Annotated in this window: 40 protein-coding genes, 1 tRNA gene and 2 pseudogenes (1 of these 43 only partly in view); 24 read left to right on the forward strand and 19 right to left on the reverse strand. The window is 42.3% G+C overall.

The genetic code is table 11. The features are described from left to right. The 3 genes from purD to dnaG all read right to left on the reverse strand — a co-directional run. Window positions 1-505, reverse strand: the 5' end (the start) of a protein-coding gene (purD, locus tag V7K36_RS28270) for a phosphoribosylamine--glycine ligase (protein WP_335121010.1). 770 nt of this gene lie to the left of the window's left edge; only the first 505 of its 1,275 coding nucleotides appear in the window; the start codon lies at window positions 503-505; its stop codon lies beyond the left edge, outside the window. A gap of 326 nt (window positions 506-831) precedes the next feature. Continuing rightward, window positions 832-1,005, reverse strand: a complete 174-nt coding sequence (locus V7K36_RS28275) for a hypothetical protein (RefSeq protein ID WP_335120978.1) — start codon at window positions 1,003-1,005, stop codon at window positions 832-834. A gap of 157 nt (window positions 1,006-1,162) precedes the next feature. Then, a complete protein-coding gene (dnaG, locus tag V7K36_RS28280) occupies window positions 1,163-3,079 on the reverse strand; it encodes a DNA primase (RefSeq protein WP_335121011.1) in 1,917 nt (638 codons plus the stop codon). Window positions 3,080-3,482: 403 nt separating this feature from the next. On the opposite strand from dnaG, the gene tftA reads away from it, so the two are divergent. The 4 genes from tftA (at window position 3,483) to V7K36_RS28300 (ending at window position 8,095) form a co-directional block, all read left to right on the forward strand. Continuing rightward, window positions 3,483-4,835: a hormogonium tapered terminus morphoprotein TftA gene (gene tftA / locus V7K36_RS28285; protein WP_335120980.1), complete on the forward strand. Its 1,353-nt coding sequence runs from the start codon at window positions 3,483-3,485 to the stop codon at window positions 4,833-4,835. Between the two features lie 43 nt (window positions 4,836-4,878). Next, the gene (locus V7K36_RS28290) at window positions 4,879-7,449 is read left to right on the forward strand and encodes a BsuBI/PstI family type II restriction endonuclease (RefSeq protein ID WP_442948525.1); all 2,571 of its coding nucleotides are present in this window, start codon (window positions 4,879-4,881) and stop codon (window positions 7,447-7,449) included. 174 nt (window positions 7,450-7,623) lie between these two features. After that, the gene (locus V7K36_RS28295; RefSeq protein WP_335120982.1) at window positions 7,624-7,899 is read left to right on the forward strand and encodes a BrnT family toxin; all 276 of its coding nucleotides are present in this window, start codon (window positions 7,624-7,626) and stop codon (window positions 7,897-7,899) included. After that, the gene (locus tag V7K36_RS28300; RefSeq protein ID WP_335120983.1) at window positions 7,883-8,095 is read left to right on the forward strand and encodes a hypothetical protein; all 213 of its coding nucleotides are present in this window, start codon (window positions 7,883-7,885) and stop codon (window positions 8,093-8,095) included. Before V7K36_RS28295 ends, V7K36_RS28300 begins: the two co-directional genes overlap by 17 nt. A 53-nt stretch (window positions 8,096-8,148) precedes the next feature. Here V7K36_RS28300 and V7K36_RS28305 read toward each other — a convergent pair whose 3' ends face one another. From V7K36_RS28305 to V7K36_RS28315, 3 genes are all read right to left on the reverse strand, one after another. After that, window positions 8,149-9,993 (reverse strand): tetratricopeptide repeat protein, encoded by a 1,845-nt coding sequence (locus V7K36_RS28305; RefSeq protein ID WP_335120984.1) that lies wholly within the window; start codon window positions 9,991-9,993, stop codon window positions 8,149-8,151. Window positions 9,994-10,494: 501 nt separating this feature from the next. Then, entirely contained in the window at window positions 10,495-12,837 is a 2,343-nt protein-coding gene (locus tag V7K36_RS28310) for a hybrid sensor histidine kinase/response regulator (RefSeq protein ID WP_335120985.1), read from the reverse strand. A 258-nt stretch (window positions 12,838-13,095) separates the two neighbouring features. Beyond that, the gene (locus V7K36_RS28315; protein WP_335120986.1) at window positions 13,096-14,388 is read right to left on the reverse strand and encodes an adenylate/guanylate cyclase domain-containing protein; all 1,293 of its coding nucleotides are present in this window, start codon (window positions 14,386-14,388) and stop codon (window positions 13,096-13,098) included. A 115-nt stretch (window positions 14,389-14,503) separates the two neighbouring features. On the opposite strand from V7K36_RS28315, the gene V7K36_RS28320 reads away from it, so the two are divergent. Genes V7K36_RS28320 through V7K36_RS28335 form a run of 4 tightly spaced genes read left to right on the forward strand, consistent with a single transcriptional unit; the run spans window position 14,504 to window position 17,961 of the window. Then, complete coding sequence (locus tag V7K36_RS28320; RefSeq protein ID WP_335121012.1) at window positions 14,504-16,126, forward strand: DEAD/DEAH box helicase; 1,623 nt, start codon at window positions 14,504-14,506, stop codon at window positions 16,124-16,126. Further along, window positions 16,056-17,270, forward strand: a complete 1,215-nt coding sequence (locus V7K36_RS28325; RefSeq protein ID WP_335120987.1) for a DUF790 family protein — start codon at window positions 16,056-16,058, stop codon at window positions 17,268-17,270. The genes V7K36_RS28320 and V7K36_RS28325 overlap by 71 nt, the downstream gene beginning before the upstream one ends. Before the next feature lie 15 nt (window positions 17,271-17,285). Next, window positions 17,286-17,528, forward strand: a complete 243-nt coding sequence (locus tag V7K36_RS28330; protein WP_335120988.1) for a hypothetical protein — start codon at window positions 17,286-17,288, stop codon at window positions 17,526-17,528. Next, complete coding sequence (locus tag V7K36_RS28335) at window positions 17,509-17,961, forward strand: type II toxin-antitoxin system VapC family toxin (RefSeq protein ID WP_335120989.1); 453 nt, start codon at window positions 17,509-17,511, stop codon at window positions 17,959-17,961. Before V7K36_RS28330 ends, V7K36_RS28335 begins: the two co-directional genes overlap by 20 nt. Window positions 17,962-18,102: 141 nt before the next feature. Here V7K36_RS28335 and V7K36_RS28340 read toward each other — a convergent pair whose 3' ends face one another. Further along, entirely contained in the window at window positions 18,103-18,795 is a 693-nt protein-coding gene (locus V7K36_RS28340; protein ID WP_335120990.1) for a PD-(D/E)XK nuclease family protein, read from the reverse strand. A gap of 93 nt (window positions 18,796-18,888) precedes the next feature. Here V7K36_RS28340 and V7K36_RS28345 point away from each other — a divergent pair, with 93 nt between their 5' ends. Together V7K36_RS28345 and V7K36_RS28350 are read left to right on the forward strand one after the other, a co-directional pair. Then, window positions 18,889-19,350: a hypothetical protein gene (locus tag V7K36_RS28345; protein ID WP_335120991.1), complete on the forward strand. Its 462-nt coding sequence runs from the start codon at window positions 18,889-18,891 to the stop codon at window positions 19,348-19,350. Between the two features lie 157 nt (window positions 19,351-19,507). Next, window positions 19,508-22,108 (forward strand): annotated as a pseudogene (locus tag V7K36_RS28350) (tetratricopeptide repeat protein). 425 nt (window positions 22,109-22,533) lie between these two features. Here the strand turns inward: V7K36_RS28350 and V7K36_RS28360 are convergent. Then, window positions 22,534-22,606: transfer RNA gene (locus tag V7K36_RS28360), tRNA-Val, on the reverse strand. 135 nt (window positions 22,607-22,741) lie between these two features. On the opposite strand from V7K36_RS28360, the gene V7K36_RS28365 reads away from it, so the two are divergent. From V7K36_RS28365 to V7K36_RS28380, 4 genes are all read left to right on the forward strand, one after another. Next, on the forward strand, window positions 22,742-23,323 hold the full coding sequence (locus V7K36_RS28365; RefSeq protein WP_335120994.1) for a metal-binding protein: 582 nt from the start codon (window positions 22,742-22,744) through the stop codon (window positions 23,321-23,323). Between the two features lie 50 nt (window positions 23,324-23,373). Continuing rightward, window positions 23,374-24,189, forward strand: coding sequence for a nucleoside triphosphate pyrophosphohydrolase (gene mazG / locus V7K36_RS28370; protein WP_335120995.1), 816 nt, complete (start codon window positions 23,374-23,376; stop codon window positions 24,187-24,189). 448 nt (window positions 24,190-24,637) lie between these two features. Further along, window positions 24,638-25,945 carry a glutamate-5-semialdehyde dehydrogenase gene (locus V7K36_RS28375; RefSeq protein WP_335120996.1) on the forward strand — a complete coding sequence of 436 codons (1,308 nt, stop codon included), beginning with the start codon at window positions 24,638-24,640 and terminating at the stop codon, window positions 25,943-25,945. Window positions 25,946-26,519: 574 nt separating this feature from the next. Next, window positions 26,520-26,846 (forward strand): STAS domain-containing protein, encoded by a 327-nt coding sequence (locus V7K36_RS28380; RefSeq protein WP_335120997.1) that lies wholly within the window; start codon window positions 26,520-26,522, stop codon window positions 26,844-26,846. On the opposite strand, the gene V7K36_RS28385 is transcribed toward V7K36_RS28380, so the two are convergent. The 7 genes from V7K36_RS28385 to V7K36_RS28415 form a co-directional block, all read right to left on the reverse strand. After that, window positions 26,847-27,983, reverse strand: a complete 1,137-nt coding sequence (locus V7K36_RS28385) for a PP2C family protein-serine/threonine phosphatase (protein ID WP_334939956.1) — start codon at window positions 27,981-27,983, stop codon at window positions 26,847-26,849. Between the two features lie 153 nt (window positions 27,984-28,136). Then, complete coding sequence (locus tag V7K36_RS28390) at window positions 28,137-28,904, reverse strand: DUF1350 family protein (protein WP_335120998.1); 768 nt, start codon at window positions 28,902-28,904, stop codon at window positions 28,137-28,139. Window positions 28,905-29,081: 177 nt separating this feature from the next. After that, window positions 29,082-29,801, reverse strand: coding sequence for a hypothetical protein (locus tag V7K36_RS28395; RefSeq protein WP_335120999.1), 720 nt, complete (start codon window positions 29,799-29,801; stop codon window positions 29,082-29,084). Window positions 29,802-29,969: 168 nt separating this feature from the next. Beyond that, window positions 29,970-30,890: a histone deacetylase family protein gene (locus V7K36_RS28400; RefSeq protein WP_335121000.1), complete on the reverse strand. Its 921-nt coding sequence runs from the start codon at window positions 30,888-30,890 to the stop codon at window positions 29,970-29,972. A 94-nt stretch (window positions 30,891-30,984) separates the two neighbouring features. Beyond that, on the reverse strand, window positions 30,985-33,621 hold the full coding sequence (locus tag V7K36_RS28405; RefSeq protein ID WP_335121001.1) for an EAL domain-containing protein: 2,637 nt from the start codon (window positions 33,619-33,621) through the stop codon (window positions 30,985-30,987). Window positions 33,622-34,114: 493 nt separating this feature from the next. Further along, window positions 34,115-35,902: a ShlB/FhaC/HecB family hemolysin secretion/activation protein gene (locus V7K36_RS28410; RefSeq protein WP_335121002.1), complete on the reverse strand. Its 1,788-nt coding sequence runs from the start codon at window positions 35,900-35,902 to the stop codon at window positions 34,115-34,117. Window positions 35,903-36,260: 358 nt separating this feature from the next. Then, window positions 36,261-38,039, reverse strand: coding sequence for an SWIM zinc finger family protein (locus V7K36_RS28415; RefSeq protein WP_335121003.1), 1,779 nt, complete (start codon window positions 38,037-38,039; stop codon window positions 36,261-36,263). Between the two features lie 799 nt (window positions 38,040-38,838). Between V7K36_RS28415 and lpdA the strand changes: the two genes are divergently transcribed. The 4 genes from lpdA (at window position 38,839) to V7K36_RS28435 (ending at window position 42,479) form a co-directional block, all read left to right on the forward strand. Then, on the forward strand, window positions 38,839-40,269 hold the full coding sequence (gene lpdA, locus V7K36_RS28420) for a dihydrolipoyl dehydrogenase (protein ID WP_335121004.1): 1,431 nt from the start codon (window positions 38,839-38,841) through the stop codon (window positions 40,267-40,269). Window positions 40,270-40,341: 72 nt separating this feature from the next. Then, window positions 40,342-41,232, forward strand: coding sequence for an indole-3-glycerol phosphate synthase TrpC (gene trpC, locus V7K36_RS28425; protein ID WP_334939943.1), 891 nt, complete (start codon window positions 40,342-40,344; stop codon window positions 41,230-41,232). Between the two features lie 244 nt (window positions 41,233-41,476). Then, the gene (locus V7K36_RS28430; RefSeq protein WP_335014687.1) at window positions 41,477-41,728 is read left to right on the forward strand and encodes a DUF5340 domain-containing protein; all 252 of its coding nucleotides are present in this window, start codon (window positions 41,477-41,479) and stop codon (window positions 41,726-41,728) included. Window positions 41,729-41,810: 82 nt separating this feature from the next. Then, window positions 41,811-42,479: a carbonic anhydrase gene (locus tag V7K36_RS28435; RefSeq protein WP_334830790.1), complete on the forward strand. Its 669-nt coding sequence runs from the start codon at window positions 41,811-41,813 to the stop codon at window positions 42,477-42,479. 566 nt (window positions 42,480-43,045) lie between these two features. On the opposite strand, the gene V7K36_RS28440 is transcribed toward V7K36_RS28435, so the two are convergent. Further along, window positions 43,046-43,204, reverse strand: a complete 159-nt coding sequence (locus tag V7K36_RS28440) for a YqaE/Pmp3 family membrane protein (protein ID WP_334939939.1) — start codon at window positions 43,202-43,204, stop codon at window positions 43,046-43,048. 140 nt (window positions 43,205-43,344) lie between these two features. Next, on the reverse strand, window positions 43,345-43,692 hold the full coding sequence (locus V7K36_RS28445) for a translation initiation factor (RefSeq protein WP_334830786.1): 348 nt from the start codon (window positions 43,690-43,692) through the stop codon (window positions 43,345-43,347). Window positions 43,693-43,906: 214 nt separating this feature from the next. Here V7K36_RS28445 and trpB point away from each other — a divergent pair, with 214 nt between their 5' ends. The 4 genes from trpB (at window position 43,907) to V7K36_RS28465 (ending at window position 47,960) form a co-directional block, all read left to right on the forward strand. Then, on the forward strand, window positions 43,907-45,142 hold the full coding sequence (trpB, locus tag V7K36_RS28450) for a tryptophan synthase subunit beta (RefSeq protein WP_334830784.1): 1,236 nt from the start codon (window positions 43,907-43,909) through the stop codon (window positions 45,140-45,142). 674 nt (window positions 45,143-45,816) lie between these two features. Next, window positions 45,817-46,344: a CAP domain-containing protein gene (locus V7K36_RS28455; RefSeq protein ID WP_335121005.1), complete on the forward strand. Its 528-nt coding sequence runs from the start codon at window positions 45,817-45,819 to the stop codon at window positions 46,342-46,344. A gap of 348 nt (window positions 46,345-46,692) precedes the next feature. After that, window positions 46,693-47,241, forward strand: coding sequence for a CAP domain-containing protein (locus tag V7K36_RS28460; protein WP_335121006.1), 549 nt, complete (start codon window positions 46,693-46,695; stop codon window positions 47,239-47,241). Between the two features lie 89 nt (window positions 47,242-47,330). Next, window positions 47,331-47,960, forward strand: coding sequence for a ribonuclease H-like domain-containing protein (locus V7K36_RS28465; protein ID WP_335121007.1), 630 nt, complete (start codon window positions 47,331-47,333; stop codon window positions 47,958-47,960). A gap of 549 nt (window positions 47,961-48,509) precedes the next feature. Here V7K36_RS28465 and V7K36_RS28470 read toward each other — a convergent pair. Both V7K36_RS28470 and V7K36_RS28475 read right to left on the reverse strand, forming a co-directional pair. After that, window positions 48,510-48,956, reverse strand: a pseudogene (locus tag V7K36_RS28470) (rhodanese-like domain-containing protein); the annotation flags it as partial. 300 nt (window positions 48,957-49,256) lie between these two features. Beyond that, the gene (locus V7K36_RS28475; RefSeq protein ID WP_335121008.1) at window positions 49,257-51,599 is read right to left on the reverse strand and encodes an NACHT domain-containing protein; all 2,343 of its coding nucleotides are present in this window, start codon (window positions 51,597-51,599) and stop codon (window positions 49,257-49,259) included. A 542-nt stretch (window positions 51,600-52,141) separates the two neighbouring features. On the opposite strand from V7K36_RS28475, the gene V7K36_RS28480 reads away from it, so the two are divergent. Next, window positions 52,142-52,861, forward strand: coding sequence for a response regulator transcription factor (locus V7K36_RS28480; protein ID WP_335121013.1), 720 nt, complete (start codon window positions 52,142-52,144; stop codon window positions 52,859-52,861). A gap of 186 nt (window positions 52,862-53,047) precedes the next feature. Then, entirely contained in the window at window positions 53,048-53,767 is a 720-nt protein-coding gene (locus V7K36_RS28485) for a protein rep (RefSeq protein ID WP_335121009.1), read from the forward strand. Window positions 53,768-53,837 lie beyond the last annotated feature (70 nt).

Below are 53,837 nucleotides of genomic sequence, written 5' to 3' on the forward strand. Positions count from 1 at the left end.
CAACGGCATTTTCCGCCTGTTCAACTGTTTCAGCTACGGTTACACCCTTACCAGCCGCCAAGCCATCAGCTTTGACGACAATTGGCGCTCCCTGAGATTTTACGTAATATTTTGCTGCGACTGCCTCCGTAAATACCGTAGATCGTGCCGTCGGAATCCCTGCTTCTTGCATCAGGGCTTTTGCCCAAGCTTTACTCGCTTCAATTTGCGCTCCGGCTCTGACTGGGCCAAATACCATTAGTCCTTTGTCTTGGAGGTAATCTGTGATTCCCCTCGCCAAGGGGACTTCTGGCCCAACTATTACCAGAGTTATGCCATGTTCTAGAGCATATTGGCTCATGCCCTCAAAATCATCTACTGCTAGGGGCAAGTTTTGGCAACGTTCCATATTTGCTGTGCCCCCATTCCCTGGTACACAGACAACTTCCTCAATTTGCTTAGATTGCAACAGTTTCCATGCCAGAGCGTGTTCGCGCCCCCCATTACCTACAACTAAAACTTTCACTGATTTCCTTGTGCGTCCCTTGCGAAACGAGAATGCCGTATTCAGCTCTCGCGGATCAATTTTTTCATCAATTATCACACTTGTGCAAGTTTCTTATGATTCAGTACGGTTGGGTTAAGGATAATTGTAGATTCGGTTGAACATTCGTGTTACCCAACATTAAACGTTAATTGTTGGGTTTCGTTCCTCAGAGGATGTTTGAAAAGTCGTAAAGTATACCAAAAACCCCGCTTCCATTCCTCTCCCCGTTGGCGTCAGCCTGCCGTTAGGCAAGGGTCGAGAGGCTTTGAAACCCCCCTTCCCTTGTAGGGAATGGCAGGGTGGTTTCATACAAAGAAAGAAAAAACTTTGTGCAGTTGGTTGGAGAGGGCACGTTGTGCTTGAGGAATAGTTCGGAAACAGAGTTTGCGGGCGATCGGAATGAAAAAGTTGTGTAAGATAGACCAATTGACAGGGGCATTGCCACCACGCCGTGGTGGAAAGTCTTCTTGGAATGTCACATCTCGAACCCAATGCAGTCGATTTTCGATGCCCCAATGCCCTTGGATGTCAACAGAACTCGGAGATTAATTGTTGTACGATCGCCACTTCACTAATTTTTTTGTTTGACATTGGTTTCATATAAACAGAGAAAAATGACAATGCGTAAGTGCAAAGCTAGAGCAACTCTGTGATGGAAAATAATCGTTGTCGGTCTATTTGCTGAAGCTTGATTTTTTCAGCGTAGAAAGCCTGATAATAAAATTGATACCGCTCTGGTTCAGCTTCTGGATCAGTTTGTTGCCATAATTCCAAAAAGTGACGGTAGCGTTTTTCAAGCATTACCAAATCCATGCAAGCGATCGCAGCTTGAACCACTTGCGGAGTCCGAAGTATTTCTTTCTTCCATTTCTCGTTCAGATGAAATAGATGCGACACTAATCCCAATTCTTCAGACGATTCTAGGTATCTGTTTTGCAAACTTGATATTAAATTTAGCTGTTCCACTGTTGTTTCTAAAATCTGTTGCCATAAAAATCGGTGATGGGAAAGGCTAAATTGCAAATCTCGTTCTTCTAGTTCGGCAATAATCGCTTGACGCTGTTCAGGACAATGTAAGTAAATCCTGAGTAATAACGCCTCGGCGTGTTCTAAAAGACTGCGTTCTGTAGGGAGTGGAGAGTGGGAAACTTTGCCACCTCCCCATGCTTTCTTCGCTGATACAGGCTTAGAGTATGTAGCCGCAACCGGAGCAATTTGAGTTAGCAGATTTTCAACTCGTAGGGGTATAAGTCTGGTATCTCCCAAGCTGAGTATTTCTGCACAGTAGGAAACGTAATAGTTGCGTGTATCGCTGTTAGCTATATTTTTAAGTAATTTGACTAATTGCTGAGTTACTTGCTGAAAATCGGTAGCCTGTCTTAAGTCGCGGTCTTTAATAATTTCTTGAATCTGCCAGTCTAGCCAAAGTGGGGCATTTTTTAGCAGTTCTCCATAATCTTCTGATGTGTGACTATATAAGTATTCATCAGCATCTTTACCATCGGGTAAATTGAGAATTTTTAGCTGAACTTCGCCCTTGTATGCTAATTCGGCAATTTCACCGATCGCTCTTTCGGCGGCATTTGTTCCGGCTTTATCAGCATCAAAGTTGAGTACTAATTGTTTCGATTCGGTGTAGCGTAATATTAACCGGACTTGTTCTAAGCTTAAGGCAGTACCGAGAGAGGCGATCGCGTTATTAATACCAGCAGCGTGGAGGGCGATCGCATCAAAATATCCCTCTACCACCACCGCTTGATCGAGTTGAGAAATCCCACCTTTGGCTTGATCGAGGGCAAATAATGTTTTACCTTTACTAAAAAGTTCCGTTTCTGGTGAATTCAGATATTTAGGTTGTTCATCCGTGAGGGTTCTACCACCAAAGGCAATGACGCGCCCTTGGACATCACAGATGGGAATCATTAAGCGATCGCGGAATACATCATAATAACCGCCCCCTTCCTTGCGTGGCTTAATCAATCCCGCTTTTTCCAGTATTTGGGCGGGCAAACGCTTATCTTCCACTAGATAACGATGGAGAGTTTCCCAACCTGCGGGAGCGTAACCTAAACCAAATTGCTGTATAGTTTCTTCTTTGAGTTGGCGGTTAGATTGCAAATATTCAAGTGCCTTTTGCCCTTGTGATTGTCTCAGGGCATGCTGATAAAACTGTGCGGACCTTGCCAGAACTTCATACAACTGCTCACGCAAAGATAGCTGACGCTGTAATTCTTGGCGTTGTTCGGGTTCTAAGGTTTGCACAGGTACTTGGTAACGCCGTGCTAAATCCAGCACCACGTCAGCAAAAGAACGCTTTCCCAACTCCATGACAAACTTAATGGCATTTCCCCCAGCTTGACAGCCGAAGCAATAGTACATTTGCTTGGTTTGGCTGACGGTGAAGCTAGGAGATTTTTCATCATGGAAGGGGCACAAACCGACAAAATCCTTGCCACGTTTGCGTAAAACTACGTATTCCGAGACAACATCTACAATATCAGATCGTAGTTTAACTTCCTCAATTGTGTCTGGGTGCAAGCGGGGGATTTGCATGGCTTTGTCATTAGTCATTAGTCATTGGTCAAAGAAGAGGAAAAGGGGCAGGGGGCAGGGAGCAGGGGGGAGAACCCCATAAATAAATTTAGTTGCTCTGAAAACGGACGCATTATTTTTCGTGGCACTTGACGCTCAAAATAAATATTTTTGCTTTTGGGCATAAATAAATTTAGTTGCTCTGAAACCCTTGATTGCTGGGGAATTCGGTGAATCTTTCTCCCCCTGCCCCCTGCCCCCTGCTCCCCTGCCTCTTTGGTCATTGGTCATTGGTCATGAACTTTGGAGAAATAACAAAGGACAAATGACAAAGGACTTCTGATCGCTATTATATTCTTGTTGCTAGACCAAGCATGATGTATAGAATTGCTTACACTTAATTTTATCAGAGGAAATACTGAAAATGGGACGTATTTTTATATCGGCGGCTCATGGAGGCAAAGAAGCTAGAGGAATCGATACAGGTGCGATCGCAGGTGGTACAAGTGAAGCTAAAGAAATGATTCTGCTGCGGGATTTGATTGTCACGGAACTAAGAGCGCGGAATTTGGAAATTTTGGCGGTTCCTGATGACTTGAGTGCCGCCCAAACTATCACCTGGATCAATTCCCGTGGTCGCCCTGGTGATATCGCCCTAGAAATTCAATCTAATGCGGCTAACAGCCCTTCTGTGCGTGGGGCTAGCGTCTTCTACATTGCTAATAATAGCGATCGCAAGAGTAATGCTGAACAGTTGCAAATGGGGTTATTACGCCGCGTACCCCAATTACCGAATCGGGGAGTCAGGCCAGATACAGATAGTGGATTGGGTAGTTTAGCATTCTGTCGCCAGACAACGCTTCCGGCTTTGGTGATGCAAGTGGGGTTTCTCAGCAATCCAGAGGATCGGGCTTTGCTGCAAACTCGTCGCCGCGATTTTGCTTTGGGAATTGTCGATGGATTAGTAACTTGGAGTCGTGTGATTGACCCCACTCCTGGAACTCCGGCGGAACTGAATTATCCGGCAATTAATATTAATATTAATGGGCAAAGTTACTCAGAGCAAGGGGTTTTAGTTAATGGGAATGCTTACATCCCCATTGATTTAGTAGACCTTTTACGGATTGACCTTTCTAAAGCAGCTAATGTCAATCGGATTACCTATCACAAAATTGTTTATGTCAAAGCGATCGAACTGCGAGATTTTAAGATTGCAGTTAGTTGGGATGCTGCAACTCATACTGTCAGCTTGCGCTCGAATTTGACGGTTTGCCCTGGTCAATTTGACCGAGTGATGTCGAATGGTAATACTTCAGAAGTACAGTTACAATTATTTCTCAAAAACAATAATGAAAATGCTTTGGTAAAGTTTCCTGACATCCCAAAAATTTATCGGGAAGAAGCAGGTATTGAGGGAGTAAACTATGATATTGCCTTTTGTCAAATGTGTGTAGAAACTGGATTTTTACGGTTTGGTGGTGATATTAAACCTGAGCAAAATAACTTTGCTGGCTTAGGTGCGATCGGTGGTGGTTCGGAAGCTGCATCTTTTCCAAGTGCCAGAATTGGTGTAAGGGCACACGTCCAACATTTGAAAGCTTACGCCAGTTTAGAACCTTTGGTACAAGAAGTAGTAGATCCCAGGTTTCGCTTTGTCACACGCGGGATTGCAACATTAATTGATCAGCTATCAGGGCGGTGGTCAGCAGATTTGGATTATGGTACAAAGATTTCAGCAATGCTCAAACGATTATATGAATCAGCAGGACTTCTTTGAGTATTCAGTAACTTCTTCTAGCAATTTTTAGGGCATTAGCTTTGTGATCGTCCCATTAAGTAGTAGAGCGTTAGTAGCAAGTCATAACAGTAGTTTAGAGTTTACCAGCCTCGCAAAACTATCAAGTGCAAACTTGCTTGCAGAAGTCGATCTTCATCGGGCTGTAGCAAGTTTAAAGCTAAGGCAAGACAAAAAAGTATCGATGGGTCAGTTTCTAACTCCCGCATCAGTAGCCCAATTGATGGCTGGGATGTTTAATCGGCTGGATTTACCGGAAATATCCTTGCTTGATGCTGGAGCCGGAATCGGATCATTACTAGCCGCTTTTGTAGCAAAAGTATGCCAGCATCGACAACATACGTCAAGTTTGCGCGTTGTAGCCTATGAAATTGACCCTTTTCTAATTGGATATTTGGATCAGACTCTAAAGCTATGTGAGAGGGAATGTGAATATGTGGGTATTTCCTTCAATTACGAAATTCGTGAGACTGATTTTATCGAAGATGCAGTCAGGCTGCTTCAGATTGGTTTATTGAATAGTGCAAACGCAACAGAATTTACCCATGCTATTCTCAACCCGCCTTATTTGAAAATCAATGCTCATTCCCAGGTGCGCGAATTGTTGCGTTCCATCGGTTTGGAGACTAGCAATCTTTATACTGGTTTTATGGCTGCTACAGCGCAACTTCTAAAACCAAGTGGGGAGTTTGTAGCGATTACGCCGCGCAGCTTTTGTAATGGGCCTTATTTCCGTGACTTCCGCAAGATGTTTTTAGAGATGATGGCTTTAGAGCAACTACATCTTTTTGAGTCGCGGCAAGAAGTATTTAGTGACGATGATGTTTTGCAGGAAACTATCATCATCCAAGCTACAAAACAAACGCAAAAATCTAGCAGCGTCATCATCAATACCAGTTCTGGTGCTAATGAGGACTTGTTCATGTCACACTCTGTACCATATACAGCCTTAGTTAAGCCCGATGATTTAGAGCAGTTTATTCATATTCTTCCAGATAAGATTAGCCAGCAAATCGTTCAGCGAATGGCGCTTTTTACCTGTACTTTGAAAGATTTAGGGCTAACAGTTTCAACCGGACGGGTAGTAGATTTCCGAGCAAAAGAGTACTTAAGGACAAATTTAGAAAACAATACCGTTCCTTTAATTTATCCGGTAAATTTCTCGAATGGATATGTAGAGTATCCCAAAATAACCAAAAAGCCCCAAGCGATAGTTTATATAGAAGAAACAGCAAATCTTCTGATACCAAATAAGCATTATGTCCTCTGCAAAAGATTTTCATCGAAAGAAGAGAAAAGGCGTGTGGTTGCGGTGGTTTATGATGCCAAGCAATTTAATTATGCCTATGTCGGCTTTGAAAATCATTTAAATTACTTTCACAAAAATGGGTGTGGACTTAGCCTTACCTTGGCTCGTGGGCTTGCTGTTTATCTAAATTCAACCCTAGTTGATGCTTTTTTTCGGTTGTTTAATGGGCATACCCAGGTAAATGCAACAGATTTGCGAAAATTAAAGTACCCTAATTTGTCACAGTTATTGTCTTTAGGGACGGGGATTAAAGAGCAGTTTCCTTGTTTGCGGGAAATTGATGAACTTATCGAAAATCAGCTACTTAGTATGTCGAATCTATCAGAAAATAATCCCATTGCAACTAAGTCTCGAATTGATGAAGCGCTGCAAATCTTGACTCAATTGGGCTTTCCACGAGCACAGCTTAACGAACGATCGGCTTTAACTCTCCTGGCGTTACTTGACTTAAAACCGACAGACTCTTGGCAATTAGCAACTTCCCCTTTGATGGGAATTACGCCGATGATGGACTTCATGGCTCAACATTATGGCAAAACCTATAAGCCTAATACACGGGAAACAGTTCGCCGCCAGACAGTGCATCAATTTCTAGATGCAGCTTTGATAGTTGCTAATCCAGATGATTTAAGCCGCCCTATCAACAGTCCAAAAACTGTATATCAAATCGAAAACAGTGCGCTCGAACTATTAAGAACTTATGGTACTGACGAATGGGAAAAGAGCATTCACACCTACCTTGCTTCGGTTGAAACTCTGAAAAAGCAGTATGCTCAAGAACGTGAAATGTCCCGTATTCCGATAGTAATTGCAGGGGAAATTAAAACTTTATCGCCAGGTGGTCAGAATATTCTAATTGAAAAAATTATTAATGATTTTGCCCCTCGTTTTACTCCTAGTGGAAAGCTCATCTATGTTGGCGATACAGATGAAAAGTTCGCCCACTTCGATGAAGCAGGATTGACAGATTTGGGCGTTAATATTGATTCCCACGGCAAAATGCCAGATGTGATCATTCACTTCACAACAAATAACTGGTTGGTACTGATTGAAGCTGTAACCTCACATGGGCCAATTAATCCTAAACGGAAGAAGGAACTTGAAGTCCTATTCAGAAGTGCCCAAATACCTTTGGTGATGGTAACAACATTTCTCAGTCGTAAGACAATGGTGGCATATCTGGCAGACATTGCTTGGGAAACAGATGTTTGGGTTGCGGAAGATTCAACTCACTTAATTCATTTCAATGGTGAATATCTATTGCAGGCTTACCAAATAGATATGTAGATTTATTAATAAATTATCTATGAAGTATATCTGGTTTATATACTTTCCATCACATAACCAAAAATTCATTAAGGTATGAAACCAATAGCAGGACTAGAAAAGCGGTATAACAATTCGATTGGAGCAGCCTGCCGAAAAATCAGCTATGGCTCTGCTTGAGAGTAAAATAGACTCATGAAATTTCAGTGGGATGCAAACAAAGCAGTTAGTAATGCCGAAAAGCATAGTGTGTCTTTTGAAGAAGCTGTTACGCTTTTCGGAGATCCACTAGCCATCACGATTCCAGATCCTGATCACTCAGTAGGCGAATTTCGTCTTCTGACTACAGGTTTATCTAGGTTACAACGTCTTTTGGTTGTATCCCATACAGAAGGAGAAGGTGAAGTGCGTTTGATCAGTGCTCGTTTAGCCACTCGACAGGAAAGAAAAAGCTATGAGTCAGGAACCTGAAATGAACATCAATGATGAGATAAAACCTGAATATGATTTTTCAGATGGTGTCCGTGGCAAGTATTACGAAGCGTATATGCAATCGAGTAATGTTGTGATTCTTGATCCAGATGTCGCAGAAATCTTTCGAGATTCGGCTTCTGTTAATGAGGCGTTGCGATTGCTTGCAAAAATTGCGAAGGCGACTGCGGTATAACATCGCCCGTAATTATTCTTAGCGATCGCTATCCTAATGATCAAATTACTTGTTTACATATCTCCCTTATATTCTTCTAACAATTGCGGAATGTGATCATACCCATCCACACCGATAACTGCAATGATTTTAGGGCGATGTTGCTGTAAGAACTTTTGGAAAGCTTCTGCCCCGATTTGTCCTTGTAAAATTGTCAGTAACCCTGCCGCTTGCCGCCACTCACTAGAAGCTATTTGCTCTAAAAGATACATTCCCAAGCAGCCAGTGTAAACAGTTTTTTCGGAATTTTGTAGATGGTAATAAGCTTCTGCCAAATAAGCTAAGTTCCGCCCTTGGAGATACAAATCACCAGAAACTTGGGCTGTTTTAAAGCCATCTTCAAGATATTTAATTGCAGTTTGATGTTGTCCAATTACTAAATAGGCAATTCCTAAGCTGCTGACACATAAAGCTTTACTTTGAATATCGCCTAATTTTTCTGATAATCTTAAACCTTGTTCCAAATAGTTAATTGCGGCTTCATAAGTTTCGGGTTCTAGGTTTTCCAGTTCCTGAGCTTGCATGACTTCGCTATAACCTAAATTTACCAGCGCGTTTGCCTCTCCGGTGCGATCGCCTGCTTGCCGACTTAGGATTAATGCTCGTTGACTATAGTTAATTGCCTCAGCATAATTTTGCTGTTGCACGTAGGTACGGCTGAGGTGGTTAAGATTGGCAATTTCACAGGGGCGATCGCCTGCATTTCTGGCTATCTCTAGCGCCTGCTGATGAAAATCAATCGATCGCTGGTATTGCCCTAAAGCACGCTGAGAATAACCTAGAAGGGTCAAAATACGCGCCTTTTCTTGGGTTCCCTCGCCTCTTCGCAATGGTTCATCCAAATAATCTAGGGCATCTCGCAAATAAGTGCCAGTAAAAGAGGCAAAAATCCCGCCGTAAAAGGGAAAATACGGACGCTGGGCAAAGGTTCGCAAAATCTGAAGCATGATTTGAGAACAGGCATCGCCGTACACTGTCCCAATGCTCCCAAAACCACTTGCTAATTGACTCCAAATCACTGCAAAAGTCAAGAAAGTGGAAATGGACAACTTTGGCCCGGCTTTAACATCGTAAGCTTGTTGGTCAAACCAGTTAATTAGTCCCCGTTGCAAGTACTGTAAAATCAATGCCATTTCCACCCAATCTCTAAGGGTGATTCCCCGTTGTCGCTGGGCAAACTCAATTGCCGATTCTTCCATCGCCAAGGTGCGAAGCAGTGCTTTGGGTAACTCACTATTCAGTTGTTTGGCCCAACTTGCCCAAGGGCCACGTTCTCCGGGTACGCCGCCAAATCCTAAAGATTCTTTTTGCTCGTACATCCAACTGAGCAAGTTGTCTTGCAATCGCTGCCAAGAAGCTAAACCACGGGTAATCCCTTCGGAAAATTGTTCTAAATCAGAATCTGCCTGAGCAAATTGCTGTAATGCTCTTGACAACTGCTGTAGCTGTTGCAAATTTAGCGGATACTTCTGATTGGGGTCAGTAACCCGTAAAAATGTCGCCAGACGCTCGTCAGCAGGGGCTGTGGTAATTTCTGAAACTGCGGAGGCGATCGCTTCTGTGGCTTTGTTTTGTTCTTGCCAGCGTTGCCATTGACTTTGAATGGTCTTAATGGCTCTCAAACTCCGAGTCGCCTTGCCTTTCTTGAGTTCGTCTTTTTCGCTATCTACTTGACTTTGGAGGGCATTCAGGCGATCGCTCAAAACTAGCTCAAAGACTTCCCCTGTACCGGAAGTGATTCCTTTAAGCAGCATTTGATACACCATCTCAACAGAGCTAATTTTGCCCTTGAGGGTGGTTTCAACAATTTCATCGATTAAGGCAAGATAGCGATCGCGCAATGGCAAAGAGTCTGACACTTTGGCTATTAGAGAATGTCACGTCAATTATAATTCTAGTCTGGGAAGTGGGGAGTGGGGGAGGGCAGAGGTCTTTGAACTCCATTAATGAGGCTTTGAACTCCATTAATGAGGCTTTGAACTCCATTAACGAGTCAAATGGCACTAGGGCTATTTCGTTCTAGACATAAACCGCCCAGAACTAAAGTTCCGGGCTAATAGCTAAAGTCCGTTTTAACGGACTATAACCTTTTCTCAGTCGTCTTTAGACGACTTTCGCTATTAGACTCAGAATTCATTCTGAGGCGAGCTAGATGAGAATGAAATAGTCCTGGAATGGCACTAAGTTAAAACACAGCCCTTACCCTGACTGGTTCCCAGCCTCTAGGCTGGGAAGCGATCGTGCGAGGCTCCGCCTCCAGTGGCAAGATGCGAGGCAGCAGCCCTCTCGGAATACATTCCCAGTCTTAAGACTGGGAACGAGGCAACACAAATGCCCAATGCCCAATGCCCAATCCCCAATCAAGTGCGTCCGGTGAGATTGGCAATTACAGCTGCTAACTCACCCGCATTAACTGGCTTGGGGACGTGGAGTTGAAAGCCTGCCAACAGGGCTTGTGTGCGATCTTCTGCCCTAGCATCGGCTGTCAGCGCCACTGCTGGAATTCGTCCTCCTTGATCTGTTGGCAGCGCCCTCACTTGACGAATTAGTGTGTAACCGTCTTCTTGGGGCATATCAATGTCGCTCACTAGTACATGGGGTTTAAATTCTTGCAGGGCAAGCAGTGCTTCAGAAGCAGATGCAGCTGCTATGACTTGGGTGCCATACTGCCTCAGAATTGTGGTGAGCAAATGACGCCCATCTGCCTCATCATCGACTATCAACACCCGCAAGTCATCTAAGTTCGGCAGGTAATTATTAGCCTCTTGGGTATCCACGGAAGATGAAAGCTCCTCTGCTGTATTAGTTTCTACATCAACGGCTTTCATTGGCAGATTGACAATAAATGTCGCCCCCTGTCCAATTCCTGGACTTTCGGCAGAGACTGTGCCACCGTGCAATTCTACCAAGTGGCGGACGATCGCTAATCCTAATCCTAATCCACCATGCGATCGCGTTTTGGAACTGTCGGCTTGACGAAAGCGTTCAAATACATGGGACAGGAATTCGGCAGCAATTCCCTCTCCCGTATCGCTCACCCGAATTTGCACATAGGATTGAATGCGCTGCAATTGTACATCAACTCTTCCCCCCTTGGGTGTAAACTTGACGGCGTTGGAGAGCAAATTCCACACAACCTGTTGCAAGCGGTTGGCATCACCCATAATTACCCCGACTTCCGGGTTGAATCTAGATTTGATGCTAATTTCTTTGCCCTGGGCTGCTGCACGCACAGTATCGATTGCTGCCTCTACGAGTGGTACAAGTTTTACCTGATGAATATTTAGATGAAGTGTACCTCTAATAATCCGCGAGACATCTAGGATATCTTCGATCAGTTGCGTCAGTGATTTGGTGTTACGCTCAATTGTCTCTAGTGCCCGGCCAGTAGTAGTCTGATCCAAATTGCGATTCCTAAGTAGCTGTGTCCAGCCCATTATGGTATTTAGGGGTGTGCGGAGTTCGTGAGAGAGTGTGGCGAGAAACTCATCTTTGATGCGGTTTGCGGCTTCGGCATCGGCGCGTGCTATCTGTTCGCGCTCAAGTAATTGTTTGCATTGTTGCTCTGCTTGCTTGCGTTCTGTGATGTCGCGTTGAGTTCCCCACGCTCTGACTAAAAGCCCTTTTTCGACAATTCCCACCAGATTATTCAAAAAATATTTGGAATTACCTTGCTGATCTATTTTGTGGGACTCTGCATCGATTAGTCGGTAGTTAGAACGGATAAAACTACGCAGGTATGCAATATTATCTGGATCGGAGGAAACGAGAAAGTCTTCTAGTCTGGCGCTGATCATTTCTTCGGCACGAGAATTGCCATACATCTGCGCCATAACATTGTTGCATTCTGCTAAGTAAACATATTGGTAAAAATGTTGAATTTGTTCATCTTCTGGACACTCTGGCGAAATTGGTACTTCCAGTTCGATGCACCAAATACCTTCTGAACTCTGCTCTAAAAAAGCGCGGTAGCGTTCTTCGCTTTTGCAAAGGGCAAGCTCTAGTTGTTTGCGTTCGCTTAAATCTAGTACAAAACTAATAATATTATCTGGATTATTTTCTAATAAAGCAGAACTTAACAGGATGGAAACGTGGCTGTGATCTTTGCGGATATATTCGTTCTCAAAGGGCTGACACACACCTTTGGTTGTGAGTTCTGCGATCGCGCGATCGTTAGCTTCAATATATTCTGGTGGTATCATGTCGCGCCATCGGACTCGCCCTGCTAGCAAATCCTGTTGTGAATAACCTACCATTTCTAAAAAAGCATCATTCGCCTCTGCGATCGCTCCGTCCATTTTGACTACAATTACCCCAATAATGTTGGAATCTACCAACCTTCTAAACCTGGCCTCACTCACCTGAAGATATTGTTTGGCAGTGCGTAACTCGGAATTGAGCAAGCTAATAAGTATTGTCACTAGCACAAACAAGCCTAACCGCACCATGCTATCTAGACTCGCAACAAACAGCGAAAATACTGGCTCTAAAAAAAAGTAGCTGACGGCTAAAGTAGACAAAGCGGTAGCCAGCAACCCTGCTTCCATGCCGCTATACCAGGCACTAACCGCCACGGCAGCAAAAAACAGCAGAAAAATAGTTGGTTCCAGTAGTGGCTGTAGCAATAGTGTTAGCAGCAATCCGCTACCAACAGCCAATAGTCCCACAGCATAACGCGCTAGCAGGAAACGTGTTCCTTTCAATGTGGCTTCTCCTTTTATGCAGCTAGCTAAAGGATTATTCCCAAAATCAGCTAGATAATGCTGCATCTACGCCCGTCGTAGACATCGCTCAACACCTATTATCAGGGGAAAAATACACATTTTAGCAGTTAGTTACTGCGAATCTATCTAAAGTCGTAAAACTCAGTTTTAGTAAAGGTACAATAGCTGATAATTATCACTCTAATTATATATATAATTTTTTAGTCTCTATCAAAAAGAATAGATTTATTAACTTTTTCAATTAATTCCCTTTAGTATATAAGTCATCATTTCACCTTTACCCTTAACCATAATTAAACCTCGTTTCTCCAAAAAGTATTTATCCTTTAAAAGCTGATAAGTTGCTTCACAAACCTGGATACTACCTGCTATACCATGTGATTCCATTCTACTAGCTGTATTAACTGTATCTCCCCAAAGGTCGTAGGCAAACTTTTTCAGCCCAATCACCCCTGCCACAACTGGCCCTGTACTAATGCCAATACGGATGCTAAAAGACTGGTTATTTTCTTCGTTAAACGTAGCTATAGCATTTTGCATATTCAAGGCCATGTTAGCTATTACTGGAGCATGGTTATTAGACTTATTTGGCAACCCCGCAACAGCCATATATGCATCGCCAATCGTCTTGATTTTCTCTACTCCATGACGTTCTGCTAATTGGTCGAACAAACAGAATATTGTATTTAATAACTCGACTAATTCGGCAGGAGATGTCCGAGTTGAAAGCTCTGTAAAGCCAACAATATCGGCAAATAGCACCGTAACTTCTAGAAAGCTATTGGCAATAGTTGTATACTGTTGTTTTAATTGTTCTACAATCATCTCTGGTAGAATATTTAGTAGCAGCATTTCTGATTTTTGCTGCGCTAGTTCCATTGCCTTACGGGCGTAAAATTCTTTTTTTCGCAAGCGTTCGTATAAATAGACAGAGAAGACACAAATTATGCAGGTCCAAAATAAGTATAAACCCTGCTCCATGTAAAAAGCGAATGGATTTTTTAATATAGGATTATATAAGATATATAAAATTAAATAGCAAACAATTGTTCCAATTTGCGAAATTAAATGTATCCACCATTGCACTGGAACGATTGTAGCCTGAGTGAGAAACATCAGAGTCCAAATATTACTTCTAGGTTCCAGACTATTAAACAACAAAGCTATATCAATTTGGACAGCACAAGTTACAGACCAGCATAAACTCAAAAAAATTAAGTTTGGGTAACGACGACCTATAGAGTTTTTACATAAACCCCAACAAATGAACGTGAATAGTTCTACTAAAAGACCGATTTTGAAGGCGTATATCTTGCCTTCTAATTGTGAATTTGCCCAAAGAAAAAAAGCGATCAAAGTCAAGCCAGCTACTAGGATAATCTGCGCTTGCAATTGCAGCCGTTTCAGCTGAAAGCTCTGTCGCTGTTCTTTGTAGGATTCGGCAAGATTATTGTTGGTTTGCCCATAGGACATTCCGTGACTAATGAGCGTATCTAGTTGGGTTTTGTCTGAGTTATTTGGATGAATCATGCACTTTTTGCGTTATTAGTAATTAAGGGAGTAGGGAGTGGGGCATGGCGAATGGAAATAATTACCAATGCCCAATGCCCAATGCCCAATGTCCAATGCCCAATGCCCAATACTCATGGTTCGCACCCCCACATTAAATTTTGATCGTGGCACATTAATTTTGCATCCACCACCACGCGGCAAAGGTTGGATGGATTATGCTACGTGGGATGATCGAGTTGAAAAATTCCGCATTCCGGCGATTAGATACCGATCGCTAGTGGAAGCACTACAAGCGGAAGATGTTAATTTTATCGATGAGGCCAAGCAATTTTATCCTGTAGATTTGGTTCCCAGCCTGGAAATGGAACCCTATGCCCACCAGACTGAGGCGCTAGCGGCTTGGAAACTGGCGGGTAGACTAGGGGTAGTTGTGCTTCCTACGGCGGCGGGAAAGACTTATTTGGCGCAAATGGCGATGCAGTCAACGCCACGCACGACGCTGATTGTGGTGCCAACTTTGGATTTAATGCATCAGTGGTATGCACACTTAGTAGCGGCTTTCCCTGATGCTGAGGTGGGATTGCTGGGGGGTGGTTCGCGGGATAGAACGGCTATTTTAGTTGCAACTTATGATAGTGCAGCAATTCACGCCGAAACGTTGGGAAATCAATATGCGTTGATTGTTTTTGATGAATGTCATCATTTACCGACAGATTTTAATCGGGTGATTGCTGAATATGCGATCGCACCTTATCGGCTGGGACTCTCCGCGACACCGGAACGCACTGATGGTAAACACGCTGACTTAAATATTCTCATTGGCCAAGAAGTATATCGCAAACGCGCTGAAGATTTGGCGGGAAAGGCGTTAGCAGAACATGAAATTGTTCAAATTAAGGTAAAGTTATCGCAACTTGAGCGGGAAAGATACAATCAACTAATTCAAACCCGCAACGACTTTTTGAAGCAATCTAAGATTTCTTTGGGGAGTCTTCAAGGTTGGCAAATGTTCGTGCAAATGAGTGCTAGATCGCAATCTGGACGTAGAGCTATGTTAGCGCACCGGGAAGCAAAAGATATCGCCTTGGGTACTGATGGTAAATTGCGAATTCTGGTTAATTTATTGGCAGAACATTATCCGGCAAGAATTTTGATTTTTACTGCTGATAATGCAACGGTTTACCGCATTTCTCAAGAGTTACTAATTCCGGCAATTACCCATCAAACTCCTGTAAAGGAACGGCATGAGATATTAACAAAGTTTCGAGAGGGTAAATATAATACTTTGGTTGCTTCTCATGTGTTGAATGAAGGTGTTGATGTGCCTGCGGCTTCTGTGGCAATTATTTTATCGGGAACGGGTTCGGCTAGGGAGTATACTCAGCGATTGGGGAGGGTTTTACGGAAGGGGAATATTGAGAATAAGCGGGCGATTTTATATGAGGTGGTGGCGGAGGATACGAGTGAGGAAGGGACTTCGGCGCGGCGGAGAGGGGAGAGGAGTAACGAACCACGAAGGCGCGTTCACGAAGTGTCTCGAAGAGAAGGACACGAAGGGAAGAAAGAGAATAAAGGGAAGTTAGAGGTTGTGTATGGGAGTGGGAAGGAAGGGAGTTTGAAGGCTGCGGAACAGTTAGAGATTAATTATTCAACTGGAAGTTCAAAATCTAAAATTCCAAATTCAGATGTTACCGACAGATTTACTGATGCATCGCCAAAACGGGGAGGAGATTATTCCGAAGAGACTGAAGATTGATCAGAAAACTTCGGAGTTGGCGATTGAGTTAATTAATTATTTTCAATCAGCAGTGGGGAAGACTCAGGGTGTGCTTGAGCGACAACTGACTGATTTTGAAGGAGATTCTACAGATTATCGGGTGAAGCGGGGATTAGCTTATATTCTCAAAAGCAGTTTTTGCACTTTTGAGGTAGTTAGTCCTTTGGAACCACAAATGTTAAGAGAACGGGTGTTTTCGCTAGCTTCAAAGTCTGTTTCTAGTCGGGAATCAACACAAGTTACTCTTGGTAAAGTTGCTGATGAGTTAACTCAAGAACTTGAACGGGAAGTTTTATTGGAACAGGTTCGGAATGGACTATATGCTGATTTATCTGAAAATAAGATTTTGACTGTGTTTGATGCACCAACAGCACCAGATTTGTTGAATCGATATAATTTATCTCAGGTACAGGGTGTGTTTTATAAGGCCAGTCAACTGGTGTTAAATGCTCATCGGAATGTTCCGGGTGAATATAAGCTGTTATTCCGCTATTTAAAGTTGTTTCAATTGATGGCTTATATTGAGGGCGATGCTGACCACGGGTTTACAATTACCATTGATGGGCCGACGAGTTTGTTTAGTTCTAGTACGCGGTATGGGTTAGCGATCGCAAAACTTATTCCTGCTTTACTTCACGTTACTAGATGGAGTCTTTCTTCGATTCTCCAAAGCCGCGACGCTTATACAAATACTTGGAAAACTGGACGTTTCACTCTCAATTCTGAATGTGGTTTGGTATCTCATTATCCACCAGGGAAGCCCTACGATAGTATGCTAGAAGCATCCTTTGCTGATAAGTGGGATGCGTTGAAAAGTGGTTGGGCGTTAGAGCGAGAAGTTGATTTGATCCCAATTCCCGGTAGCGTGATGATTCCCGATTTTCGCTTGGTGCATTCTGATGGACGCACTTTCTTATTAGAAATTGTTGGTTATTGGCGACCTGAATATTTACAAAAAAAGTTTTCTCAGGTGCGGCGGGCTGGACGTGACGACTTGATTTTGGCAATTTCTGAGCGACTTAATTTAGAAAAGGCGGGAGTAAAATTAAATGATGTCCCCGGAAGAATTGTTTGGTTTAAAGATAAGTTATTGCCGAAAGCTGTGTTAGCTGTGATGGATTGATTAAGGAGAAATGAGATGAAAAGTATAGAAACAATTGCCACGGTTACAAAAGATGGTAAGATTACAGCGCAATTACCATTGGATATTCCAGAGGGTGAACATCAGGTGGTAATAGTAATTGATGAAAAGCCTTTGGCAGAGAAAGCAGAGAGCAAGGAACAACGCCCTCCTCTAAACTTCCCTGTAGATAATTATGGTTATTGGCCTGAAAATCTTTCTCTAAGACGTGAGGATATGTATGGTGATTGGGGTCGCTAACTCTGTATTTCTGGACACGAACATTTTAGTGTATGCAAATGTGTCCGAATCTCCCTTTCACCAAGCAGCACTACAGGCTATTGAAAATCTTTATGACGCAGGAATTGAATTATGGATTAGTCGCCAGGTGTTGCGGGAATTCTTAATGACTCTTAGTCGTCCACAAGCATTGATGAATCCCCGACCTGTTGCGCTCATAATTGAGCGTACCCGATTTTTTCAAGCTCAATTTCGAGTAGCTGATGAAACCGCCCAAGTGACAGAAAGACTTTTATCTCTAATGGAGCAAATTACTATTGGTGGTAAGCAAGTTCATGATGCAAATATTGTTGCCACGATGCTAGTTTATGGCATTCCTCAGTTACTCACTCACAACATAGGTGATTTTGTAAGATTTTCTGGGTTAATTACTGTCTTGCCATTACAAGGTTAACGCCGTGTGCGACTTTATCTCAAACCTAACCCCCAACCCCTTCCCTACTAGCGTTGGGGAGCAAGAATCAAAGCCTCTCGACCTTTCGGGGAGAGGAATGGAAGCGGGGTTCCAATTTCGGTAATTGTACAATTCCACTGGCTAACCCCAAACGTTTCTGCGTTCCCAATATTGGACAACTCTTTTTTCCCACTGTTCCCAGTAATCTTTGATGACTGCTGATTCAAACCAAAATACCTCTGCTGGCATTTCTGGAATCGCTACTACCAAAAGAGCGTGCTTTAACTGAATACCATAATCTCGATAATACTCGTTAGCGGCTCCTATGTATGCCGTAAGTTGCAGTGGATGTTCATATAAATGCTCAATTGAGCCTTTGGGTTTGTCTGCTGTTTTCCACTCACAAATACAAGGAATACCTTGATAGCTGGCTATACAATCAACTTTGCCAGAATAACTCAAATCATGATGAAAAACAGAGCCTTCCACGAGTCTAACTGTGTCGATTTGTTGTAAAACTGGCTGGATACTCTCCCAATAAGGGCGACTCGCTTCGGGACAAACAGGGTTTTGTCCAAGGAGGTAGCGCTCAATTTGTTTGTGTGTTTGGGTTCCCCGACGGCTAGCAGTTGTAGTAATGCGGGTAGCTTCTTCTGTACCAACACGCGCTTTCCAGTTTAATAATCTGTCTCTGTCTGCTTGTGATTTGGTGGTATTAAGTATTGTAGTAACGCTAGGGAAGCGATTTCCGTTGGCATCTACATAATATTGTTTACCATTTTCTCTCTTGGCTGTGGCATTAATGCTTGGTAGCAGTTGGGTATCAAATTGCATCAGTTGGTGTGTTGACTTTAATGTGTGTGATATATTTCCGAAATAGACAGAGCTACATTTGTATCTCCAAGTGCAATTAACTATTTTATAATTATGGAACTTGTAACACTGACGGCGGCTGGAATCGCAACTCTTATTTTCTCAGAAGCCCTCAAAGAAGGAGGAAAAACTTTAGGAAAAGGTGTTTCAGAAAAAGTTGCTCAACTCTTGAATGCTATTCGTGAAAAGTTCCAGGCTGCGGGAACTGAAGGACTACTGACACGAGCGCAAGAAAATCCTATAGAGAAGAATACCTCAAAGTTCCAAGATGAACTGGAAACACAGATGGAAGAAGATGAAGCCTTTGCCAACCGTTTACAGGAATTAATGACGCAGCTTAAATCAAACGAAACGATTAATCAAATTGTTCTCAAGGGAGTTCAGGTAAAAGGTAAGGCTAAAGTAGGCGATATAGATTTGGCAGCCACGAGAGACGGTTCAGTGAATCAAGAAGCGGTGGTTGATTCTCAATTTGGCGACGATCTTGACGTTGGTGATGTGAACATAAAAGCCTAAAATCATGAACGATCGCCCTAACTCTGAGAAAATACAGCAGAGTGCGTTTGAAAATGTTCAAGCCCGCGATATCACAGTTGGGAGCTTTACCCAGAATGAAAACCAGGGGAAAACTCCCAAGGCAAAAGGTATTCCGCAAAATCTTCCCCTGAGTGGGGTGTTAAAGTTTGTTGGACGTGAAGCCGAACTGCAAACCCTTCACCAGATGTTGCAGGAAGATAATCAGGTGGCCATTGCAGCGATCGCTGGCATGGGTGGACTGGGTAAAACAGAATTGGCCTTACAATATGCAAAGGCTCACCGTGAAACTTACAAGGGTGGAATTTGCTGGTTACTGGCAAGGGCTGGAGATCTGGGCATTCAAGTTGTACAGTTTGCCAGAACGCAGCTTGACTTAAACCCGCCAGAGAATTTAACAGAAGATTCTAACCAAAAATTACTCGCGCAAGTCCAATATTGCTTTCGGCATTGGCGTGAGGGTGATGTGCTGCTAGTGTTGGATGATGTCAGTGATTACGAGCAAGTCAAGCCTTATCTACCATCGCCATCTTCCCGATTTAAAGTGCTGATGACTACACGTCAGTACTTTGGAGGCATAGCAAAATTATCTTTGGATGTGCTGCAACCAGAAGCGGCGCTGGAGTTATTAAAGTCTTTACTCAAAGATACACCGGGGCGAATTGAAAAAGAATTAGCTGTAGCAAATCAATTGTGTGAGTGGCTGGGATATTTGCCCTTGGGTTTGGAATTAGTGGGGCGATATCTAGCGCGGAAACGGGATTTGTCTGTAACAGAAATGTTGCGGCGATTGAAAGAAAAACGACTAGATGAGCGTTCCCTCTCTAAGTCCAAGTCAGAAGGTAACATGACAGGACAACGGGGTGTGTTAGCAGCTTTTGAGTTAAGTTGGCAGGAATTAGAGGATGATGACAAGCAGCTTGGTTGTTTGCTGAGTTTATTTGCCGCCGCACCTATATCTTGGAAATTGGTGGAACACTGTTTACCAGATGAAGACGAGGAAGAGTTAGAAGAAATTAGAGATGATAAGTTGTTGAATTTGCATTTACTTCAGCGCAAAGATGAGGGAGTTTATCAACTACATCCACTGCTAAGGGAGTTTTTTCAATATAAGCTTATAGATTTACAGCAAGCAGAGGAATTAAAGCGATCGCTTTGCCAAGTAATGGTAGTAGTAGCAAAAGATATTCCTCAGACACCCACATTGAGAGATATTGCTCAAGCAACTCTTGCCATCCCTCATCTTGCAGAAGCTGCCACAGTTTACCAAGCTTGGTTAAGCGATGATGATTTAATCTGTCCTTTTATAGGCTTGGGTAGATTTTACGAAGGTCAAGGAGCTTACACCCAAGCATTACCGTGGCGTGAACAATGTTTATCAGCTGCTAGAAAACGTTTTGGGGATGAACACCCTTCTGTGGCAATTAGCCTAAACGATTTGGCAGGACTCTACGATTCACAAGGAAAGTACAGCGAAGCCGAACCTTTGTACATCCAAGCTTTGTCCATATATAAACGCCTGCTGGGGGATGAACATCCAGATGTGGCAATTAGCCTGAACAATTTGGCAGAACTCTACCGTTTACAGGGAAGGTACAACGAAGCTGAACCTTTGTACATCCAAGCTTTATCCATGAGAAAACGCTTGCTGGGGGATGAACATCCAGATGTGGCACAAAGCGTAAACAATTTGGCAGGATTCTACGTTTTACAGGGAAGGTACAGCGATGCCGAACCTTTGTACATCGAAGCTTTGTCCATGAATAAACGCCTGCTGGAGAATGAACACCCAGATGTGGCACAAAGCCTGAACAATTTGGCAGAACTCTACCGTTTACAGGGAAGGTACAACGAAGCCGAACCTTTGTACAAGGAAGCTTTTTCAATGAGAAAACGCTTGCTGGGTGATGAACACCCAGATGTGGCACAAAGCCTGAACAGTTTGGCATTACTCTACCACTCACATGCAAGGTACAGCGATGCCGAACCTTTGTACAAGGAAGCTTTGTCCATCAGAAAACGCCTGCTGGGCGATGAACACCCAGATGTAGCAATTAGCCTGAACAATTTGGCAGAACTCTACCGTTTACAGGGAAGGTACAACGAAGCCGAACCTTTGTACAAGGAAGCTTTGTCCATGAGAAAACGCTTGCTGGGCGATGAACACCCAGATGTGGCACAAAGCCTGAACAATTTGGCATTACTCTACCACTCACATGCAAGGTACAGCGATGCCGAACCTTTGTACAAGGAAGCTTTGTCCATCAGAAAACGCCTGCTTGGAGATGAACACCCAGATGTGGCACAAAACCTGAACAATTTGGCAGCATGCTACTATTCACAGGAAAGGTACAGCGATGCCGAACCTTTGTTCATCCAAGCTTTATCCATGAGAAAACGCCTGCTGGGGGATGAACACCCAGATGTGGCATAAAACCTGAACAATTTGGCAGCATTCTACTATTCACAGGGAAGGTACAGCGATGCCGAACCTTTGTTCATCGAAGCTTTATCCATGAGAAAACGCTTGCTGGGGAATGAACACCCAGATGTGGCAATTAGCCTGAACAATTTGGCAAAACTCTACCATTTACAGGGAAGCTATAGCAAAGCCGAACCTTTGTTCATCCAGGCTTTGGATATTTGTGAGCAACAGTTAGGGGTTGATCATCCCCTAACTGTTAGTGTGCATGAAAATTTAGCAGATTTGCGCGATCGCCTCTCCTCAAATCAAGAATAGGCAAGTTTTGTGCAAAGCGTACCATGTTAAAAGTTAGATTTGCGATCGCCTGAATTCAACCGTTCGTTTTCTGAATTCGGCCCTTCGTTTTCTAAGACTGATCCCTCTCCTAAAACTGATTAAACTACATTCAGAGCGATCGCTTCTCGGCAAATCTGAACTCGGCGGTTAAAGAACTCCATAACTGGGGCGACTTTTACGTAATGCTTTGGCTAACCACCAAAAAGGTGATCGCCCATCTACCAGGAAAAACGATCGCATGAGTGGAACCTTATCTCAATCGTTAATTTCATGCTAAATTTGAGCTAAAATTATTCGGTAATTGCAGGTAATTTCAGGAGATTTACGATAATAATATCACCGTAAATCACGGCGGCAAAACTATGCTTCCAATTAAAAAACCGCCAAATGGCGGCTTTTCGTAATGGGCAGTACCAGACTCGAACTGATGACGTCCTGCTTGTAAGGCAGGCGCTCTACCAACTGAGCTAACCGCCCAATCCTTAACTACTATAGCAAAATATTTCGCGTTGCGCTAGTAGTTTTGGGAAAATCTTTTTTTCTCTTATACTGACTCAATATTCAGTTACTCAACACGGGCTAAACGCCCCGCTATCGCTAACAGGATTTAGGATGCCCTCTGGTCGGACGCACGATCGCATTACAATGTATGCTCTGCCGTTCGTGGCGGGCGTTACTTTCTGGCAGACTCGCAGTAGCAATGCGACTTTGTTGGTTGCAGGCGGATTTCTATTTGGAGGGCTGATGTTTGGCCCCGATTTGGATATTTACTCTGTGCAATTTCAACGCTGGGGTTTGTTGCGCTGGATTTGGCTACCTTATCAAAAAAGTCTCCGTCATCGTTCTTTTTTATCCCACGGGCCGATTATTGGCACGATCCTCCGGGTACTTTATCTCGGCTGTTTACTCGCTATCTTGGCAATTTTCGTGATCACGATCGCCGAAAGGTTATGGAATCTGAGTTTTACTTGGCAGGATTTGGGTAGAACTGTGGGGCGATCGCTCGTGGATTACGATACTGAATATATTGCTCTGTTTTTGGGGTTGGAACTCGGTGCGATGAGTCATTCTCTCAGCGATTGGGGGGGTTCGGCATACAAGCGCTTTCAAAAACAAGGGGTTAGGGGGTTGCTTCCTAGTGGCAAAATTAAGAAGCGGAAAGTGAGGAGTGGTCGGGCGAGATTGAAGAAATAATTTTTTTAACGCAAAGGAACGCTCAGGGAAGCGCAGGGGTAGGCTGAGGTATGGAAAATCAAGATGAGAGTTTGGTGGCTTTGCAGGAGTTGATTGAGGTAGTGGCGAAGTTGCGATCGCCTGATGGTGGTTGTCCTTGGGATTTGGCTCAAACTGCCCAAACGCTGATACCTTATGTCATTGAAGAAGCTTATGAGGTGGTGGACGCGATTAAGGGTGGGGATTGTGCTGCGATCGCAGAGGAGTTAGGCGATTTATTATTACAAGTGGTACTGCAAGCCCAAATTGCTAGCGAATCTGGAGAATTTTCCCTCAAAGAAATAACTCAGGGGATTTCCCAAAAGTTGATTCGCCGTCATCCCCATGTGTTTGGTGATGTGTCTGTTGCAAGTGTGGATGAGGTGCGGCAAAATTGGGAACAAATTAAAGCTGCCGAAAAAGGCGAAGCATTCGCAGACAGTCAAAAACTTAGTGCTAAACTCGCTCGTTATGGACGCACCCTTCCCCCACTGACGGCGGCGATGAAGATTTCTCAAAAGGCTGCGGCTATGGGGTTTGAATGGGAAAATATTCAGGGGGTCTGGGATAAGTTTGATGAGGAGTTGGGGGAGTTTCAACAGGCTCTAGCTGAGGAAACACCAGAACGACAACAAGCAGAATTAGGCGATTTACTGTTTGCGGTGATTCAGCTAGCCCGTTGGCATAATCTTGACCCTAGCGCTGCTTTGCAAGGCACCAATCAGCGATTTGTCCAGCGATTAGAAAAAATGGAGGCAGCTGTTGATCGTCCCTTTTCTGATTACAGTTTGGATGAGTTAGAAACTCTCTGGCAACAGGCAAAAGCCCAACTTGCCAAAGAGCAGTAATACATCCCATTTTACATTTGATTGGACTTTGGACAAAAAAGAGTAAGTTCGCGGAAATTCTACGCGAACAAAAGTAAAAGACTAGAGAAACATAAATTACTATGTCTCTCTAGTCTCTGGAACGCATAAATCATATTTAAGATTTTCAAGTTATCTATGTAATAATACTTAAAATATTTTGATCGATGTAAAATTAAAAGCTCTAATCTGTCTGTGTTTGATAATTACAGAATAAATGTTTTGAACCCAATCAAGCTTCACCCGATCAGAGTAATTATTGATAACCCAGATGGTTCACCCGATTGGAGGAAGACATACCAATAGAGATAAGAATGAAAATTCATGAATTGTGCTTACCAAGGATTTCGGGCAACGCATAATTAATTTCACCAGATGTCTAATCATCAACTCTGGTTGATAAGATGAGGAAAAAGTAAAGATTTGTGCTATGACTATTCTTGACATTGCTTCTCCCCTAATTACGATCGCAGGGCAAACCCGTCAAGCTGCAAGTAAGCTAGCGATCCTCTCCAGTGAGGCAAAAAATCAAGCACTTGAAGCGATCGCTCAAGCTTTAGAATCAGCTAGAGATGAAATTTTAAAGGCAAATGTTGCTGATTGTGAAGCTGCTACTGCCGATGGAATTTCCAAACCGCTTTATAAACGCTTGCAGTTGGATGAACATAAATTAAGAGATGCGATCGCTGGGGTACGAGATGTTGGTAAGCTAGCTGATCCAGTGGGTAAACTCCAGATTCACCGCGAACTAGACACTGGTTTGACTCTCAAGCGGATCACTTGTCCTTTAGGTGTTTTGGGGATTATTTTTGAAGCACGTCCAGAGGCGGCGATTCAAATTGTTTCCTTGGCGATCAAATCGGGCAATGGTGTAATCCTTAAAGGTGGAAAGGAAGCGGTGCGTTCTTGTGAAGCGATCGTTAAGGCAATTAAGCAAGGATTATCTCATACTGCTGTTAACCCTGATGCGGTACAGTTGCTAACAACTAGAGAAGAAACTCTAGAACTTTTGAAATTAGATAAATATGTAGATTTAATTATTCCTAGAGGTTCTAATTCCTTGGTGAGGTTAGTGCAGGAAAATACGCGCATTCCGGTACTAGGTCACGCCGATGGAATTTGTCATCTTTATATAGATAAAGCGGCTGATATTTCTAAAGCAGTTCCGATTACTGTCGATGCCAAAGCGCAATATCCTGCTGTTTGTAATGCGATTGAAACTTTGCTAGTTCACTCCTCTATTGCTAGAGAATTTTTACCAAAAGTTGCCGATGCTTTGCAAGAACGCCATGTGGAATTAAGAGGTGATAAAAGTACCTTAGCGATTTTGCCTAACATTACAACTGCAACAGAAACAGACTGGGAAACTGAATACAGCGATTTTATTTTGTCGATTAAGATTGTAGATTCTATAGAAGATGCGATCGCCCATATTAACGAATATGGTTCTCGTCATACTGACGCGATTATTACTGAAGATTCAGTATCTGTTGAAACTTTCTTTGGACTTGTCAATTCAGCCAATATCTTTCACAATTGTTCTACCCGATTTGCTGATGGTTTCCGCTATGGTTTCGGTGCAGAAGTCGGGATTAGTACACAACAAATGCCTCCCCGCGGCCCCGTTGGTTTAGAAGGATTAGTGACATACAAATATCAAATGACTGGCGATGGTCATATTGTAGCTACTTACACCGGAGCTAATGCTAAATTTTTTACTCATCAGGATTTGGGGTAAAACATCCTCAAAGTTATGGGCTTTAGTAATGGGATAAATACACCAATTTATCAAAACAGAATAAAGGCATCAGTCGTCAGAATTCATGCTGAATTTTGACCGAAAAAGCGGATAGCGCAGCGTAAAGCCTTCTCTTCTCTCAAGGGGAAACGCTACGCGAACGCCAACGGCATAGCAACTCTTAGAGACGCTACGCGTAGTTTGCTTCCCCAAAGGGGTATGCTTAGATCGAGTCTGCGAGCGTCTGAATAAACGGCGTTTTTGCACCCCTACTAAATCTACGATTTGATGGTCTTCTATTAGTGGTGGTAACAGAGCTTGCCTGCCCTGAGCCTACGTCCTACCCCTATGGGGAAGCAAGCTAGCAAGAGCGTCTCGTAGAGAAGGGTCGAAGTGCCGGTCTGAATCCTTCACTGATAGCCCAGTGTTAGCTCATCCGAGAGCGTCTTGATTCTGACTCATGAATTCTGACTTCTGAATACTTCTTCAAATGGTAAGCATTTTTTTTATGATCTATGATTGGGATATACTAACGACAACAGAGTATCATTTACACAAATTAGAGTGAGGTATTATGAGAGAACAAGTAAAAGTTATTAAGATCATCGGTAATTTAAACGCCACAACTTCACAAGAGTTTCGGCAAAAGATTACTGATATTTTAGTAAGTGGTGCGAAAATTGTATTAGTTGATTTTCAAGATGTAACATTTATGGATAGCTCAGGTTTGGGAGCTTTAGTATTAGCTTTCAAAACCTTGCGAGCCGCAGATACTAAGCTCGTTCTCTGCTCAGTTAATGAGCAAGTCAGGATATTATTTGAACTGACTAATATGGATAAAGTATTTGAAATCTTCCCCAGCCAAGAAGCATTTAATCAGGTTTTAGTCTCAAAGAATTAGTTAATTAAAGTTAATTTGCAAAATAGATAAATCATCATCAAAACCATCTTTGGAGTTCAGAGCGATTAAATAACTCAGTACGCGCTCAAGTTGGCAATCAACAGGATCTTGTAAGCTAACTAGTAGCTGAATAAAAGCATCCAAGCTCCAAAGTGTGCCATCTGATTTAGTGAGTTCATAAGCGCCATCACTAAAAATGTAAAGGGTACTGAATTTTTCAATATTGCAAAAGCCATCAACATATTTTGCCTCTGGAAACATCCCAACTGGCATACCGGGCGTTTTCAAGAGTTTAACTTCAGACTTCCTTGGAGATGTGCCGGTTACTAAAACTGCTGGTGGATGACCTGCACTAGCATAAATTAACTGGCGGTTGATTCGGTTGTAAACTCCGTACCAAATCGTAAAGTATTTGTCATTTTGATAATTCATCTGAAAGGTATCATTCAAAGCCTTCAATACATCACTAGGTTGATAATAATCCAGACTTTTGAGCGCACGAGAACGCAGCAGATTCAGCACTGAAACAGAGGGAAGAGTAGCTTTGAGGCCATGTCCGGCAGTATCCATTAAGTAAATTGCCAGATAATCAGCATCGAGCCAGTAGTAATCGAAACAATCACCGCCAAGTTGCCGCGAGGGAATGAATCGGAAATTTATATTGAAGGGTTCAGTCATGGAAAGAGGCAGCAGCGATCGCACATATTCTGCGGCTTCTGACATTTCTGATTCTAAAAGCAACTTTTGAGCTTGCAAATCTCTACTCAATTGATGCAGGCGTAATCCCGCTCTTACCCGTGCTTGTAATTCATTGTGCTCGATAGGTTTGGAGATAAAATCATCAGCACCAGCATCTAGACCTTTGACGCAATCGGCAACGGAATCTAAGGATGTTAATAAAATAAAGAATGTGGTATAAAATTTGGGGTCTTTCTTAATGCGATGGCAAACTTCCAGTCCACTCAACCCCGGCATGATCCAATCACAAATAATTAATGCTGGATTGTAAGCCAGTGCCTTTTCTATTCCTTCTTCGCCGCTACTGGCAGTAACTACCTCATAACCCTGTTTTTCTAACATCCTTTTCAGGAGTATTTTTATTGAATAGTCGTCATCAATTACTAGTATTTGAAACATAAAAAGTTGGATGAAACACTCATTAATAGTTGGCTGTAAAAATAGGAAATAAAAATATGATATCGACTAATTAGTTAGTAGTATATCCAGATATAATACTAACTAATTTATCTTTTTACGTCGAATTTATGACTGTTTAACAGTCATAAAACATTATGGTGCTGTCAGAGGATTTAACCACAAAAGAATATTGCTTTTTAGCTGATTCAAGTCGCGGTATGCTTCTTGCTTGAACCATTGCCCTAAGGCATCAAAGGGAGTGAAAAATGTTCCAGTTTGCCATTTAATATCTTGACCTAGAGGTGTTGTGTGAGTTCCTGGTAACGTTTGTGTTGTCACCATCTCATCAAAGCGTTCTTGTAAGATTTTGGTTAAAGCTGCCGATTGATCAATTGTGTCATTGCTAAATTTTATTAATAAATTGCGCCGGATATTGTAATGATCTTGGATAAGCTTGTTAGTTTCCAAAGGTGAGGGGGTAAACTCGATCGTAAAAGTAGAATTGAACTGTTCTACTAAGGGGATAGCTTCTTTTGCGGCGTAGTTGTTGAAGGATATTAAAATATTGCCTGCGCGTTCTACTTTAAAGAGGCTACCAATGAGCAAGTGAAGTTTACAACCCATACTGTGTCCAATGCCGTAGATGGGGAAGTAAAGCTTGCGTAATGCTCCAGAGTCATGTAAGCGTTCGAGAGTGCGGTCAAAGTTTAGCAGTACGGATTGTGCGATCGCAGTATGATCCAATGTATTGACGAAAGGCGTAGCAATTACAACATAACCTTTACTTGCCAGTTCTTCCAGTAACCAGCGATAAGTGATGTGCGGTGCAGTGGCGACAAATGCACCTCCTAAAAAATGGATGATACCGATGGGATTTCGGGGAATGATTACCCAGTTACCTCTGATTTCTTTCCAGTCCATGCGGATAAGCGATCGCTTTACGAATATTCTTTATGTTAGACCGGAGATCGCAACCGTGGGAAGGATTATGGAAAAAGCCATTGAGAATATCTGGTGAGTCGGTTACGTTGCCTTAACCTGAGCATGTAGGCTTTGTCTAATTCACTTCTTTTACCCACGTTGCCCTGAGTATTAGTTTTAACGCTGAGTCTGTAATCTTTTCATTTCGTCTTGCACATCTAACGCAATTTGTAATGCTTCATTGAGCAACCTTCCATGTTCGGTAGCCTGTTCGGTTACTTGCATGGCTGTTAAAGTTGCTAAATTGTTGACGAATAATTCTGTATTACTAAGGATAAAGCTCTTATGCTCCCTCAAAATCCTTTCTGTCTTCAAAGCGCGAACTAAATCAGCTTTGGTGAGTTTAAGCGCTTCGATAACACCTTCCCTTTCCTTTATAACTACTTCTGGATTACCAGCTTCTTCTATTTGGTCATTAATATCTATTACTCTAATAACAGTATTATATCTACTCACCTCATTTAACAGAGTTTGCAGAGATTTTGTCATATTAATTTTGACAATTTTCTTTCTAGTTTTCCAGATTAAATATAAGATAGTTTGCGTAAGTCCGCCAACCCAAAGACCTAAGATAATTAACAATATCCAAGATGGAACTGTGATCCACGTCACAAAAAATTTAATAATTATATCAAATAAAATATAGACAAAAACAAATGTAGAAAATCCAATAAAAACTACAGTTGCACCTTCAGAGCTTTTCAGCTTTTGGATATATATATTTGCTAATAGTTTCAGAGGATTTGTGATGATTAAAAGTTGCTCATTGACAGGCAAATTAGCCAGCTTTTGTAGTTCATCCTGACTAATTTCCAAGCCCTGTAAATCATCCCGCACAGCTTTTCAACCCTTGCCAGAATAGTTATCTAATCTAATATAGCAATCAAATTTCTAGAATGCTGGCATTTTGTCTAAACTTTTTCAGGCAAGTCAATACTTCTAGTAAAGTCAGGATTTTTTGTACAATACGATACTTTATTCTGACTCCTTAATTCTGAATTCTTCTTAAAGTAAACAGCGTTCAATCGTCGCTACAACTGATCGAGAAAGAGTATCAAAATCGTAACCACCTTCTAAGCCAAATACAATTTTACGAGTTACGCCTAGACAATAATCAGTAAACAAAGCGTAGTCTTCTGGCTGCAAATTGATACTTGCCAAAGGATCTGCGGCATTGCCATCATAGCCAGCACTCACAATCAGTAAATCCGCTTGAAAGTTAGCTAAAAACGGTACGACCTGTCTTTCAAATAGTGGCTGATATACTGCAATATCACTACCAGGGGGTACAGGTAAATTTAAGACATTATTATGAAAGCCGCGTTCTGTCGATCTTCCAGTACCGGGATAGCATGGGTACTGATGTAGGGAACAGTAGGCGATGCGTGCTTCAGTTTCAACGATCGCCTGAGTACCATTACCGTGATGCACATCCCAATCGAGGATGGCGACGCGGTTAATTCCAGGTTGTTCCAGGGCAAATAAAGCGGCGATCGCTGCATTAGAAAATAGGCAAAAGCCCATCCCCGCATCACTTTCTGCATGGTGTCCTGGGGGACGCGCCAATACAAAAGCCGGATTAGCCGACTTTAGGACAGCCTCAACTCCATCTAACCAGGCACTGACTGCCAACAATGCCACATCATAACTGCGCGGGGAAACTGGCGTATCTCCATCCAAAGGACCGCCGCCACTAGAAGCGATTTGCCAAAGTTTTTTGATGTAGGCTGGGCTATGGGCTTTCACTAACACAGATATCAGTGATGGCTGTTCTGATGCTGGTGTCGGCTCACGCCAGGTAATTTTATCTGCGAATATAGCTGCTTTTAGGGCAGTAGCGATCGCTATCAAGCGTTCTGGTCTTTCGGGATGATATTTTCCAGTCTTGTGATCTAAAAATTCGTCGGAATAAATGACTGGCAGCATAGAACGAAAAAGGTTGGCAGCAAAACAATCAATGCTATTGTATCGTCACTGGTACAAACAGTTTTCCCTATCCCCTGTTCCCTTTCATAAAGTACTAGAATGTTGGGCGTTTACTTTCGAGAATTTCTGTTGCAATCTTTGCAGAAAGTGGCCGGTAGAATAAAAAGCCCTGTACATCGTCACAGTTGATCGATCTCAAGAACGCCAGTTCCTCTTCTGTTTCTACCCCTTCGGCTGTCAACTTCAATCCCAAGCTCTGTCCCAAGCCAACTATGGCCTTGATAATATGAGCAACTTTGACATCGTGCGTCAAATCTTGAATAAAAGACTTATCTATTTTCAGATTGTGGAGTGGCAAAAGCTGTAGGCGCGAGAGTGAGGAATGACCCGTACCAAAGTCATCAATGGAGATGTAAACACCCATCTGCTGTAAATTCTCTAACACCGTTTTGGTAAAATCTAAATTTTCAATGGCTGTGCTTTCGGTAATTTCTAATTCTAAAAAGCGGGCTTCTAGCGCCGTTTGTTCTAACATTTCGGCTATAATCTCCAGCAATTTGGGTTGGCGGAACTGCTTCAGAGAAAGATTGACAGCGATCGTTATCGGTGGCAATCCCATATCTTGCCAGGTTTTATTTTGGCTACAAGCTGTCCGCAGCACCCATTCGCCGATGGGGACAATTAATCCACTTTCTTCGGCGAGGGGAATGAAGACACTGGGTGCGACCAACCCCATCTCTGGGTGCTGCCAACGCAACAGAGCTTCCATACCAGTAATTTCTTCTGTGGCAATGTTCACACGAGGTTGATAGTATACCGTAAATTCTTTACGTTCTAGGGCATAGCGCAAGCTCTTTTCTAAAGTCAGGAGTTCAGGATTTTTGGCGCTCAGGGAAACACTGTAGAATTGGTAGTTATTCCGCCCTTTGTCTTTGGCGTAGTATAAAGCGGCATCTGCGTGCTGAATTAGTGTTTCGGCATCAGGACTGTTGCTATCAAGCAATGCAATACCGAGGCTGGCAGTCACATAAAGTTCATGCCCTTGGAGATGGAAAGCATCCTCTAAGGCTTGTAACATTCTATTCGCCACCAGCGTTACTTCTTCAATATCATTGACTCGCGGGAGTAAGATAGTGAATTCATCACCTCCCCAACGGGCTATGGTGTCTCCGCCTCTGAGTGAGTCTTGTAATCTTTGAGCGACGCTTTCTAACAATTGATCTCCCAGAGTGTGCCCCAAAGTGTCATTAATCACCTTGAAACGATCCAGGTCGAGAAAGATCACAGCTAAACTTTCCCCATTCCGAGTGGCGTTGGGCAGGGTTTTAGTGAGCAGTTCGTTAAATAGTAGGCGATTGGGCAACCCTGTCAGCAGGTCATGGAGGGCTTGATAGCGAATCTTTTCTTCTACTTGCTGACGCTGCTGCGTACCAATGATACTGGCGGCCATTGTCAAAAGGGTAGATTCTTCGTGCCTAGACCAATGACGCTCAAAGGTGCAGTCTGCCAAGCCAAGATAACCCCAGAACTCCTTCTCGAAGCAAAGAGGGACTAGGAGAAGGGATTGAATGCCATCTCTAATCAGGAATTCTTGTTCGGCGATCGGAAATTTTTGGGTGAGTCCGCTAATCGCCTGGCCGCTAGAAAGAACAGTATACCAACGAGCTAATCCAGAAGCTTGATAAGGCTGATTCTGCCAATGCTGGTGGGTAGATTCAAGAAAGGAGTGTGTCCATTCAAACCGTAGGCTGACTGCCATTTCCCCTGTAACAGGATGGGGATGGTTTTGAAAGAGATAGGCACGATCTGCCTTGGCTGCTTGGCCCAATACAGCTAGAGCTCGATCAATACCAGTTTCGTAATTTATTTCCCCCAGCAAATAATTAGCGGCTTCCGCAACTGCTTGTAGCAAGCGATCGCGCTGACGCAGTTCAGCTGTCGCCTGTTTTTGCTCTGTAATATCCCTAATAATAAAAGTTCTAATTAAATCACTTTCAGGAAGGTAGAGAACCGATTGTTCAAAAACTTCTGCGCCTACTTCCACCTCCCGCACAAAAGAATTTTTTTCTAGATTCTTAACTCCACTCAGAAGTCCGGTTAATATCGGGTGTTGCGTGCCAACTTCCCGAAGTTTGGGAAACTTGAGAGTTGCGGCTGGATTGAGATAAGTAACTGTTCCCTCAAAATCCATCTCAATAATTGGATTCGGGATGAGTTCAGGAAAGGATGCTAGGCGAGCTAGGGCGGATTCACTAGCGGCTTCAAAAGTGGTATCAACAGCTAGGGTTTGAAAAGGATTGGCAGGACTGGCTTGCTCTGATAAGAAACCAGATAAGTCTTCAACATCATGAGATTCAGAAAATGCTTCTTCTGAGAGGTTGGAAATAGCATAATATTTAGCTTGAGCTTGATTTCCGCCAAAGGCGATGATATCTCCGTTTCTGAGATTATGAGAAAAGCATTTAGTCCCATTTACAAATAAGCCATTAGTACTTGCTTTTCCCTTGTAGTTGCCATCAATAATCTGGAAGCCGTATTGGTCAGTCTCTGGAACAGTTACTCGCAATAAAATTGCATGTTGCATTGATACTGACCGGGAAGCCAAGACAATAGTGTTTGCGGGATGCCGCCCCAGAGAATAAGTAGTTTCTTGCAAGGGGACAGTTCGCTGCCCTTCCAGGTCTTGAATGACCAACAGATGGCGTATTTTTTCCCGCTCATTTCCTAGCATGGCTGTTCCTCAAATTCTTATATCCTTATGTATTAGTCTGAAAAATACTACTCCCAGAAGTACAGACTTTCAGTCTGCACTTCTGGGGAGATTTGCTCAATCAAAGTTGTCACCGTCGGTGATTTCAAAATTAGTTTGAGGGTGCAAACTAGCCTTTCTGTTCATGATTAACTGCACTCAGTCCCGATTCCTGAGTCAATTAAAAATTACTCAGTAGTTATGTACTTGGTACATACCCTGCTGTTCTGTTGCTCCCCTTGGAGGCGGTCTTTTAACCCACATTCCACACGGGCTAAAGCATAGCTATCCGCTAACGAAATTCAGCACTCTTCATCTTCTGGAATGAGATGGCTAATTGTTCAATCAGTTTTTGCGGTAAAAGTTCTAGCTGTTTTCTCCACTCATACATAAGTTATAAACTTTGTCCCTTCGTCTATATCATCCAACCTTGTCTTTCATAGGATACCCAGATTAACAATTCAAAATTCAAAATTCAAAAAGGATTATAGAATAAACTAAAATACAGACCGTTTTCTTGTAATGTTCTCTCATTTGAGTCAACAGATACTAAAGGAATGCCCCAGTCAAGACGAACGGTGAAGCGATCGCTCTGTGACCAACGCAAACCCAGACCAACAGCAGCTAGAATATTATGATCGGGATTCTTTTCACCAGAACTATTCCAGCCAATACCAAAATCCGCAAAGGGGACAACCTGTAAGGTGCTATCTATCTGGGGTAAGCGCAGAATCGGTACTTGAACTTCAGCAGAAACAAAAGTGCCATTATCCGTCAGCAGGTAATCTTGACGGTAGCCTCGAATGCTATCCTGCCCACCTAAGCCAAATTGCTCTAAAGGTAATAGTGTTCTGGATGCGAGTTGCGTATTTAAACGAAGTAATAGTAAGGTTTCAGGAGCTAAAAGGCGTGCCCACTGCGCTTGCCCTTGCCAAGCAAAAAAACGGCTGTCGGGAGGATTTTGATTAATCGTGGGATTCAACGCATCTATGCCCAAACTAAATTGAGAGCGGAGGGCGATGACTTCATGGCTGTTACGAGAAGTCCATTCTTGAAAAAATCGCAACGCAGATACCTTGGTGCGTCCCTGTTCATCAGCGCCTAAACCGGGGAAAGCTAGTCGCTCTCCCAAGGGGGAATAGGAGGCTTCACTTTCCCGTCGGGAGGCTGTCAACCCCACGGCGAATTCTTGTGTCGGAGTTTGAACTATGGGCTGGCGAAATGTTAGTTCGTAATAGCGAGAAGCCGATTGGATATCTAAAACGTTGAAAGGAGGTTCAATGACATTACTTGAGGTAGTGCCATAGTTGAAACTCAGGGTTCCGTTCTGGGGATTGAGTGGTAATGTATAGCTGGCGTCAAAGGAGTTGCTACCATCGGTATTAGTGTAAGCTACACCTAGAGCGTCTCCCAGTCCCAATAAGTTGGCTTCATTCAATTGTAATCGGCGGCGGAAACTGCCAACGCTAGGCGATCGCCCATTATCAAGAATTATTTGGCTACTAAAGGTTTTTGCCTCACTGATCTTAACTTCTAAGAGACTCACACCATTTTGCGATCCTGCCGAGAGTTCAGCAGAGACGTTTTGAATCAAAGGATTAAGTTGCAAAAGTTGCAGTGCCTCTAGTAGACGCTGGCGATTCAGAGGCGGTGATGTCGCTATTGCTAGTCGGCTACGGACATAATTCGGATTCAACCGCCGAGTCCCAGTTACGTGGATATCTTCTAATTTACCTTCCACCACCTGAATTTTAACAACACCCGATCGGATTGTTTGGGGTGGAATATAGGCACCAGAAGTAATGTAACCATTTTTGACGTATAGATCAGTGATTTTAGAACGTGCTTGATACACTTCAGTCAGTGAGATCGGTCGTTTCGTAAATTCAGCAGTGGCTTTGGCTAACTCTTGGGCACTGAAGACTGTGCTACCAATAACTTCAAACCGTTCAACAACAATACTTTGAGGAAAGTTACCAGGTAGTGGTTCCTCAGGTGTGGGAGTTGGGGCAGAGGGGGGAAATAGTTCTGCTGGTGGGGGAAGTGGCTGTGGCAGTTCCGGTGAGGGAAGTGGCGAAGGTGCAGGTGGTTGGACATCCTGTGGTGGTGGGAGTTTTTGCGACAGGATGAAATTACTAGTTGGTAATTCTTTAGTATCAATAGCCTGAGCTTTCTCTGGACTAGAAGATATGCTGCTGAGTGATAGAAGCATACTCAGAGGTAAGCAGGAGACTATCAGATTCTGAGGATATTTATCAATCATCGCACTGGACTATTTTTTGTTAGGAACTGTGGGATTATACGGCGACTATTTCAGATGTGAATCTTACTGTTGCTAAAGTTGATATCTTGGGCAATTCTCAATTTATTCAGCACTGAGTAAGGTAAATGTCATATTTATTCAGCTAGGGAAGTATCAATGCAGACTTAAAAGTATTGATGGTATTTGAGCCGCATAAGCAAGCAGATATGTTGGAATTATCTGTGTCTGCCAGAGATATAGACCTAAAGTATTTGGATAAATCAGGATTTTGTGTATGACGCGATCCAGGTTACACTTATGACTTCTGAAGGTAAGCAAGTAGGCGCAAATAATTAGAAGATGCTGTCGGGTAGACACCCTAAAGATCCATACCCCTTTGCTTAAACATTCCCATCAATTTATGTTTCCGAGCGTGGGTTTGCATCAAGTTTTCCCGATAGCTTAACCAGTCTGCTTTCTTCCCAGATTCCAAGTAGGCATTACGTGCCTTTTTCAACCATTCAACCGCATAGTAGTAGTATTCGGCTTTACCTGCATTCATAATCTTTTCGGCACGACGACAAGCATTAGCAATCACCCAACCCGGATTGTGAGGGATAGCAGCATCCATGACTCGGTGAATCAACTCGGAATAATAAGAACTGAGTTCACTAACGATCGCAATTGCATCATCAATTAGCCCTTCATATAAAAATATATCCACCTTGTCTGATTCTGTTCCCCAACCACTATCAGTACGGATAATTTTCAGCAGGTCTGTTTTGAGGCTTTCCCAATTTTCCCCAGCCAATTCTGTCATCTTTTGGTAGTCAACAAAGCAAGGTTTGACTTGAAAAGCCGCCTTGATTGCTAATAAAGCAGCTTGACTATTACCCCATTCCAGAGCCAAATCACTTGTCCAAATTCCCAATTCGTACTGACAATTACCCGGTAAATTTAATCCACTCTGGGCTATATCTAGTGCTTGCTGTAATGCCCCCTGAACGCTGAGTGTTTTCGCTAAAGCAAAGGCTTCTTCCATTGAGTTCATCTGGGTTTGAGCAGCATCAATTGCTTCTTCCACTCTACCTAAACGCCCTAGCATTGTTAGATACTGCTGGGTTTGTCCTTCCGCTTCTGCTAAATATAGGTATTCTTGGTAACGTTCCTGACGTTCGAGAATTTTCAGCCGAATTAGTGCCAAATCATCTGCATAATCTGGCACGTCTTCTTCCCAAGCTCCCCTTTCGGTGATATTACCTTGGATAACTTGCACCAGTGGCGGATAATCCCAACCTTGGCGTAAAGCCTCCATAACTAGGCCAAAATCAGCATTCCATTCATCTTGCCAGGTTTCCAAATTTATTTGAATATCAACTTTTTCTTCTGGGGTCAGCTCCACACTGAGAATTGCTTCACACCAGGCATTATTCAATTCTCCGACAATTTGATCATTTTCAACGCCGTATTCTGCAACCTCATGCCAATTTTCCACACAGGTAGAGGTAATCACTTCTAAAATAGCGATCGCATTTTCACCCTCTCCCTGTTCGCTAAAATCTATCGCAGTTTGGACTACACTCAGCAATTCCCCGGCAATCGGGTCTTCTTCGCACCCCTCCTCAAAGTAACGCACGGCATCCCGGAGAATCTGCCGTACTTGTCCCCGAAAGGGAGCCGGATCAATAGTACTACGGCGCAGAGGTTTTGTGGTTGTTTCCTCCCCAGCAGGATTGATCATCCAATTAACATGGCGGTTAATCGCCTCGATTAGTGGTGGGTATTCTGTTACCAAATTTTGCAGCAGCCTTTGAGTTTGGATATGATCCAAGCGATCGAGTAGTTGTTCTAAGGTAGGGCGCTGCTCAATATTTTCTGAGTTACGCGCACAAACGAGCATCGTCGCTACAATGTGTTTGCACCAACCCTCAAAGTTGTAACCACAGGTACAGTTGACTGAGGTTAACCCACTGCTATCGAAACTCAGATTGACATGATCAGGTCTAGTTTGATTGCCCATAACATCTGCCTGAAGCAGATGACCACGTTGGGTAACAGCATTGACAGCACCAGCTGCATAGTATGCCTCGCCCTGCTGGAAAGATTTGGCGTTAGCATGACGGCGGATAGTAAATTCACTAATTTGGGGAATAGACATGGAGCAATTGCCATTGGATTTAGTCACAGATTTTTGTAGTAAAGCAGAGTTAAGCGTAGTCATAACTATCTTTTAGATGTAATCTTTTGAATTGATTCAAGTTACCTCCATACCTAACTCCTTTTATCCTAATTTCCAATCTTGTTGCAGACTGCACAACTACACGTCCAGTCGCTTCCTTAATACCGAATTATTCCGTTATTCAATGCCCCCTGTGTAAATCCTCTGGATAAATCTTAAATCCAGCTTAGGTGTTAGGCTAACGCGCTGTAAAGAAATTCAAAGGTGTGGGGAATCGGGAGTCTGGATGAGACTGTAATTTCTATTCATTAACTAGCTCACGGGATGTGCGACTTCTTCTTAAAACCCCACTTCCATTCCTCTCCCCGTTGGGGTTAGCCTGCCGTTAGGCAAGGGTCGAGAGGCTTTAAGTCTTGCTCCCCTTCCCTACCAGGTTTGGGGCTGGGGGTTAGGTTTGAGAGAAAGTTGCACACCGCGTTAGCTCAGAACTGGGAATTAGCTTTACTATCAGGCAAATAGTCACCTACTTTCTTGTTGCTTTTCTGGGAAAACCAACTTATATAATGAAAACATCCATATTTTCCCCAGAAGTCAGTGAATCATAATTTGAGTTAGCAACACCCGAACCTTAAATCAGTGAACAGTCAACAGTAAACACTCCTGATAGTGTATGGTGAGTGATTTAGAGTCAAGGGATAAAACTGATAACTGTTAAAGGGGTTGCACTGATTGTCGGTCAAGTTGAGAATAAATAGACGAAGCACACGGGGAAACTAACGTGAGTCAAGAATTTGATTACGATTTAGTAATTATCGGCGCTGGTGTAGGCGGACATGGCGCAGCCTTACACGCCGTAAGTTGCGGTCTGAAAACAGCGATTATTGAAGCTGCTGATATGGGAGGAACCTGTGTTAATCGGGGCTGTATTCCTTCTAAAGCACTGCTGGCAGCATCTGGACGTGTGCGGGAGTTACGCAATGCCCACCACCTCAAGTCACTAGGAATTCAAGTTGGTAGCGTGGAATTCGATCGCCAAGCGATCGCTAATCATGCTAGTAATCTCGTATCGAAAATTCAAGGCGACTTAACCAACAGCCTCAAACGTCTAAAAGTCGATATCATCAGGGGTTGGGGAAAAATCGCTGGGGCGCAAAAAGTCTCCATCACCACAGACGGTGGTGAAAAAACCATCACAGCCAAAGACATTATCCTTTCTCCTGGTTCAATTCCTTTTGTGCCTCCAGGGATTGAAGTAGACGGCAAAACTGTCTTTACCAGCGATCAAGGCGTCAAGTTAGAGTCATTACCAGACTGGATGGCGATTATTGGCAGTGGTTACATCGGCTTAGAATTTTCTGATATTTACTCAGCTTTGGGTTGTGAAATCACCATGATTGAAGCCCTAGATCAGCTAATGCCAGGATTTGACCGCGATATTGCCAAACTTGCCGAACGAGTGCTGATTACTCCCCGCGATATTGAAACGAAAGTAGGGATATACGCCAAAAAAGTCATTCCCGGTTCACCTGTGGTGATTGAGTTAGCAGATTTCAAAACCAAAGAAGATTTAGATGTGATCGAAGTAGATGCTTGCTTGGTAGCTACGGGACGCATCCCCGCGACCAAAAATCTCGGTTTAGAGTCTGTGGGTGTGGAAATTGATCGGCGGAATTTTATCCCAGTTGACGATCGCATGGCAGTGTTGTCAGCCGGTGAAGTAGTACCGCATTTGTGGGCAATTGGCGATGCTAATGGGAAGATGATGTTGGCACATGCGGCTTCTGCTCAAGGCATCATCGCGGTAGAAAACATAGTTGGGAGGGAAAAAATAGTAGACTATCGCAGCATCCCGGCCGCGGCATTTACCCATCCAGAAGTCAGCTATGTGGGCTTAACGGAAACCGCAGCGAAGGAGTTGGGACAAACCGAAGGCTTTGAAATCGCCACCAGTAAAAGTTACTTCAAAGGGAATTCCAAAGCGTTAGCAGAAAATGAAGCCGACGGGATTGCCAAGGTGATATATCGCAAAGACACCGGAGAAGTCTTAGGCGTTCACATTTTCGGACTGCACGCCTCAGACTTAATTCATGAAGCGTCAGCCGCGATCGCAAACCGTCAATCTGTGCAAAGCCTTGCACATCTAGTTCACGCCCACCCGACACTTTCCGAAGTCTTGGACGAAGCTTATAAACGAGCGATCGCCATCTAAAAGTTAGGAGTCAGGAGTTAATAATTCCTAACTCCTAACTCCTAATTCCTAACTCCTAACTCAGCACTGATTATGCAAATTCGCCGCCGTTCACCTAACCCAGCTATTAATGTATCGATATTGCGTTATCAGACTGCCGTGCCTGATGCAGCGCCAAAGAACATCTTGGAGGAAATTGTCTGGCAGAAAGAAGTAGAATATGACCAAATGCGGGAAAAAGTTCCTTTACAGGAATTGGTCAAGCAGGTACTAACTGCGCCGCCAACTCGTGATTTTATCGCCGCCTTGCGCCAAGGTAAGACTAAGCCAGCATTGATTGCCGAAGTTAAAAAAGCTTCACCCAGTAAAGGCGTTTTACGAGCAGATTTTGACCCAGTAGCGATCGCTCTTTCTTATCAGCAAGCCAAAGCTACTTGTATTTCTGTGCTGACCGATGTCAAGTTCTTTCAAGGTAGTTTTGACAACTTAGCCAAGGTTCGGGCTGCCGTAGATTTGCCGCTACTGTGCAAAGAATTTATCATTTATGCTTACCAGATATACTTGGCGCGGGTTCAGGGTGCAGATGCAATTCTATTGATTGCAGCTATCCTGGGCGATCAAGATTTGCAATACTTCCTGAAAATTGCTAATAAACTGAAAATGGCAGCCTTGATTGAAGTCCATAATTTGGTAGAACTTGACCGTGTGTTAGCCTTAGATGGGGTCTCCTTAGTAGGAATTAATAATCGCAATTTGGAAGATTTCTCTGTTGACCTGCAAACTACTTGCCAACTTTTAGCTGCAAGAGGTAGCCAATTGCAGGAGAAAAACATCCTTGTTGTCAGCGAGTCAGGACTACACAACCCAGATGATTTGAGTTTGGTACTTACAGCAGGTGCATCTGCGGTACTCATTGGAGAATCTTTGGTAAAACAACCAGATCCCGGCGCAGCGATAGGCCGTATCTTGCCGACGAATTTCTGAAAGCAACACCGTCCCTGCGCGAAGGGGCGCAGGGCAACTAACTGCACACAATAACCGAGCGGCCACACTATGCGTAGATACGCAGCACTTTGCTGTTAAGTTATCATCAATATCTTTGCCAAATCTTCATTGCTAATCAAATAAAAGCCATAAGCAACTAGTTATTTCTTATGTAACAATTCATTAACAAGAGACAAACTCTGACTAAGACAAAATCCCAAATATAAAATCAAAATTTAACTTCATGGAGCAAATTCCTCTACCTTCACCTATTCACTACGAACTTATACTTCAACTTTTAGAAAGACAAACCATGTTAGCGGTAAATGATAATCCAGATTTACGGCATCAAGTGAATCAGCTAATTATTACTCTCCGTAAAGCTGCTGTGCAGCAAAAACGACTAGAAGAAATTTGCGAGTTTTCCTCTGTAACTATTGATCACCGTTGGTCGATCAACCATCATAACAATAGCAAAGTTGTTGCCCCTGATTGAAGCTGATAACTTAATATTGATTTAGAGGAAACTGTAGATCAGCTAAAATATTGATCATATTCTCTCTCGAATTTGACGAAAGATGAAATATAACAGCATTGATGAACTCTTCAGAAATAATCAGGCTTGGGTTGCGGAGAAACTGATTCTAGACCCAACTTACTTTCAAGAATTATCAAATGGACAAACACCACCTTTTCTATACATTGGGTGTTCTGATAGTCGTCTGGCATTAACAAGCTTTACCCGTACTGAACCAGGAGAGTTATTTGTACATCGTAATATTGCCAATCAAGTTTCTCTGACGGATATTAACTTTTTAGCCGTTTTAGAATATGCAATTTTACATCTTGGGGTGGAACATATTATCGTTTGTGGTCACTACGATTGCGGCGGAATTAAGGCGGCTTTAGAAGGAAGAACCATCGGAATTCTTGATAACTGGGTAAATCCGATTCGGGAACTATACTTACAGAAACAAGAAGAAATTGATGCCTTGCCAACAAGAGAAGAACGTCTGAATCGTTTGGCGGAAATCAATGTTGTGGCACAAGTAAAAAATCTTTACCAAACTTCGATGATGCGTCAGGCACTCTATGAACGAAAAGCGCCTATTGTTCATGGCTGGGTACTAGATATACGCACTGGGCTAATTAAAGATTTGAACGTTTCAACTGTGCAATGGCAATTGCACATCTGCCCCTTACTTCTAGAGTTTAGGCTCTACGCCATGTTAAAAAATGAGAGTTAATTCGGTATTTATCGCCACACAACAATATACATTTGAGAGGGGATCAATCATGGCTTTACAACTTTTATTTGAAGTGAAATAAATAGTTGTTTTTTGTCACACTCTTGTAAATTTTACATCAAAGTTATAAATTATTTTTTTATATTTTTGTCCAATTAGAGTTACTAATAAATATTACTAATAGAAGAGTCTGTTATGGCTCTGGCTAACGTACCGTGACAGATTAGATTAACAAAGTAACACACTTTAAAAGTTGGATATTTATTTAATTGTAAATCCCCAATTTATTTCAATACAGTTCAGTTAAGGATAATTGTAGGTTGGGTTTAAGAAGTGAAACCCAACAAACCCTGCAAAATGTTGGGTTTCGTTCCTCAACCCAACCTACGCGTGTTAAGGTTTTTGGCTCTAACCCAACCGTATTGCAATTTATTTTTAATTAAGAAGTTGCGGATATCTAATTAATAGCTCTTTTCGTAGAGGCAATTCATGAATTGCCTCTATGCAAATATTACTCAGAATCAGTAACGCCGAGATTGGTACACTCAAGCTATCCCGACAAAGAATTATTTCTTAGAAATTATCCACACTGCATGAATAATCCCAGGAATGTAACCAAAAAGCGTCAAAACTATATTAATCCAAAAGTCTATACCAAAACCTACTTGCAAAAAAACTCCCAAAGGCGGTAAGAAAATGGCACACAGAAGACGAACTAAATCCATTTGAACCTCCTGTTAATCTCATAAAAACAGCTTGTTGGCGAAGTTATTCACCACTATTCAAGCATATTTGGACTTTTCAAAGATAACATTTATTCTCTCAATCGAGGTCACGCTTCAGATGCAGTAAACCGCACTCAAGATTAGCCACCGCTAATTTTAGCTTTATAACCTAGCTTGGTCAAAATCTCGACAATTTTCTGCTTGTGTTCGCCCTGGATTTCAATTTCGTTGTCTTTAATTGTCCCACCTGTCCCACACTGGGTTTTCAACTGCTTCACCAAATCGGCCAAGGTTTCCGCTTTGCCTTGAAAACCGCTAATCACTGTGACGGTTTTGCCTTTGCGTCCTTTGCGGGAAGCTTGTACTTTGAGATTTTGTTGTTGTGGGGGCAGTTCTGGAATTGGTCTTTCTGTGGCGGCAGAGTTGTCGTTGCCAAATTCGCGGTAGACAAAGCCTTTATCGGAAGATTTGGGATTGGAAGAAGACATAAAATGAATGTTTAAGAAAAATTTCAAAGGCAGTGGAAACTTCTACGCAACCATTCTGCTGGGATATCAATTTCTAGGCTAACATCACAAATCCATTGCAAGGGATTCAAAGTAATTGGGCATGGGGCATTAACGAAAAATTTAGTTCCCAGTCCCCAGATGTGCCCCAGACTTTCTATAATAATTAAGTCATTCCCGTCATCAAAATCAACTCGTGACTACCACTCCCCTGTCTGCAAGTTCAACTGCTCAGGTTCCCGATACGCTAGGTCGCTTTGGACGCTTTGGCGGTAAGTATGTACCTGAAACGCTGATGCCTGCTCTTACTGAACTAGAAACAGTTTATCAGCAATACCGTAATGACCCTAGTTTTCAAGCAGAACTACAGCAGTTATTACGAGATTATGTAGGACGTGCCACACCATTGTATTTCGCTGAACGCTTGACTGCTCATTATGCCCGACCCGATCGCACCGGACCACAAATTTACTTAAAGCGCGAGGATTTAAATCATACTGGCTCTCACAAAATTAATAATGCCCTCGGTCAGGTATTGTTGGCAAAGCGCATGGGCAAGCAACGGATTATTGCCGAAACGGGTGCTGGACAACATGGTGTTGCCACAGCCACAGTTTGCGCTCGTTTTGGGCTGGAATGCGTAATTTACATGGGCGTTCACGACATGGAACGCCAAGCTTTGAATGTGTTCAGAATGCAGCTAATGGGGGCAGAAGTGCGTCCAGTGGAGGCGGGAACGGGAACTTTGAAGGATGCCACTTCCGAAGCAATCCGGGATTGGGTAACAAATGTGGAAACGACTCACTATATTCTCGGTTCGGTAGCCGGACCCCATCCTTACCCGATGATGGTACGTGATTTTCATGCAGTAATCGGCAAAGAAACTCGCGCCCAAGCAATGGAAAAGTGGGGTGTATTGCCTGATATTCTCTTGGCTTGTGTCGGTGGTGGTTCCAATGCTATGGGACTATTCTATGAGTTTATTAATGAGTCTTCTATACGGTTAATTGGGGTTGAAGCAGCCGGAGAAGGTGTCAATACCGAAAAACACGCAGCGACCTTGACAAAAGGACGAGTTGGTGTATTGCACGGAGCAATGAGCTATCTGCTGCAAGATGAGGATGGGCAAATAATTGAGGCACACTCAATTAGTGCGGGGTTAGATTATCCCGGTGTCGGTCCAGAACATAGCTATTTGAAGGATATTGGTCGCGCCGAATACTATAGTGTGACGGATGCAGAAGCTTTAGCGGCATTTGGGCGATTGTCGAAATTGGAAGGAATTATCCCGGCATTAGAAACAGCCCATGCGATCGCCTACCTCGAAACCCTATGCCCCCAACTAACCGACAGCCCCCGGATTGTAATTAATTGCTCTGGACGCGGCGACAAGGATGTACAAACAGTAGCCAAGTTATTAAATGATGCGTAAATATACATAAAATTTTCGGAAAAAAGCAATAAATAATCGATCAACAATTCCAACACGCTAAGTACACCTTTGCGTAAAATCGTAGCGTTTTTAAACGCAGAGAAAGTATCGTTCATACTTACTCGGAAAAGACCGTATAATAATTAACTTTATACCCTGTTTCCAGGGTTGTTTAAGTACAGTTATTAATTGATAAAAGTAATTTAGTCTTTAAATGTCCCGAATGGGTAGAGGCAAATTTTTACCATACTATTGGTAGAATATTTATGTGAGTTATATTATATACTAGTTATAGCTAAATAATAATACTTAAAAATTTACTGAGTTCAAGGTTAAAACACAATTTTTTGTTAAGTGATACTTAGGTATTAACTTACATTTTTACCCCGTAATTTTAATGTTAAGAATTAACTTAATACCTAAATATCACTTATAAATTAAGTGTAATTACTAATTTACAGAAATAACATTCTTTAAAAATTTCACGGATGATGGTAGGGGGAAATTTTTTATAAACATGAAAATTTTTCGTAAAGTCGTGAATTTAAACGTTTACTGGTAGTTTTTGAACATAAAACCCCATAAATAGAGGTATATAGACCTATAATCAAGTTGTCAAATTGATACTTGCTTGGTTAAATTGTCTGGAGCTAGAGTTCAGTTAGTTTCAGCAAATGATTAAAACAACAATCTACAGCCTTGCTTTAAGCACTATTGCTCTCAGTAGTGGAGCGATCGCTACTTCTGTAACAAATCCCACTTTTACACCAGAATCTTCACAGGTATTAAGTAATACTGTTTATATCGCAGCATCTAGCGTCAACACTGCTAGTTTAGAAGTGTTGGTTTTCAATCAAATTAATGACTACAGAGCTTCCCAAGGGCTACCAAGGCTGACTCGTAATTCTGCCATCGATAATCAAGCCAGGATTCACAGTCAGGACATGGCTAGTGGTAAAGTTCCCTTTGGACATACGGGATTTCCAGAACGTGTTAACGCAATCGGTATTCCCTACAGAGCAGCTGGTGAAAATGTCGCTTCCAACGGGGGATATAGTAACCCTGCGAAAATAGCTGTTCAAGGCTGGCTCAATAGTCCAGGGCATCTAGCCAATATCAGAGGTAATTATAATAAGACGGGGATTGGTGTCTCTAGCAAGGATGGACGCGAAATCTACTTCACACAAATTTTCCTTCGCTAATAGATTTGGTAAAATTTAGGTTTTTTTCTGAAATTCCCCTGACTTCGGTTGTTAGCAAAGCTTTTGCTAAATGTTGAATAATGTAGTTTCAATGACATTTGTCTATTGAATACTACATTGTTTTTTTAGTAATTCATGAAAATCTGAAATTATCAGCCAAAATAACTGTTATTTCATGAAGCTGACCGATTGAAGTATTGACAATTGGAAATGATTGTTTGTACTTACAAAACAAGGATATAGCCAGATTGCCGAAATTCATCAATCCTTAATAGGATCGTGGTATATATTGTTGGAACAATAAGGTAGAGTAGAAGTCTTATATCTCTACACATTACGCAATTCTCCATGTTCCGACAAACTGCTTTTGGCATCGCTTTAAGTGCGCTTGTCCTTGCTAGTGGATTAACGACTGTTCCGATACCAAATTATCCTTCTACGAATACATCCACCCGTAATAAGCTGTTGTCGCTTTTTTCGAGTCAGGTTGCAATATCGACTCCTACTTTTAAAACTACGGAGTTAGAAAAATCAGTTTTTGACGAAATTAATCGATATCGGGCTTCTAAAGGACTGCGAAAGTTGACGCTAAATGCAAATATCACTCGACAGGCAAGAATTCATAGTCAAAATATGGCTAAAGGTAAAATCCCATTTAGTCATCAGGGATTTGAACGGCGAGTCAAAGCTATCCCTCTTCGCTACAACAGTGCGGCAGAAAATGTTGCTTTCAACCGGGGATATAGCAACCCTGTAAAGGAAGCTGTTACTGGTTGGATAAACAGTCCCGGACATCTAAAGAATCTTAAAGGAAATTACAACCTGACTGGAATTGGTGTTGCTACTAATAATCAAGGCGAAGTCTACCTGACACAACTTTTCTTTCACACTAGGTAGATTTAATTTCTGATTTTTTGGCACAATAATGATGTAGTGTCTGACAAGACTTTTGTCTGCTAGACACTGCTATTATTTTTGAAAAATTCATGATATTACAAGATTTTCAGGTGAGCGATCGCGATCTCAGTGATGCAGCCCTTAACCAGTATATAGAATCTATAGCGCTCGCAGTTGATACAGAAACGATGGGATTATTGCCACAGCGCGATCGCTTATGTCTTGTCCAACTGTGTAATCTAGAAGGGAAAGTGACTGCAATCCGCATAGCCAAAGGACAAACTGACGCCCCCAACTTAAAAAAACTCTTGGAAGCGTCAAATGTCGTAAAAGTGTTTCACTTTGCTCGCTTTGACCTTGCCACTTTGCGAGCCAATCTGGGGATTCAGGTTAGCCCTGTTTTTTGCACCAAAATTGCCAGTAAATTAGCCCGTACTTACACAAATCGCCACGGACTCAAAGACGTGGTGCAAGAGTTAGAACAAGTGGAACTGGATAAAAGCTCTCAAAGTTCTGATTGGGGTAACGCCGCTAGTTTATCTGAAGCTCAACTGAGTTATGCTGCCAATGATGTGCGCTACTTACTTAGTGTGCAGCAGAAGCTAATAGAAATGCTCAAACGAGAAGAACGTTGGGAAATTGCTCAAGAATGTTTTGAATTTCTGCCAGTAATTGTTTCCTTAGATTTGTTGCAATTTAAAGATTTGTTTGAACATTGATCAAACAGCAAACCTCTTGCAAAAGTTATATTTCTGCTGGACAAGCCTCTGGAGGCAGAATATTTTGTCTCCTGACTCTTCAAACTTCTCATATGCCAAGGGCGAACGGCAACTCATTCTCCTGCACGCTATCACGTAGCTTGCTTCCTCGTAGGGGTACGAAGAATGACAAAAGCCGCAGTTGAGAGTTCTCTGTGAATTCTGACTTATTTCCTCACGAGAAATTGATATTTTGCAAGAAGTCTATTGCTGATTTGCTAAGTTATTTTATGCCTAAGAGTCAACATTGGAATCATCTGAACCTGTAGGAGTTCTAGATTCACTAATGTCTTACTTCACTTCATTAGCTTTGTCTTGAATGTCTTGCTTAACGTCACTGGCTTTCTCTTGAATGTCTTGCTTGACATCACTGGCTTTCTCTTGAATGCCTTCTTTGAGGTTACTGGCTTTCTCTTGAATGCTTTCTTTTAGATTACTGGCTCCCTCTTGAATGCCTTCTTTGAGGTTACTGGCTCCCTTTTTAATGGCTTCTGTCGCGCTACTGCCTCCCTTTTCCTGAATCTCTTGGTTCTTTTTTAACCGATCTACGATATTGTAGTCGTCTGGACCTGCGGGAGTTTTTGATTCAACAATGCCTTCTGTTGGGCCACCGATCGCCTTCCATGCAGCAAGACCACCTTTGAGTTGGGAGACATGCTCAAATCCATTAGAACGCAGTTGTTGTGCGGCTTGGGCAGTTTCTTCTTCATTAGCACCGTAAAGGTAAATATCACGGCTTTTATCCAAAGAAGGTACTGCACGCTCTACCAATCCATCTAATGGCATCGGCATCGCTCCCATAATGTGACCTTGGTTGAAGGTGTTGCGATCGCGCACATCCAGTATTGTAAAAGCTGGTTCGCCCCATTCTAGACGAGTCTTCAGGACATGAACATCAGATTGTGCTTCTATTGGTGGCTGTGGGGGAATGATGCCGCCTGCTAAATTGTTAGTCATAATTATTCCTCTGAGACGATATTAATAGCAATTTAACGGACTAAGCATATTTAATTGCTCTTTCTCTGGGATGAATATCCTCAAACTCTTTCCTAAGATAGAGTGGCTAATTGAAATATTTTCTACCATTTAATACATTGCCAATACAGTCAACTTAGACTATCTAGAGGAATTTTTTCGATTAATTTAATTAAATATGTTTTAAATTTATATTTCTAATCTTAATTATTCAGACACATGGGAAATAAATTTAAATTTATTAAAATCGCTACCTAATTAATAAAAAAATAGTCTAAATATTCAGCCATTAGTACAGGAATTGCGTACATTTTCAATATCTGCGATCGCTAACAATAATGTCTCCTCAATCTCTTGGCGCACTATTGGAGTTACACAAGTAGCGATATTAAGGCAATCTACCAGCAATTTATTCACATCGTAATATTGCTGAAGCAATTCTTTTTGCTGTTCGTTGAACTGCCAGTTATAACCAATATTGCGATACTTAATCAGCATATCTCTTAATTGTTCACCCCAGGTTTTACCCTTAGCTTGCCACCAGTCCCTAAACTTCTCTGGATTGCTGTCTATTTTTGGTAGTTGTTTTTTGAGTTTTTGCAGCACTTGCTTCAATTTAGAATCAACAACAAGGTCAACAGCTTTATCAAAGGTAATAACCAGGGCATCTGCATGATCAAGGGCATCGTTGAGGGTATACTCAAAGGCAAAGTCAAGCTCGTTAATGCAGGCAATAGTACTGAATAGAAACTCATCAAGTACGAGATCAGGGTCAAAGGCGATGTTACCAACAAGAGCGCACTCAAGGTCATAACCAGAAGTATAGACAAAGGTGTTAGACCTATAGCAAGAGCTTCGCTCAACGCAAACGAGGTAAAAGGCGCGAACGCCTGCTGCTTTGTAGCGGGTAGAGACTGAACTAGATTTTTGATGCAGCCAGGTGAGAAAATACTGTAATCTTTCGTCGCCAGCCACTAGCAAATCAATTTTTTGCTTGATTAACTGTAGTATTTCATTAGCATTCGGCAACATACTAACAGTTAGCAAAAATACCTGATACCAGTGCTTTTCAGTTATGTGACTGACCAGATTGTTCAAAGCATAGTTTGGGTAACTTTCAACAATTTTTCGAGCCGTGAAATACTCTTGAAACGTTAGATGAGAAAAAGAGTAAATTCCCCGTGCCCTTTCCACCAATAACCCATTTTGTACCTCAATTGCTTTCATCACTGCTTCGTTATCTATTTGTAAAGGTTTTAGATAGTCAGCAATAAGTTGCAGGATTTTTTCTTCTTCAAAAAAGTAATTTTCTTGCTCAAAAGTGATAGTTGCAAGTTGAAAAAGTAGTTTTTTCTTAATTACCAAAGTCAAATTACGAGCAATGCGATCGCGTTTAATTCCTCTGACTTCATCCCATCTTACCAGTAAAATGTTCAGTGCTTGCTCATATAACTTGGCTGGATTTAAAGGAAATTCATCTTTTATTTGGAATACCAAACAAATCCAATGCAACAGTAATGGAGTGATTGCCAATTCTCGGATATGCTGATTTTCTGGGAGATGCAACTGATTAATAAATAAATTTCCTATAGCTTCCCCATCTTCCCTGGACTTCAGAGCAACTGCAACAAACCAATTTTTAGCAAAAACTTCTACTTGCTCTTGGTCAAAGTCTGCTACTTCAACTTCAGTAAATCCCTGAAATCTATATTTTTGGGCCCCAATTCGACAGCTAATAACAAACTGATTTTTGTAAAAAGTTTGGATAAATCTCCGAATTTCTATTGTGACTTTATCTGCCTTTTCTGCTGGGACTTCATCTAATCCATCTAGCAAAATTAGCAGTTTTCCCTCAGCCAGCATAATTTGAGTTGATTCCTGTTCAACACCGCAACTGAGAAATTCTTGGCTGATATAGTTCAATAGATTGAATTCGCTGTCACTTTTGGCATCTTCAGCAAATTCTTTGACCCTAACAAAAGTTACTATGCGATTTGCTTGAAGTTCGCCTTTGTTACATTCAATCGCTAGATATTGCAAAAATGTAGTTTTACCTGACCCTGGTTTACCCAGTACCATCAGTTTTGAGTGGCGTAATACTGCTTCCAACCCTGGTAATCTTTTCTGACCCTTGTATCCTCCAAGCTGATTAAAGTCCGATTCAGATTTGAAGTCTTTCAATAGGTCAGAAATTTCTCGCCATTGCAAGCTGGTTATCTCCTCTAAGACATTAATATTGGTGTAAATGTCCATCAGTTCGACTGTCTGGGCAATGTCCAACATTTGCAGAATGTTACACTGGTCTTGGATTTTATCTTGGCGCTTTTGACGCACTTTCCGCACTAGTGTATCGAGGTCAGCACCTTTGAATTGCGCCTTAGTAGTTACCTCAAATGCCACATCTTCAGGTAAGCCAGCAACCTTTTGCCAAGATAATCCTAGCTGTTGGCAAATTTGCACAAAACAAGAGCGTGAAACCGACTCACCTGCAAAAAATTTGGAAACTGGTTGACGTGTAATGCCTAAAGCTGTTGCTAATTTATGCTGACTCCAAGTTTTGTCTGTTAAAGCTGTTTTTGCTGCCCTTATACCTTCTGGTGATGCTCTCAGTCCTTGGCTTGTCATAGTCTCAGGCTGATACTTATAGTATAGTATATGGTTAAGAGAGTAAATATATGTAAATCAACTCTAAGTAAATTAACGTAAAATCTTCCAACAAGATATACCCGTTATCTAGAGTAAATTTGGGTAAAGGAGGAGTTTAGAATCTAGATTGGTTTATAGCTTAGTTTGTGAGCCTTTGTAGATAACTAATTAATCAGGGAGTGCGTTGCTCTGACAAAGTTCTAGCAATTGCCGTGGTGTTTGGTGTTTTTCTGAACTATTTGCGGTTATGAAGATAGTCTGCAATTACACTGATCTTAAGTAGAAAAGTTCAAAATCAGAAAATATAAATTCAAAGTTATACAAAAATCATACAATATTCATACATTTTATCAGCATTATGATGGCTGAAGTTTTGATGAACTTCATGGAAAATTAATTGTATACAAGTACTACAATAGCGATCGCACTCAGCAGAGACGCGCGTGAATACACTTTCAACAGAAACACGTAAAGCAAAATTGGTGCAACAGCGAATCGCCCAATCTACAATAGGCAACATTATGGTTATGGTTACTGCTACTACTCCCAAAATTCTGATCGTTGACGATGACTTCGGCGTGCGAAATCTCGTCTATCGTTTTTTAAGTCGGAAATATCAAATAGAGTCGGCAGCAGATGGTAAGACTGCTTTATCGTTGTTTGAGCAATTCAACCCAGCTTTAGTGATTCTGGATTGGAATTTGCCGGATGTTAATGGTTATAGCCTCTGCCAAGAAATGCAGAGTCGTACTAATGTTTTAGTGCTAATACTAACTAGTAGGACTGACGAGGCTGATAAAATTAAAATCTTAAGCGCAGGTGCTGATGATTTCATGACTAAACCATTTAGTCTAGCAGAAGTTGAAGTTAGAGTAGAAGCTCTTTTGAGACGCATACGTTACATCAATCCCTCCCCATCACAACGTATCATCTTCAAGCAGCTAGCAATTAACCCAGAAGGTCGAGAGGTAACACTTAATGACAAGCCTCTTACTTTAACAGCGCTGGAATTTAATATCTTACATTTTTTGGCAAGTCATCCTAATCAGGCTTGGAGTCGCCCACAGCTAATCCAAAAAATCTGGGGTTGCGACTATATAGGAGATGGACGGGTAGTTGATGTGCATATTGGTCAGTTGCGTAAGAAGATGGAAGTCGATACCAGCATACCGGAGTTTATTAAAACTGTGCGGGGCTATGGTTACAAGTTTGAAGTGCCAGACGAGAATACTAATTCGTAATTAGTAATTCGTAATTAATGAGTACTTGCACCATTGTTTATTAATGGAGGCAAAAAATAGCATTTATGCATGGGGTAATAATTATAAATTATCATGACATCTGACTTACCTAAATACTTTTACTGAGGCTTGACTGTATAACTTGCGTTAATTTGGGACGTTGATACAAACTGATTTGGTGATTCCGTGTCTGCTCAAGCCTCAGACAGTAATTTTATTGCTTTTAATATATCGTCTCAAAATAAATTTCAGCAAAATCAAAATGTACAGAGCTTAACCGAAGTTTCGCCTATAGGTAAAATTTGGGACAAGCACAGAGCTAATACTGATAAACTCTTGCATTATTACGCCAAAGCAGACGAGCATTATTTTCAGCAGTATGCTTGGCGGATGAGAATGTGTTCCGAGTTGCTAGAATTTCAATTAATATTAGACGAATCGGAAGGTATTCTCAAGTTAAAGCTATCAGATGCCCGATTTTGTAGAGTTCGTCACTGTCCGGTTTGTCAGTGGCGGCGATCGCTCATGTGGAAAGCAAGAGCTTATAAAATTCTCCCACAGGTTGTCACTGATTACCCCAAGCACCGTTGGCTGTTTGTTACTTTGACTGTAAAGAATTGTCAAATTAAGGAACTCAAGGAAAACTTGGATTCGATAAATAAAGCTTTTAAGCGATTGACTGAATTGAAAGCATGGCCAGCAAAAGGTTGGGTAAAGTCCACAGAAGTCACCAAAAGTAAAGATGGAGTCTCGGCACATCCCCATTTACATATTTTGGCAATGGTGCCGCCTTCCTATTTCAGTCATGGCTATCTTTCTCATGCCAAATGGGTAGCGTTGTGGCAGCAGTGCTTACGGATTGATTACCAGCCTGTTGTTCATACTAGTACAGTACGGCGTAAATAAACAGACCATATTAGTGGGAGAATAAATAATCAGGTTAAAACCAGTTTCGCAGAGCATATCAAGGAATCAG

Origin of the sequence: Nostoc sp. (assembly GCF_036919555.1) — a bacterium.
In the GTDB taxonomy this organism is placed as follows: Bacteria; Cyanobacteriota; Cyanobacteriia; order Cyanobacteriales; family Nostocaceae; genus Nostoc.

Excerpts from the sequence above, each read along its gene's own strand:
- V7K36_RS28295 (WP_335120982.1), top strand. The coding sequence starts at position 7,624 with ATGAAATTTCAGTGGGATGCAAACAAAGCAGTTAGTAATGCCGAAAAG.
- trpC (WP_334939943.1), top strand. The coding sequence starts at position 40,342 with ATGCAAATTCGCCGCCGTTCACCTAACCCAGCTATTAATGTATCGATA.
- V7K36_RS28405 (WP_335121001.1), bottom strand. The coding sequence starts at position 33,621 with ATGCTAGGAAATGAGCGGGAAAAAATACGCCATCTGTTGGTCATTCAA.
- V7K36_RS28340 (WP_335120990.1), bottom strand. The coding sequence starts at position 18,795 with ATGCAATTTGATACCCAACTGCTACCAAGCATTAATGCCACAGCCAAG.
- V7K36_RS28435 (WP_334830790.1), top strand. The coding sequence starts at position 41,811 with ATGAAATATAACAGCATTGATGAACTCTTCAGAAATAATCAGGCTTGG.
- V7K36_RS28445 (WP_334830786.1), bottom strand. The coding sequence starts at position 43,692 with ATGTCTTCTTCCAATCCCAAATCTTCCGATAAAGGCTTTGTCTACCGC.
- V7K36_RS28460 (WP_335121006.1), top strand. The coding sequence starts at position 46,693 with ATGTTCCGACAAACTGCTTTTGGCATCGCTTTAAGTGCGCTTGTCCTT.
- V7K36_RS28400 (WP_335121000.1), bottom strand. The coding sequence starts at position 30,890 with ATGCTGCCAGTCATTTATTCCGACGAATTTTTAGATCACAAGACTGGA.
- V7K36_RS28410 (WP_335121002.1), bottom strand. The coding sequence starts at position 35,902 with ATGATTGATAAATATCCTCAGAATCTGATAGTCTCCTGCTTACCTCTG.
- V7K36_RS28325 (WP_335120987.1), top strand. The coding sequence starts at position 16,056 with ATGTTACCGACAGATTTACTGATGCATCGCCAAAACGGGGAGGAGATT.
- V7K36_RS28380 (WP_335120997.1), top strand. The coding sequence starts at position 26,520 with ATGAGAGAACAAGTAAAAGTTATTAAGATCATCGGTAATTTAAACGCC.
- V7K36_RS28440 (WP_334939939.1), bottom strand. The coding sequence starts at position 43,204 with ATGGATTTAGTTCGTCTTCTGTGTGCCATTTTCTTACCGCCTTTGGGA.
- V7K36_RS28390 (WP_335120998.1), bottom strand. The coding sequence starts at position 28,904 with ATGGACTGGAAAGAAATCAGAGGTAACTGGGTAATCATTCCCCGAAAT.
- tftA (WP_335120980.1), top strand. The coding sequence starts at position 3,483 with ATGGGACGTATTTTTATATCGGCGGCTCATGGAGGCAAAGAAGCTAGA.
- V7K36_RS28335 (WP_335120989.1), top strand. The coding sequence starts at position 17,509 with ATGGTGATTGGGGTCGCTAACTCTGTATTTCTGGACACGAACATTTTA.
- dnaG (WP_335121011.1), bottom strand. The coding sequence starts at position 3,079 with ATGCAAATCCCCCGCTTGCACCCAGACACAATTGAGGAAGTTAAACTA.
- V7K36_RS28415 (WP_335121003.1), bottom strand. The coding sequence starts at position 38,039 with ATGTCTATTCCCCAAATTAGTGAATTTACTATCCGCCGTCATGCTAAC.
- V7K36_RS28430 (WP_335014687.1), top strand. The coding sequence starts at position 41,477 with ATGGAGCAAATTCCTCTACCTTCACCTATTCACTACGAACTTATACTT.
- V7K36_RS28455 (WP_335121005.1), top strand. The coding sequence starts at position 45,817 with ATGATTAAAACAACAATCTACAGCCTTGCTTTAAGCACTATTGCTCTC.
- V7K36_RS28315 (WP_335120986.1), bottom strand. The coding sequence starts at position 14,388 with ATGATTCATCCAAATAACTCAGACAAAACCCAACTAGATACGCTCATT.
- V7K36_RS28320 (WP_335121012.1), top strand. The coding sequence starts at position 14,504 with ATGGTTCGCACCCCCACATTAAATTTTGATCGTGGCACATTAATTTTG.
- V7K36_RS28465 (WP_335121007.1), top strand. The coding sequence starts at position 47,331 with ATGATATTACAAGATTTTCAGGTGAGCGATCGCGATCTCAGTGATGCA.
- V7K36_RS28480 (WP_335121013.1), top strand. The coding sequence starts at position 52,142 with ATGGTTATGGTTACTGCTACTACTCCCAAAATTCTGATCGTTGACGAT.
- V7K36_RS28330 (WP_335120988.1), top strand. The coding sequence starts at position 17,286 with ATGAAAAGTATAGAAACAATTGCCACGGTTACAAAAGATGGTAAGATT.
- mazG (WP_335120995.1), top strand. The coding sequence starts at position 23,374 with ATGGAAAATCAAGATGAGAGTTTGGTGGCTTTGCAGGAGTTGATTGAG.
- V7K36_RS28345 (WP_335120991.1), top strand. The coding sequence starts at position 18,889 with ATGGAACTTGTAACACTGACGGCGGCTGGAATCGCAACTCTTATTTTC.
- V7K36_RS28365 (WP_335120994.1), top strand. The coding sequence starts at position 22,742 with ATGCCCTCTGGTCGGACGCACGATCGCATTACAATGTATGCTCTGCCG.
- V7K36_RS28300 (WP_335120983.1), top strand. The coding sequence starts at position 7,883 with ATGAGTCAGGAACCTGAAATGAACATCAATGATGAGATAAAACCTGAA.
- V7K36_RS28375 (WP_335120996.1), top strand. The coding sequence starts at position 24,638 with ATGACTATTCTTGACATTGCTTCTCCCCTAATTACGATCGCAGGGCAA.
- V7K36_RS28475 (WP_335121008.1), bottom strand. The coding sequence starts at position 51,599 with ATGACAAGCCAAGGACTGAGAGCATCACCAGAAGGTATAAGGGCAGCA.
- V7K36_RS28385 (WP_334939956.1), bottom strand. The coding sequence starts at position 27,983 with ATGTTTCAAATACTAGTAATTGATGACGACTATTCAATAAAAATACTC.